The organism is Botryobacter ruber (assembly GCF_003347595.2).
Taxonomy (GTDB): Bacteria; Bacteroidota; Bacteroidia; order Cytophagales; family Hymenobacteraceae; genus Pontibacter; species Pontibacter ruber_A.
Genome location: NZ_QCZK02000055.1, coordinates 170,862 through 228,532 on the forward strand (window position 1 = coordinate 170,862; position 57,671 = coordinate 228,532).

Genomic DNA, 57,671 nt, shown 5'->3' on the forward strand with positions numbered 1-57,671 from the left:
GGGTAGCTGTGCTGGTACGGGCTGCCCAGTTGCTGCTGCTCCATCATGATGGTGAGCGTGTGGGCTGTTTCGTTAAAAAACTCCAGCCGGCGCATGAGCATTTCCTTCTGCAGCACAGTGCCTTCGCCTGTCTTCATGTACGCTCTTTTGTTTTCCAGCACCTTGTGCATCACATCCATTACCTGTTGCTCGTTTTGCAGAAACCACTGCCGGAACTCGTCGAGGGCTCTTACTCCAGGAGCAGCGCCTTTAAATTCCAGCCCATGCTGGCGAAGCACATCGGCCAGCAGGTTTACCTCGATGGGTACGGTGGTTTGGTAAGGCATGGTGCGGATTTCGAGTTTGCTGTTGAAGGCCCCGCTGATGGCATTTAAATTATCTTTAAAGCGAAAGAATAAAGCAGCCGCTTCCATAGGTTCTCTTGTTTTGGTATTGCTGAATAAGATGGTGCAAAATAACACCAATTTAAGATAGTTACCAATTTATCCTTCGGAGATGGCTGTAAAAGCCGGAGAATGGCTTCAGACAGTTCTCGTAATGCTGGTTTGCGGCCTGAAATATTGCTTCCGGCGTTGTAAATGACCGTACCTGCGGCTTTACCTTCATTAGCCGTAACTCTATGTTTCTGACTTCGTTACTTTTAAAAAGATTAATTATTGTCAATCAAGGAAAGGAGGATATGTCTATGAATTTTGATAATTATCAGAAAGAGGCTAAAACATGGCTGCACGAGCTGTGCCATTACCTGGGAATTGAGGATGAGCAAAAAGCGGCCAGGATTTTCAGAGCGGTACTGCATGCCATCCGCGACAGGATACAGGCAGGTGAGGCCATTCACTTTGCGGCGCAGCTCCCCGTCATCTGGAAAGGTATTTATTTCGACGGCTTCAGATTAAAGGCAGAGCCTGTCAACATCCGGCACGAGCTGGACTGGCTGGAGTTTATTCGGTCGCAGGATGCTTTTGCTGCACAAGAAGATTTTCCGACCGTAGACCATGCCTACTATGCCTTCCACGACGTGATGGTTTTCCTGCGCGATCATATTTCGGAGGGGCAGTACAACCAGATCACGCATGCGCTCCACTCCGAAATTATGGTGCCTGCGTAGGCTGTTTCGTTTACTACTGAATAAAGGAGAGGTTGTCTGCGGGAAGAGAGCCTCTTTTTTTATGTTGCTAGTGATGTGCAGAGGCTGTGGTGGCAGGGGCAGCAGAGCGTTTTCTGACGCTGAAGCGTTATTTTATTCTGCACCCACAGTCACCATTGCCGCTGCTCCTTAGTGAAGGGTGTGGTGGCTGAAATGGCTATTGTTCATACAACTCTATCGGCAGGTCGTCGGGGTCGCGGAAGAAGGTGAATCTCTTTGAGGTAAAAGCATCGATGCGGACAGGTTCAGTTTCGATGTTAAACCTGGCTAACTCTTTTACTGCCACTTCAATGTCGGCTACGCTAAAAGCGATGTGGCGGAGTCCGGTGGCTTCGGGCTGTGTAGGGCGAGGCCGTGGCTCTGGAAAAGAGAAAAGCTCTATCAGGTACTGCCCATTCAGTGCCAGGTCCAGTTTGTAGGACTGCCTTTCCGCCCGGTATACCTCCTGCACAACCTCAAAGCCAAGTAGCTGTGTGTAGAAGTGTTTCGACTTTTCGTAATCGGAGCAAATGATGGCGATGTGGTGGAGGGAGTGGAGGAGTGGCATTTTATCAACTTTACAGCATCGCCTGAATCATCCGCTCCACCGTTACCCCATCAGCTTCCGCTTTAAAGTTGCGGACTACGCGGTGGCGCAGGATAGGCAGCGCGACGGCCTGAACGTCTTCGATGTCGGGGGAATATTTGCCGTTGAGGATGGCGTTGCATTTGGCGCCTACAATCAGGTGCTGCGAAGCACGCGGACCGGCTCCCCATTCCAGGTACTGGTTGGCCTGGTCAGATGCCAGCGAGGTGTTGGGGCGCGTTTTGTGCACCAGCTTCACCGCATACTCCACCACGTTGTCTACCACCGGCACACGCCGCACCAGTTGCTGGAAAGCCAGGATGTCGTCGGCGTGCAGGATCTTATTCAGGTGGTGGCGTACTGCGCCGGTCGTGTTCTTTACAATCTGCAGCTCCGATTCGTAGCTCGGGTAGCCCAGCGTGATATTGAACATGAAACGGTCGAGCTGCGCTTCGGGCAGCGGGTAGGTACCTTCCTGCTCTATCGGGTTTTGGGTGGCCAGCACGAAGAAGGGCTTGGGCAGCTCGTAGCGTTTGCCGGCAACCGTTACCGAGTGCTCCTGCATGGCCTCGAGCAGGGCGGCCTGGGTTTTTGGTGGCGTACGGTTAATCTCGTCGGCCAGTACGATGTTGGCGAAGATAGGTCCGGTTACAAACTTAAAGTTCCGCTCCTTGTCCAGCGTTTCGGCGCCCACAATATCCGAAGGCATCAGGTCCGGGGTAAACTGTACCCGGTTAAACGACATGTCCAGGGCGGAGGAAATGGTCTGGATGAGCAGGGTTTTGGCCAGCCCCGGAACACCCACCAGCAGGCAGTGCCCCTGACAAAAAACGGCTGTAAGTACCAGCCTGACTACCTCTTCCTGGCCTACAATAACTTTTGAAATTTCGGATGTAAGCTCCCGGTAGGAGTGGTAGAGCGCATCGGCGGCTTCTTTGTCAGAGGTGAACTGCTTCATGGGGCGTTGTCAGTTTATCAGTTCGAGTATCTTACAGTTCTGATACTCCGGATCAATTTCGATAAATACGGTATTGATATTCTTTTTAAACCAGGCTTCAACAGCTTTATTTTTCTTTTCCTGTAACGCTGCTTCCGCAATTTTGGGGTAATCGTCCTGCAGGTTCGCCAGGTGTGGCGGCGTTTTGGACTTCAGGTAAATAATACGTGCTGCTTCCTTGCCGTCAGGTGTACGGAAAGCAACTGGTTTGGATACTTCGCCTACCTTCATGGTATCAATCACAAAGAAAATAGCCGGATCCACCTGGTCCATTGGGAAGTACGTGTTATACGTGGCCCGGTTGGTAATCATGCCGCCATTATCTTTTGTATTGGTATCGTCGGAAAATTCTTTGGCTGCCTTCGCAAAGGTCATGCTGTCGTTTACGATCAGGGCCCGGATGCTATCAAGTTCGGCAATGGCTTCGGCAACATCAACAGAAGAAGTGGCAGGCTTGATAAGGATGTGGCGCGAGTTAAACTCCTGCGCCTTGCGCTCGATCAGCTGGATCAGGTGAAAACCAAACTGCGACTCCACCACATTCGAAATCTGACCAGGCTCCAGTTTCAGCGCTGCGTTTGCATATTCAGGCACCAGCTCGTTCTTTTTCATAAAGCCGATCTCACCGCCGCTTTGGGCTGACCCAAGGTCTTCGGAGAATTCCTTAGCTAAGGTGGCAAAGTCTTCGCCGGCCACAATGCGCTCGCGTATTTCTTCAAGCTTCTGGCGGGCAGCGGCTTTTTGCTGGCGGCTCACCTCTGCATACTTCACGATCTGGCCCAACTGTACCTCGGTAGAGAAGTAAGGCAGGCTGTCGCGCGGAATCTGGTTAAAATAGGTACGGATTTCGCGGGGGGTAACGGTAACCTTCTGCGTAATTTCTCCCTGCATTTTTTCAGCCACCATCATTTCGCGTGTCGACTTGCGCAGGTCGTCTTTTATCTGTTTGATGCTTTTGCCAAAATACTGCTCAATCCGTTCGATACCACCTACCTGTGCGGCCTGCTGCTCAATGCGCCTGTTCAGGTTGCTGGTTACCTGTGCTTCTTCAACTACTACCGAGTCGATCTCGGCACGGGCCAGCAGGAACTTGTCCTGCACCATCGACTCCAGTATCTGGCACTTGAGCTCCGGGTTTGGCTGTTGTTTGGTCTGGGCCAGGTACTGTAAATAAGCAAACTCCAGGTCGGAGCGCAGGATAATGTGGTTATCTATTTTGGCAATAATCCCGTCTACTTGCCTTTGCACAGGCGCCTGTGCAAAAGCGGTAACAGCCAGTAAGCAGCAGTACACTGCCAGGGCTGTTTTAACTAAAAAACTATTTTTTTTCAAGGTATTCATGGTTTGCTTTGATACGGTTCCGGAAGAAGCGCACAAATTACTGTTTTATTCTGATATAATCCGTTTCCTGAACCGGAACCGGTGTCAGCAGTTCTAGTTCTTGATCAGTTTACTTACTTCTTCCTGGTTAACCGTTACCGGGTACTTTTCGCGCAGTTCTTTTACCCATTGCTGCTCCAGGTAGTTCTGGTAGTCTGATGTTACAATGCCACGCACCTCGTTCAGCTGTTTGTAATCGGGTTGCAGGATGTCCTTGATGATGATCAGGTATTCGCGGCCGTTCTGCTGTGTAGTATAAACGCCTTTCTCCCACTTCACCGTGTCCAGCGCCTTATTTTCGCCTTTCTGGAATTTCTTTTCGGTTATCTGCACCGCCAGCGGGTTGCCGGCATTCAGGTTCTCGGCCAGGGCAGAGAGGTCTGAAGAATACAGCTCGAACGAAACACGTCGGTTGCGGCGGCGGCCTGTCTCGGTATTATCCGGCCCGGCCTGTTTGCTTTTGCCAACCACGTTGGTGTTTACCTGGCTGGCGGCTACACCGTTTTTCAGCAGGAAATCTTTGGCAGCTTCTGCCCGTTTCTGCGCCAGGCCTTTTGATGCGGCGAATTCGCGGGCATCGGTATGGCCGTTTATTTCCAGCGTAAGGGCAGGGTTGTTGTTTAACTGGCCGGCCAGCTGGCTTAGCGCAGCCGTAGCTTCCGGGCTCAGTTCGGCTTTGTTCTGCTGGAAAAGAACATCGCTCAACCTGGCACTTGTAACAGGATAACGGCGCTTATCGAGCTGTTGTTGTACCTGGTTCAGCAGGTCTTTAGTTGCTGCACTTACCACCACAGCCTCTGCACGTTGTCCCCACTTGTATTTTTCCCTGTTCTGCTCAAAATATGCTTTCAGGCCTACGGTGTCTTCTACTGCCTTAGACCATACTTTCTCGTCCATCAGCTGGAACAGCAGGATGCCGTCGTGGTACTCCTTCACCAGCATGCGGTAGTCGGGGTGCTTGTGCTCGAGGTTCGCTTTTTCGTACTCCATCAGGCTTTTGTTTACAAAGCTGTCGTAGAGTGTGCTCATGTAGTGCGAAGCGCTGCCCGTAGCGCGCGGACGCTGCTCGGTTTGCACAAAGCCGTAAAAGTCGCCGGTGGTATACAGTTTGCCATTGATGGTAAACAGCGTCGTGTTTAAGGTGTTATCTTCTTTGTTGAAGCTCCATTTGCCCTGCAGCAGGTTATCGTCGGCTTTGGCTAAGGCTGTTGTTTTAGCTTCGGCCACCTCTGCAAAGTTGTTCTCGGTTTTGATGCGCTTTAAAAATGCTGCTTTGTTCAGTTCGGAGCGGGAATCTTTGGCCACCTTGTTGCGCAGCGACTGCTCCATGTCTTCAAACGGCGGCAGCCCGCGCTTGTCAACCAGTTTAATGATGTGCCAGCCATACGGCGTAGCCACAGGGGGAGCAACATCGCCGGCTTTCTGCAGTTTAAAAGCAGCTTCTTCGAACGATGGGATCATGCGGCCTGTACCAAACCAGGGCAGCACGCCTCCGTTAGCGGCAGTGTTGGCATCTTCGGAGAATTCGGCAGCCAGTTTGTCCCAGTCTTCGTTGCGCTGTACGCGTTTGTAGATGGCATCCACGCGCTGCTTCACGGCCAGGGAGTCGGCTTTTGGCATGCCGGGTGTGGCCCGTACCATGATATGCGCCACCTGTACCTCGCCTTGCGCAGGACGTACATCGTTTACTTTGATAATGTGATAACCGAAGCGGGTGCGCACCGGCATCGATACCTGGCCTGGCGCCGTTTTATAGGCAGCATCTTCAAACGGATACACCATTTGCATGGCCGTGAAGTAACCAAGGTTGCCACTGTTGTCGGCAGCAGAAGGGTCCTGTGAATTTTCTTTGGCAAGCTTTCCGAAGTCTTCACCGGCCAGGGCGCGTTTGCGGATCGCCAGGGCTTTGTTGTAGGCTTCGAGGGTATCCTGCGGTTCGGCATCAGGCGAAACGAACAGCAGAATGTGCGAGGCATTTACCTCCTTCTTCATGCGCTCGTATGCTTCCTTCACCAGGTTGTCGGTTACACTTTTTTCGGAAAGGTAAGGGAGGGCAAGCTGCTCTTTGTAACCTTCCAGCTCGCGTTTAAAAGCAGTGGTGGTATCCAGGCCGCGGCTTTCGGCTTCCAGCACCTTCAGCTTAAAATTGGTGTAAAGATTCAGATAATCATTTACACTCTGGCTGGTGTAAGCATCGTCGTTGCCATTGTTGTTTTTTTCGTAAACATAACGGAACTCTGAGAGAGAGACAGGCTCGTTGCCAATAGTGGCTACAACAGGTTCTTTCGTTTCGGTCTTCTTGGTTGCAGTACAACCGGCCAGTAGCATGGCGGCGGCTGCAACAAGTAAGTGGTTGCTGCGCATAAATATTAATACAAACTCTTAATTAGCTGAATAGAATCAGGATATGCAATTTTAGTTATTTTTTCTGACAGATTAGCCAAAAACTATAACCATAATCCTGTTACATCCGATTTTGTTCCGGATAACGCAAAAAGGCTTGTATTAGTATGGGCATGGTAAAGCTACCGGATCTTTTTGTACAGGAGGCAGATGTTGCGGTTGCCCACTGTTTCGAACTCCACTTTATCCATAATGCGGTTTACGAGGGCAATGCCAACACCGCCCTTTTTGCCAACCCGTACGTGCTCCTGTATGTCCGGTTCTTTGTACTCGGACTGCCTGAAAGCGACCCCATTGTCGGTTATCTCGAACTTCAGCATATCTTTCTGCTCCATAATAGCGAGCGAGATATACTTGGTAGGGTCCTCGTGGTTGGCGTGGATAATTAAGTTTGCACAAATCTCATCCACAGCTAATACAATCTGATTCATCAGGATATCTGACAGCCGGAGCGTGTGCAGATATCCTGTTACAAAATCTCGTATTAGCTTCAGGTTTTTTTTTGTGCAGTTTACCCTGATTGTATTATTCATCTGCAATGGTCATTGCCTCGTCATAGTTCGATACGATGGTCATTAACAAGTCCAGGCCAAGTATTTCGAACACGTTGCGCACTTTGTCCTGCATGTTAAAGAAAATGAGTTTGATCTGGGCATTCTCGAACCGTTGCAGATGCGAGATAAACACACCCAGGCCTGCAGAGGATATGTAATGCAGGTTTTCACAATTGACCAGTATTTTGCTGAAATTCATGATTTCAGGGTCTGAGAGCTCTTCATCAAGGACAACTGAAGAGCTGGCATCCAATTCACCATCCAGTGTGATGATAATGGTAGAGTCTTTGATTTCGTTTGTAATTTTCATCGCCATTCTGTACGTCAAATTATGTGTTTGGTTGGTCCGCTTTAAATTTAATTACGAGTAATGTCTGGTCATCATATAAATTATCCGGACCCGTGAATTCAATCAGATCATTTATCATGGCACATTTTATATCTTCTGCCTCTAAATGATATGTTTGGGTAAGCATAAAAAGCAGCCTGTCTTCGCCGTATTCTTCGTTTTTGGCATTGCGTGCCTCCACTATGCCATCTGTGTAAATCACCATTACGTCGCCCGGGTTGTAGTCGTAGAACATTTCGCGCACATGCGAACTGTAGTTCTTGTTGCGGATAATGCCCAGTCCCAGTCCTTCTGTCTGAAAATAGAAGGTGTCTTCCATCATGGCGTTGTAGTAGAGCGTGTGGCAGTGGCCGGCCCGCGCAAACACAAAACCCTTCATACGGTAATCTATGATATATAGCGAAGAAGTGATGAAAGAAGTTCGCTCGAGGCAGCGGCTCAGGGCGCTGTTGGCCTGGCGCATGAACTCGCTCGGGGGCATGTCCTGCTGCATGAGCCCGTGAAAAATCCCCTTCATCTGGGCCATATGGAAGGCTGCGGAAATACCCTTGCCCGATACATCGCCGATAATAATGGCAATGCGGGATTCGCTTAGCTGCAGAAAATCGTAGAAGTCGCCGCCTACTTCTTTGGCTGCTCGCGAGTGGGTGCTTATCTCGAACCAGCTGTCGCTGGGAAAGGTTTTCGGGATAAGGTTTTCCTGTACCGTGCTGGCAATCTTCAGCTCCTCCTTGTAGCGCTCGTTCATCAGCGACTCCGATATCAGCCGCAGGTTTTCGATGGTGAGGGTGGTCTGGTTAACGAAGGTGTTCAGCACGTTTACGGTATCCCGGTCGAAGCCATACTCAATGTCCTTGAGCAGGTACAGCACGCCGAACTGGTGCTTTTTAGAGTGAATCGGGATAATGAGGAGCGATTTCCAGGGCAGTTCAAGTTCTTTGAAGCCCGGGGTGTTGTTCAGCGTATTATTCAGGTATTCCACATCGCTAATCTCGTAGGCCAGCAGCAGGTGCCGGATACGCTCTATCTGCTCTTCGCTGATGTTGAGCATGTGTGTCAGCTGCAGGGTCTGGCCTTTGGGAGCTTCTATCCAGGCGGCTTCGGCGTCCGAGGCTTTTATGGCACTGTCAAACAGCATTTCTTTTACCTGCGCCTCGTTTTGCCCCTGCTGTATCGACTGGCTTAAGCGCTGAAAGCTCAGCAGGTCCTGGCTCTTTTGCTCAAAAACACTGGAGGTAGGCAAACTGAACAGCGATACCAGGAACGCTGCCAGGCAGTAAGCGCCCACAAACAGCAACACCAGCAGCAGGAAACCGACATCGGTGTAGTCGATCACCAGTTCGGGGCTGTTGGCGAGCTGGTAAAAAAAACGCATGAAAATATAGCAGCTCATGAGCAACGCCGTCAGAACTACCAGCGACCTGCTCTTTTTGTTAAAGCTGAGATAAGCCACCCATTTCAGGTTGGTGCACAAAAATACGATGTAAAAACCCAGCAGGGCCAGCAACGGCAGGAAAATATAGCTGGTGTAGTCGAGGCGGAGGAAGGTGAGAAAGAGGGTGCTGAAGATAAGGATCTCGAACCAGTCCCAGGCTATCTGCAGGAACTTGTTTTTGTGGTACAGCAGCAACTGGCGCCAGATGTAAAACGCTTTTGCCAGGAAAACGACCAGTAAACCAAAATTCAGCTGGTACACAATATGCAGCAGCAACGGCGACTGCAGACCGAAAGAGCTGGTGGAAAGCTGGTAACCTATATAAATGGCTATGGCCAGGTAGGCCCCGATGCCTGCCCGCGAAAACAGGTTCCAGAGGTAGCTGAAAAAATCGTTGCTCTTGAGGTGGGTGGTTCTGTTGCGCTGGTACAGAAAAACGGAAACGATGAAAACAATGATGAGGAAGTTGTTGAAATAAGGCAGCACTCCGCCTGTACTTCCTCCCTGACGCACACTTTCTACGGTCAGCAGCACGTTAGCCAGGAGCAGCGACCAGCTCACGAGGGCAGTAACAACCAGGAAAGTTTTAGCGTTTTTTTTGTAAAGCATAAAACGGAAAACCGTATTTAGTTTTAGCTGTGACAGTTCATTGCCTTTTTGCGTCGGTAATTGAATGTAAGGTAAGAAAATTTTTTCCTCTTCAGCCAAGGTGTCAGGGCATGTTTTGTTAAAACACCTTGCCTAACGTAAAATAAAGGGAGTAGGTTTTTAATTTCTGAACCTACTCCCTTTTATTTTTTAGCGGCTGTAGTTAGGAGCCTCGCGCATGATCTGCACATCGTGCGGATGGCTTTCCCGCAGGCCGGCTCCCGTTATTTTCACCATTTTAGCGCCCTGCAGGTCTTCTATGGAAGGAGTGCCGCAGTAGCCCATGCCTGCCCGGATGCCGCCTACCAGCTGGTAGAGCACTTCCGATACCAGGCCTTTGTAAGGAACGCGGCCCACAATACCTTCCGGCACCAGTTTCTTGGCATTGTCTGCGTTGTCCTGGAAGTAACGGTCTTTGGAGCCATCTTCCATCGCCTCGATAGAACCCATGCCACGGTAGGTTTTAAACTTACGGCCTTCGTAAATAATTACCTCACCGGGAGCCTCTTCGGTTCCTGCCAGCAGCGAGCCAATCATAACGGTACTGGCGCCACCGGCCAGTGCTTTCACAATATCGCCTGAGAATTTAATGCCACCGTCTGCCACCACAGGCACTCCTGTACCTTCCAGGCCTTTTACCGCTTCCATTACCGCTGATAACTGCGGCACGCCAATACCGGCAATGATGCGGGTGGTACAAATACTGCCTGGGCCAACCCCTACTTTCACGGCATCCACGCCGGCGTCGGCAAGGGCTCTGGCGCCTTCGGCGGTGGCCACATTGCCTGCCATCAGTTCCAGGTTCGGGTAAAGGCTCTTTATTTTGCGCACCGTATCCAGCACGCCTCTGGAGTGACCGTGGGCGGTGTCTACGCTTATCACGTCTACGCCGGCTTCTACGAGCGCCTTTACGCGGTCCAGCACATCGGGCGTTACGCCAACGGCAGCGCCTGCACGCAGTCGTCCGAATTCATCTTTGCAGGCAAACGGACGGTCTTTTTTCTTTAAAATATCTTTGTAGGTAATCAGACCTACCAGCTTGCCCTGCTCGTCTACCACCGGCAGTTTCTCGATTTTATGATACTGCAGGATGTCTTCGGCTTTGGCCAGGTCGGTGCCGCGCTCGGCAGTAATGAGGTTGTCTTTCGTCATTACTTTAGACACCTGCTGGGTCAGGTCTTTTTCGAAACGCAGGTCGCGGTTGGTGATGATGCCTGTTAAGGTGCCATCGCCATTGATGATCGGGATGCCCCCGATTTTATTTTCGACCATGATGCGGACAGCATCGGCGAGGGTGGCGGTTTCCTGCAGCGTGATAGGGTCCAGGATCATGCCGCTCTCGGAGCGTTTTACTTTTCGCACCTGCTCGGCCTGCGCCTTAATCGACATATTTTTGTGAATAATGCCGATGCCGCCTTCCTGGGCCATGGCAATAGCCAGTTCTGCCTCGGTCACGGTGTCCATGGCAGCGGAAAGAAGCGGAATGTTAATGCGGATGTTACGGGTAAGCTGACTGGACGTATCGGTATCTTTGGGGAGCACCTCGGAGTAAGCGGGGAGCAGAAGCACATCGTCGTAGGTGAGCGCTTCGAACAGAATCTTGGACTGATCAGAGATCATGGCAAATAAATTTAGGGTTCCTTATTTGCCGCACAAACTTACAACATTTAAAGCAGAATACCTTGCTGTGGTGCAGGAATATTTTTTGTTGAAAGGTTAAATGGTTAAATTGTTGAAAGGTTGAAGGGATGCTCATGCTGAAAATTATGCATTGCTGAGGGTGTGGTGGCTGGCGCAGTAAAATAAATATGCTTACCTGACCGCTTTACAAATACTGAACTATACAATAGGATAACCATTCAACAATTTAACCTAATACACCGCCATATCCGGGTCAATTTCAGTGGCCCAGGCGTTGATGCCGCCTTTCAGGTTGAGCATTAAATACTCAGGGACTTGAATAATTTTAGTTTTATTAGGAACAAATTTACGCCTGCCATTGCGAAAGTACACCTATATGCCTAGTTTTAAACACTAATTCAGATTTGGATAAAAATAAGTCGATTAGCAGGAGGAAGACTTTTAATAGACATTATGCAGAAAAGAAATTGGTGGGTGATGCTGACGGCCTGCCTGGCATTAACTAGCTGTGAACTGCAGCAGGAGTTTGAGCAAGTTGCAGAGAAGGAAGAAAGTTTTCTGGTGGTCCAATGGGCAGGGCAGATGGTGCAAACCAGGGCAAACGCACAAATACTACTCTTCGATTCGGAAGAGGCATGGTCAACACCGCATGCCAAACCTGTGGCTTCTGCTGGCAGAGGGGAGATAACAAGTGAGATAAACAATGGAATCCGGTTTACTACTGCAAGATTTAAGAATCTGGCATCGAAAAAATATTGGATAAAAGTGCTATCGACCTTCGAAAACGGTATAGAGCATAATCAGAATATGCCGCATATACTGGATGTTCCTCTGCCTAAAGGCTCTACAACCTATGCAACCGTAAATTCCAAGAATGTTGGCCTCCGAGAATATCAACTGGAGGAGCTAACGTTACAGCTGCCAGCCATTCTAAAACAAAATCCGGGCCTGAAGGTGCGAGTCACGTTCAGAAGCCAAATTCCTGCTCAATCTCCCGGCGGAATAAAGGCTACGCATTACGATGCGGTAGTAACCGCCAGCGATTTTCCTCTAAAGTTAGAGAAGCTCAATATCTCAATAAAAAAGTTTAGTTATTCAAGTAACGATCCGCATTATGTTGTATCTGTTGAGGCGACAGATGGTTCTTTTTCGCCGATAGCAGCTTCAATAATACTGTTTGATCTTGTAACAGAGAATAATGGTATGTTTGATCAGTTGCATCACAAGGATGAATGGCAGGGAAATAGTTTTACAATAGCAGGGAAATGGATTTTATGGTAAGTAAGCTTATGAAAAGGGTGCGGTTTCTGCTGACAGTTCTGCTTTTTGTTCTGTGTTCTCAACTTCAAGCGCAGCATATACACCTGGAAGTTAAGTTTGGCGGCGGGCTTGCATTCGAAAAAACGACTAACAAGTTTAGGCAAAAAGGCTTTGATATTGAGCAGCGAAGCAACAGAATAGGTTACTTAATGCACTTTGGTGTAAGTACACCGTTTCTTTCGCCTGACTCTGAACTGAATTATAACCTGCGCCGGGGGTCTTTTCTTTCTACGGATGTATATCAATACTATTTAGGTACCCCTATTGCCTCACCTGCACAACACTTGTCTGTTCTGCAGCATTATGGAGGAGTAACTATTTATCCGTTTGCACACGCCAAGCCTAAAATGATTCCCTATGTTTATGTTGGCTTAGGCTATAATGTAATTAGTTTAAAGGAGGAAGGAAGTGGCGTAATGTTAAAAACACCAGTAAATGGAGATCATGTTCTTGCTGTCTCTGAGTTTCGTATTGTCACTTCGGAAAGCACTTTTGGGGCCATGGGTTACGAAACAGCCATCGGATTAAAGTACCACGATACAGAAAAGTTTGGGTTGTTTGTGCAGGCCCGTTTTAATCAGATACTGCAGCGAAGAACTGATTTGGTTGCAGATAAATTTAATCTAGGTCAGGTTGAGATTGGTACCATGATTAGGATCTTTAAAAGCAGGAGGTCGATTTAAGCATGAGACAATTACTATCTTTTATTTTGGTTTTTCTTTCCATAACATCCTTTGCTCAGGAACTTCGGCTTAATAAGCTTGAGCCAGGAGCAAAAGTGGTGCATCAGCTGGTTTACTCGCCCGATGGCAAATACTTGGCATTTACAGACAGGCGGAGTGTTCAGGTGGTGCAAACGGGAGCAGCACAGGAGCGCTTTGTCTTAACGAACTCTTCTGGAAAAGTGAGGGCACTTGCCTTTTCCAATGATGGTAACCAACTGCTCGCCGCACAGGGTAGCTCCGCAAAGCTTTGGAATTTAGCTGATAAGCAGGTGGTTCATACTTTCGGGCCACAGAAAGGTACTGTGCTGGCAGTTGCCTTTAGCCCGGACAACGAGTATGTGGCGCTGGGTGGTACAGGCAAAACAGTAAGCGTGTGGCATGTAGCTACCAAAAGTTTAGTAACCAGTTTTACTGGTCATCAAAAGGGTATAACGGACCTGGATTTCAGCCTCGATGGCAAATTCCTGCTAAGTGCAAGCGGAGACAAAACCATAAAAGTTTGGGATATGCAGGAGAAGGTGCTTTATAAAACGCTGTTAGGCCACAACGACTGGGTGAAGAGCCTGGCAGTAAGCCCGGATGGCAAACATGTAGTAAGTGCAGGTTACGATAAAGAAATCATGGTTTGGTCTATTGCCGATAAGAAGGCCACCGAGCGTGTCCAAAAATTAATTAACCCGCATACCAGCTGGATTTCGGCTCTGTCGTTTAATTCTTCAAACAAACTGGTAAGTATAGGCCATGATAACCTGCTTGTTTTGTACGATCTGCAAAACATGTTTAGCAGATCACATCACCAGTTTTTTGAAGAAAAAATGCCAATAAGCTACAATGCACAGCCAAGTGCAGTGGCCCTGGATCCAATAAATTTTCAGGTGGCCGTTGCTACATTGGGAAGTGGCCTTTACCTGGATAACTACCTGCAGTTAAAAGTAAAACCTTCGCATAGTTTCAGTATTCAAACCATTAATGGCGAGCAGGTAGGCAAAGGTACTATCGCCGCAGAAGAAACTGCCAATGTAATCGCCAGCACCTCACGTCCGGAAGAAATTAAAGTTTTGCTGGTTACCAACAACAAAACAAAAGAAGCTATGGAGTTCAGAGACCTTTCAGGCTCTGAAATAAAGTTTGCTGTAAGTCTGCCTGACCTTCAGAATGACTTTACGGTGGTGATAGAAGATAAAGACAAAAACATAAAGCCGGTTGAATATAGCTTCCAGATAAGAAGAGGGCTGTAAATAGCTACGTATGCATCAGCTTTACTAACCACCCAGCCATATTTAATACACCGCCATATCCGGGTCAATTTCAGTGGCCCAGGCGTTGATGCCGCCTTTCAGGTTGAGCAGGTTGTCGTAGCCGTAGCGTTGCGAGAGGTAGTTGATCACCTGGGCGCTTCTGTAGCCATAGTGGCAGACGATTACCACCGGGATGTCCTGCCGGATGCGGCTGACCTGCTTCGGAAGCTCCTGCATGGGAATGTGGTCGCCGCCGATGTTGCATAGCTCAAATTCTGCGGGTTCGCGCACATCTACAATCTGGAGCTTACTCTGGTGGGCAAGCCTGTTCTTTAGTTCCTGTACTGTTATCTCGTTCATCATGCTGGCCTCAGGAATAGTTTTATTTCTAACGCAATTTTGGGTCTTAAATTCTGTTTTGCAAACTTAGCAGCTTTATTAATTCCGGTTTCCTGTGGTTTCCGGAATCAGCGGATGGATTTAAGCGCAATAACAGAAAGTATGGCAGCAGTACTGCAGGCAGTGGGCCTGCTGAAATTTGGCGGAGGTGTGGCAATGGTGGCTGGTGCAGCAGACTTTTTTGGCCAGGCCGGCATGCCCGAAGCGGTGGCGCAGGCGGTGTACGATGTGTGGCAGCAGTTCGTGGAAGGCCTGAAGCTGACCACGGGGCTGGAGTACATCGCCGTGATAGCCGGTATCGCCAGTGTCTGGTTTTCAAAAAAAGAAAATATCCTGGTGTTTCCGGTTGGCCTTATCAGCACGACCATTTATGTGTACCTGAGCTTTAAGTATGACCTGATTGGCGAGGCCAGTGTTAATATTTACTACACCGTGTTGAGTGTGTATGGCTGGTGGCTCTGGGCCAGAAAAGACAAGCGGGATCAGCCGGTGCTGCACATTAGTTCTTCCAACCTGAAGCAGTGGCTGTGGCACCTATCCTTTTTTGCAAGCTTGTACCTTATTATCTATTTCAGCCTGGTATACCTGCAAACCGCCTTTTACCCGGGCGTTATTCCCTGGGCCGATGCTTTTGCCAGTGCCACGGCGTATACAGGCATGTGGCTGATGGCCAAAAAGAAAGTCGAAAGCTGGTACTGGTGGATTGCCACCAACATCACGTCCATCCCGCTTTATTTTGTGAAGGGGCTGGTGTTTACCTCCGTGTTCTACCTGGTGCTGCTGCTGATGGCTTTTGCGGGGCTGGTAGAATGGAAGCGCCGGGCAAAGGAAGCGAAAATAATGGCTGAGGTCTAAGGCTTTGCTGCTGAGGTGGGTAAAGCGCCCGAAAGAAGCTGTAACAGCAGGTAAGATTAAATTTTTCTTAGCCGGTTTGCATTTCCTGCTATCCTGATGCGGGTTGCTTACGTACATACTGATGGCTGCCTTGCCCATTACGGCACCCTTGCCAGCCAATGCCCGAGTACCAATACCGTGTTTACACTTTGTTCAACCCCCTAAACATGCACTAAGATGAAGCATCGTAAGATAGAATTGCCCGAAGAGTTGAAGTATGTTAACAGGTTAAAGTGGGGATATGAGTCACCTGATGAAAGCCCTAAACAAATTTTTTACAGACAGTATGGAGATAAACGACCCAAAGAAGTAGAGGTGTACAACTTTTACGGCTACAACTTCTCCGAAAACTGAGCCATTGAACAGACTCCCGTGAGGGCTTAGAAACTGCAACAGCTGTTAAAGTTTCTAAGCCTTTTTTTATTGCCTGTAGTGTAGGAGGATTTTCGCTTCTTCACCCATAAAATACACGCTTTCCTTTATCTTTGGCAGTATTGCCGTGGCGCAGCTGCCGTATAAAAAGTATTTCATGTTAAAAGTTTCGATTACCGGGCCGGAATCTACGGGCAAGTCTACCTTGTCGGAGCGGCTGGCGCAGCATTACAATACCGTGTGGGTGCCGGAATATGCCCGCACCTATATTGGCAACCTGGGCAGCCACTACACCTTAGCCGACATCGAGGCGATTGCTGCCGGGCAGCTGGCCCTGGAGCAGCAACTGGAGCCGCAAGCCAACACGCTTTTGTTTGCCGATACCGATATGCTGGTGCTCCGGATCTGGAGCGAACATGCCTTTGGCCACTGCCCCAACTGGATTCAGGAAAAACTAAAGCAGCAAGAGTATAACCTTTACCTGCTCATGGGCGTTGATTTGCCGTGGGAGCCGGACCCGCAACGGGAGCACCCGCACCTGCGGCAGTACTTTTACGATTGGTATAAAAGCGAGCTGCAGCAGCTGGGAGCACGCTATGTCGAAATTTCCGGGCTGCAGGATGCCCGCTTCGAGCTGGCCGTACAGCACGTAGAGGCGCTGCTGCACGAACATCATTTACGCTAACAGGAACCTATGCTACACTTTATCCAAAACGACTTTTTAAAAATAGGCGTCGACACCAAAGGCGCCGAACTGCAACACCTCATTCTAAAACTGGATGCGCAACTGGAACTGCTCTGGCAGGGCGATCCTGCCATCTGGGCTGGCCAGGCGCCCAACCTGTTCCCGATAATAGGAGAACTCCCCGACGGGCAGTATACCTACGAGGGGCAAAGCTATCAGATGAAGCGCCACGGTTTTGCCCGCCTGCACGAGTTCCGGCTGGTGGAGGAGCACCACGACAAACTGGTGCTCGAACTGAAATACAACGACGACATACTGGCGCAGTACCCGTTCAGGTTCCGGCTGCTGGTTGCTTACAAGCTTATAGATAACAGGCTGGAGGTAAGCTATCTGGTAAACAGCGAAGACGACAAAGCAATTTACTTCTCGGTGGGCGCACATCCGGGCTTCAACGTGCCGCTGTACGCGGGGGAGCAGTACTCCGACTATTACATCGAGTTTGAGCAGGAAGAAACGGCCAGGCGGTACCTGCTGAACGAGAAAGGACTGCTTTCCGGCGAAACAGAGCCGCTGCTGGAGCAGGAGCGCATCCTGCCGCTGCGCCACAGCTACTTCGATAAAGATGCCATTGTGCTCAAAAACCTGAAGTCGGAAAAGCTGGTGCTGGCGAGCAAGACAAATTCCATTCGCCTGGAAATAGCCTATCCCGGCTTTCCTTACCTGGGTATCTGGGCCAAGCCCGGTCCGTCGCCTTATGTGTGCATCGAGCCCTGGTGTGGCATTGCCAGCCGCGCAGGCGACACAGGAGCACTGGAAGAGAAAGAAGGCATTAACTCCCTGGGGCCGAAGCAGGCATTTGAGAGAACGTTCAGCATTACGGTTAAATAAAAGATTAGCCCGCGGCGGCTTTTGCACGCTCGTTTTTAACTGTTTTTATTCTGCTGCCCCTGCCACCACAGCCTCTGCTGTTAAGCGACGAGCCAAGCCAAAACAGAACCGTACCTACACAAGAAAGCCCCGGTTGATTTGCATCAGCTGGGGCTTTTTCTGTTCTTCATTGTAAAGACGGTTCCGGAAACTTGGGGACCCTGATCTTTTTAATGTTATAATCTGGTTCAAAATCATTAATCGGTAATGATATTCCAGGTGGGAGGTCCAAATCCGGCAGGTCGTCACCAATTGGCTCTCCTCCGTCGTCGTCGTTGTCGGTAGACGGGGGAGTACCATATTTTTTATGTGGCGAGAATGCATAGAACGCCAGAATCGAAAGCAAAGCAAAGGTATAAAGTAAGCTGATCATCATCACATTTCTACTTAATCATATTACATCGTGTTAGTTGTCAGGTCTTTGTTGTACCCCTTTTGTAGAGGGGGGTGTAAGAGCTGTTTATTGTTTTCAACGTACTTTTGGGCTATGTGGTTTTTCTGTTTGCCCAAAAAATAATGCACTGTATTTAGATAGCATTCAGGCCTTGCACCAGCCTGTAAGGGAGTGGGATAAACAACCGTTACAGCAGCGGAATGTGGTGTAAATCATGTGTTTATTTATGGATTTTTTTATGATTTTGCCTGCTGGCTGCATTTCGTTCCCGGTAGTCTGAAAATAGGATTAACTTTGCAGTTGGTTTTAGGGGTGCCTTACAACAACGGGCTGAGATCATACCCATTGCACCTGATCCGGGTAATGCCGGCGAAGGGAAAACGAGGGAACAAAACGAACGGACAGCTAGCCCCTGGCTTGTCTGGGTTTTATTTAAATTATTACAATTCACTTTCCATGAAAAATTTACTTATGGCAGTGGCACTTGTGCTGTTGCCGTTGCAATTGCTTGCCCAGCACACCATAAGCGGGCAGGTTACCGATGCGGCCACCGGCGAAGCCTTGCCGGGCGCCACCATTTTGTTAGAACATCCGGTTGACGCGACAGCGATGGAAGCTGACCGGTACGGAAACTATATGTTTGAGGATATGCCTGCCTTAACCTACCAGCTTACGGCAAGCTTCCTGGGCTACGAAACCGTGAAAAAGCAGGTGGTGCTGACGAAAAGCACCGTGGTCGATTTTCAGCTGAAGTCTGCCAGTTTAAGTGCAGGAGAGGTTGTGGTGACAGCTACACGAGCCAACAAAAACACCGGCACCACCTATACCAACGTCAGCAGAGAAGAAATTGAAGCGCGTAACTTCGGCCAGGACCTGCCTTACCTGCTGGAGCAGACGCCTTCGGTGGTGGTTAACTCCGATGCCGGGGCCGGTGTCGGTTATACCGGCATCCGCATCCGGGGCTCCGACATTACCCGCATCAATGTTACCGTAAACGGCATCCCGGTAAACGATGCGGAGAGCCACGGTGTCTTTTTTGTGAACATGCCCGACTTTGCCTCTTCGGTGCAGGACATGCAGGTGCAGCGCGGGGTAGGAACATCTACCAACGGAGCCGGTGCTTTCGGAGCCAGCATCAACATACAAACCCAGCAGCTGCGCCGCGAAGCCTACGCCGAAACCGACCACACCTACGGCTCTTTTGATACCTGGAAGAACAACGTACGCTTTGGCACCGGCCTGATCAACGGTAAATTTGCCTTCGATGGCCGCTTGTCGCGCATCACCTCCGATGGCTACATCGACCGCGCCTCCTCCGACCTGAAGTCGTTTTACTTTTCGGGGGGCTATTTCGGCGAGAAGACTACCCTGAAGTTCGTAACGTTCTCGGGTCAGGAAAAGACCTACCAGGCCTGGTACGGCACGCCCGAAGCGCTGGTGTACGGCAATGCCGCTGACCTGCAGGCCTATATCGAGCGCAACTACATCGGGGGCAGCGACAGCCTGAACCTTGTTACCGCCGGCCGCCGCTATAACTACTACACCTACGACAACGAAACCGACAATTACCAGCAGGACCACTACCAGCTGCACTTTGCACAGGAGCTGACTACAGCGCTCAACTTTTCCGGCGCCCTGCACTACACCTATGGCCACGGCTACTACGAGCAGTTCCGGGCAGAGGACGAGCTGGCAAGTTACGGTTTGCCTGATGTAGTGATCGGTTCTGAGACCATCACCACCACCGACCTGATCCGCCGCCGCTGGCTCGACAATGATTTTTATGGCGTAACCTATGCCTTACGCTACAACCCCAGCGCCCGCCTCGACGCAACGCTGGGAGGAGCCTGGAACAGGTACGACGGCAGGCACTTCGGCGAAATTATCTGGGCCCGCTATGCCTCCACCTCCAACATCCGCGACAGGTACTACGACAACAACGGGAACAAAACCGACTTTAACATCTTCGGAAAGGTTAGCTACGGCCTCACCGATAAACTGAATGTTTTCACGGACCTGCAGTTGCGTACCGTCGGTTACTCCTTCCTGGGGTACGATAACGACCTTTCCAACATCACGCAGGAGGCAGACTTCACGTTCTTTAACCCCAAAGCCGGTGTTACCTACAGCCTGAATGCCCTGAACCAGCTGTATGCTTCTTATGCCATCGGGAACAGGGAACCGGTGCGGGAAGATTTTATCAGCTCCACCCCGAGCAGCCGCCCCAGCCATGAAACACTTCGAAACGTGGAAGCAGGCTACAGAGGCTCCCAGTCCCTTGGCAGCGTTGCCGGAAAAACACTGGTAGCACAAGTCGACCTGAATTACTTCTACATGAACTACAAAAACCAGCTGGTACTGACGGGGCAGATAAACGATGTGGGCGCCTACATCCGGACCAACATCGATAAAAGTTACCGACAGGGCGTAGAGCTGGCCGGTGCGCTGAAAGTGGGTTCCTTTACCACCTTAAGCTCCAATATTGCCTACAGCCAGAATAAGATTAACAACTTCAGCGAGTTTATCGACAATTACGATTCCGGAGAGCAGCAACGCAACACCTATCATAAAACAGACATCGCCTTTTCGCCCGATTGGGTAACGGCCAGTCAGCTGGAGGTAGAGGTGCTGAAGGGCCTGCGTGGCGCCTTCCTCTTCAAAACCGTGAGCAAGCAGTACCTGGACAATACCTCCAACGAAAGCCGCATAATTCCGGGCTACCAGGTAGGCGACCTGCGCCTGCGCTACAATGTTGGCTTCGGGAAGGTGCTGAAAGAGCTGGAGCTGGGGCTGCAGATAAACAATCTGTTTAACGAGCGCTATGCCGCCAATGGCTATACCTTCAGCTACATTTATGGAGCGCAGCAAACAACCGAGAATTTCTACTACCCGCAGGCAACGCGCAACTTCCTGCTGTCGGTGGGGCTGAAGTTTTAACTTCCCAAGCTGCTACAGAAGAGCCTCATCAGCAAGCTGATGGGGCTTTTTTTATGGGCTTTTGCCAAAATTGCTGTTTCGTCTTTTGCTGCTTTTATGCCGTATTACGTACTGCTAAAGAAAGGCAAACCTCAACAACAAACAAGCAAACCCATGGCCTACGAATCTTCAGACGCACCGGACTACTACAACATCGACGAACTGCTCAACAGCGAACACAAGCTCATCCGCCAGACCATGCGCGACTTTGTGAAGCGCGAAATTTCGCCTTACATCGAAGAGTGGGCACAGCAGGCGCACTTCCCGTCGGAGATCGTAAAGAAGTTTGGCGAAGTTGGCGCTTTTGGTCCGACCATCCCCACCGAATATGGTGGCGGCGGGCTCGACTACATTTCGTACGGGCTGATCATGCAGGAAATAGAACGGGGCGATTCCGGCATGCGCTCCACGGCATCGGTGCAGGGTTCGCTGGTGATGTTCCCGATTTACGAATACGGCTCCGAAGAGCAGCGCGAGAAATTTCTGCCCAAGCTGGCAAGCGGGGAGTGGCTGGGCTGCTTCGGCCTGACCGAACCCGATTATGGCTCCAACCCCGCCGGCATGGTGACCAACATCAAAGACAAAGGCGACCACTACCTGCTGAACGGCGCCAAAATGTGGATTTCCAATGCACCGGAGGCGCAGGTGGCGGTGGTGTGGGCCAAAAACGAGGAAGGCCGCATCAAAGGTTTAATCGTGGAACGTGGCATGGAAGGCTTCACGACGCCGGTTATCCACAACAAGTGGAGCCTGCGGGCCAGCAGCACCGGCGAACTGGTATTCGACAATGTGAAAGTGCCGAAAGAAAACCTGTTTCCGAACGTAGAGGGCCTGCGCGGTCCCCTGGGCTGCCTCGACTCCGCCCGCTACGGCATTGCCTGGGGAGCGATAGGCGCCGCCATCGACTGCTACGAAACCGCCCGGAAATATGCAGCAGAACGCATCCAGTTCGATAAGCCGATAGCAGCCTTTCAGCTCAGCCAGAAAAAACTGGCCGAAATGCTGACCGAAATTACCAAAGCACAGCTGCTGGCCTGGCGGCTGGGCACCCTGAAAAACGAGGGCGAGGCCACCACGCAGCAAATTTCCATGGCCAAACGAAACAACGTGGAAATGGCCCTGAAAATAGCCCGGGAGGCACGGCAATTACTAGGCGGCATGGGCATCACCGGCGATTACCCCATCATGCGCCACATGATGAACCTGGAGTCGGTCATCACCTACGAAGGCACCCACGAAATCCACCTGCTCATTACCGGTTCCGACATTACGGGTATTCAAGCGTTTAAGTAAAGCGGTTTATGGGAGGAGCTAAGGCAATGGTGGCTGCTGTAGCAAAACGATTTGCAGTCTAAAGTAGCGGTTCAACAGTAGTAGTTGGGCAGGAAGTGTGGTAACTTCACCAGGGCGTGCCGGCGAGCTGCGCAAGCCGTCAGGCTCTCGCGGCTCGCTCTCCGGCAGAAAAAGCCGGAGGAGCTCAAACAACCGCTCCATCCTTCACGCAAAAGTTCACTGCACCTGCCACCACAGCCACTGCTGAAGCAGATGGAATCCCATATCTTTACTGCATCTGTCACCACCACTGCTATTTTTGTTGCTTTTGCTAATATGATTAGATAAATGGTGAGTTTGTGTAAAAAAGTTAGCAAAATTGAGTAACTTCGTAGGCAGAATTGGAGCCAATCTGACGCTGAAACTGTTATAGGAGCAGCTGATTTTAACGCATAAGATTACCATGAGAGAAGATTATCTCACCGGCGACAACGACTACATGTCGCCAGCCGAAAAAGAAGTAGACAAGGCCCTTCGCCCCCTTAGCTTCAGCGACTTTACCGGTCAGGCGAAGGTGGTGGAAAACCTGAAAATATTTGTGCAGGCCGCCAGCCGTCGCGGCGATGCCCTGGACCATGTGCTGCTGCACGGGCCTCCGGGACTAGGCAAAACCACCCTTTCCCACATCATCGCCTCCGAACTGAACGCCAATATTAAAATGACGTCCGGGCCGGTGCTGGATAAGCCAAGCGACCTGGCGGGGCTGCTGACGAACCTGGAGCAGAACGATGTGCTGTTCATCGACGAGATCCACCGCCTCAACCCGATTGTGGAAGAGTACCTGTACTCGGCCATGGAAGATTACAAGATCGACATCATGCTCGATTCTGGCCCGAATGCCCGGTCTGTGCAGATTGGCCTGAACCCGTTCACACTGATTGGCGCCACCACCCGTTCCGGCTTGTTGACTTCCCCGCTGCGGGCGCGCTTTGGTATCAATGCCCGGCTCGAGTACTACGATGCGGAGCTGCTGACTTCTATCGTGAAGCGTTCGGCCGCCATACTGGGTTCGCCTATCCATGCCGAAGCAGCGTACGAGATAGCCCGCCGCAGCCGCGGCACACCCCGTATTGCCAACAACCTGCTGCGCCGCACCCGCGACTTCGCCCAGGTAAAAGGCGACGGTACCATCACGGTAGAAATTGCCCGCTTTGCCCTCAACGCCCTCGACGTAGACCACAGCGGCCTCGACGACATGGACAAACGCATCCTGTCCTGCATCATCGACAAGTACAAAGGTGGTCCGGTTGGGATATCAACCATAGCCACAGCCTGCGGCGAGGAAGCGGAAACTATTGAAGAAGTGTACGAACCCTTCCTGATACAGGAAGGCTACATCAAACGGACAGCCCGCGGCCGCGAAGCAACGGAAGCTGCTTACAGGCACCTCGGCAAGATTCCACCGCAACAGGTAATGGGCGGCAGCCTGTTCGATCAGCAGTAAGTATTTGTTTTGATTTTCGTTTCGATTTGTTTATAGCAGAGGCACACTTTAGTGTGTCTCTGCTTATTTTGTTATCTTTAAAAATATTAATTGAGATTTAGATATAAGGTACCTCGGTTGTAAATTATATAATATGAAGGCTTGTACTATCACAGATTTAATGTTGCCTATTTTTGCGCTATTATCTTTTGTGCTATTTTCCTATACCCTTCCCAGTGCAGGTTGGTTTATAGTAAAAGTGGATTCTAGTATAGCTGTACAATTCCCAGTCCAGCCTGATACTAGTGTAATAAATGGAGTACAAGTTTATAAAGCCCAGACGGAAGATGCCTTATACATGGCGCTCGTTATTGATCAGCCACTTAGACCTGATCAAGATCACATTGAAAATGCACAAGAGTTTTATAAAGGATTTATTAGATCTTTCGTCAATAATGCGAAGGGAACTTTTGTTGATTCAGCTTCTTTTACCCTAGAAGGTTTTAAAGGGATTAACTTTTCTTATACAGTACCGCAGGGAGATGGAAGTAGTGTTAAGAGAACTAACCGAACTATATTGACAAAAGACAAACTATGCTCCTTGACGCATACACCACTTGCACAACCAACTGAAACCTCTGAGGAGGCCAAGTTTTACTTTTTAGAGTCTATTGAAATATTAAAATAAGGTTACTTTACGATGTTTTATTCTGAGTAATTTATAAATGAAACTGCAACCGGATTTAGTTTGCTTCTAAGTGTTGTGCAGTTATAAGTACCACAGTCAATCCTGTTTTGTCAAAAGAAAAACACACACAGCTGATTAAGCAGAAAGCGCAGGAACTGGGTTTTATGTACTGCGGCGTATCGAAAGCGGAGTTCCTGGAGGAAGAGGCGCCCCGGCTGGAGAACTGGCTCAACCAGCGCATGCACGGGCAGATGCACTACATGGAAAACCATTTCGATAAGCGCCTGGACCCGCGCCTGCTTGTGGATGGCGCTAGGTCGGTGGTGTCGCTGCTGCTGAATTATTACCCGGAGGAGCGCCAGCCGGAGGAGGATACCTACAAAATATCGAAATACGCCTACGGCACCGATTACCACTTTGTAATCAAGGATAAGCTGAAGGACCTGCTGCGGTACATAAATGAGGAAATAGGAGAGGTAGGCGGACGCTGTTTCGTAGATTCGGCCCCGGTGCTCGATAAAGCCTGGGCAAAAAAGAGCGGCTTAGGCTGGGTAGGCAAAAACAGCAACCTGATCACCCCGCAGGTGGGCAGCTTTTATTTTATAGCCGAACTCATTATCGACCTGGAACTGGAATACGATGGGCCCATCAAAGATTACTGCGGCTCCTGCACCCGTTGCCTGGATGCCTGTCCCACCGACGCCATTGTAGCGCCTTACGTAGTAGATGGCAGCAAATGCATTTCGTACTTTACCATTGAGCTGAAGGACCAGCTGCCGCAGGAAATGGAGGGGAAATTCGGGAACTGGGTGTTTGGCTGCGATATCTGCCAGGATGTTTGCCCCTGGAACCGTTTCAGCAAACCACATAAAGAACAGGCCTTCGATCCGCACCCGCAGCTGAAGGAGTTGAAAAAAGCGGACTGGCAGGAAATAACACAAGAAATTTTTTCGCAGCTGTTCAGGAAGTCAGCTGTGAAAAGAACAGGTTATAGCGGCCTGCTGCGCAATATCCGGTTTGTGCAGGATAATCCGGATAAATAGCAGAGATACTATTTATCCGGATTTTTTTAGTTAAGCAGCCTGTGATTTAGAGAAAACCCGGTTCAGTACGCGCAGGTACATGCCAGAAAATTTTTCGTAGCACCAGCTTTTAAGTTGCGTAATCTCGTCCAGTCCCAGGAATTTTAACGACTTTTTTAACTCTTTTTCAAAAAGCTCTTTGTCGAAACTCACTTTTTGTAAAATGGTCTTAACGTATTCTAACATTGTCGTATTGATATAATATATTAGATGTAGGTTTTTTGCGTTGTTACTATAATTTGTTCTTTAAGTCTTTCTTCTTCTCTTGGTTATCTGGTGCTGTAAAGGTAGGAAGAAAATAATATTTAAATCAATAAAAACTAACAAATATTTGTAAGAATTTTTTCTTTTAGCCCGGTTGACAGTTATGTCTATCTGCTGTTATTACGTTGTTGTAACATAAAAGTTAAGCTGTTAAGTGTAAACAGCTTCTGCTTATAATGCTATGCAACGTTTAAAAATGAAAATAATGTAGCGATACATGAATTTGCTTTGATCATACCCCTTGCTGACCAGCTTCGGCTGCAGAAAAATGGCTTGAGGCGGTTCAGATATACTGCTGCTACTGCCACCATTCCCTTACCGCCTGCCAGGCAAGCACAGCAGAAGTGCGGTTTTGCAGAAAAAGAATGGTGCAGTTTACAGGAAAGTTACCCGGTTGCCGGTTATTTAGCGCGGTATCTGCACCCAAATGGTTGTGCAGCTGTGTACTAATGCCAAAATTTCATAAATTTGCTTTTTATTCCTGATACAACTCATGCCGCACAGTGGCGGTTCCGGTTTATGCGCTTATTGCTTGTCGCTTTGTTCTTTATCGTCTGTCATGTGCCGGTGCTGGCGCAGCAAGTCAGTATTGAGCTGGGTAAGACGACATTCCCGATCAACCAGTATTTTACAGTATCGGTGGTGCTGGAAAACCAGGAACTGAAAGAGCATTCTCCTTTTCCGGATATCGAGGGCTTTAAAAAGAGCAGCCGGTTTTCGTCTACTAAAACCATAACAGCCGGCGGTAAAAGTACAGTAGTGTACACGCTCACGCAAAACTATGCTGCCTTCGAGGAAGGTGAATTTGAACTGGAGCCCTTTACCATGCGGGTGAACGGGCAAACGGTGCAGTCGAAGGGGGCCGTGCTGCAGGTGCAGCCAATGGCTGTAAGCAATGGGCAGGGAGTGCCGCTGCCAGAGGAGGGGTTAACCGACGAAGAGCCGGGGGAGGTGGTGTCGGATGAGCCGCAGGAGTACATCGACATGGAAGATAATGCCTTCCTGTCGCTTTATACAAACAAGCAGGAAGTGTTTATAGGCGAAGGGTTAACAGTGGCCTTATATTTTTACCTGGCCATAGAGGACCAGCGCCTGCTCGATTTTTACGACTTTGGCAACCAGATTTCAACCATCCTGCGGCAGCTGAAACAGCCCAATGCCTGGGAAGAAACCTTTGAAACCACGGAAATAACGCCTGAAGAAGTAACGGTTGGCGGTAAATCTTTTCTCAGGTTTAAGCTCTACGAGGCCGTTATGTATCCCATAAACCCGGAGCCGCTTACTTTTCCTGCACTTTCTTTGAAGATGATAAAGTATAAGGTGGCTAAAAACCTTAACTTGTTGAGCCAAGACAGGTTGGAAGGGTATAAAACCTTTTTTTCGTGGGAACGGGTGGTTTCGGTGAAAGAACTGCCGCCGCACCCCCTGCGCGAACAGGTGCCCGTTGGCATTTACAGCTTACAGGAAAGCCTGTCGCAGCGTACGGTGCCTGTGAACAAAAGTGTAACATACCAGTTCAGGATTGTGGGGGAAGGAAACCTGGCGGCTATCCTGGCGCCGGAGCCTGCGCCGGTGCAGGGGCTGGAGTTTTACCCGCCCGACCTGCGGCAGGATATTACCAGGCGCAGAGGCAGAGTAGTAGGAGCTAAAACCTTTGCCTATCGTGTAATAGGCCGTGAACCGGGAACATATCCCTTACACGAAACCATGCAGTGGATCTTTTTTAACCCTGTTACGGCAGCCTACGATACGCTAAGACCGTCGGTAACGGTACATGTTACAGGCGAGCGCGATACCGATGCCCTGATTTTGTCGCGGGACCTGGGGCCTTTTTACAAGATTATTCAAAACGAAGACGACACTTTAGTCAGCCTGCATTCTTTTGAGGAAATCAGGCGCTACACCAATATTATTTTGCTGGTACTACTGCTGGTATCGGCTTTTGTGTTTTATAAAAAAGAAGTATAAATGAGCAATTCATACGGAAAGCTTTTCAGGATCACGACTTTCGGAGAATCCCATGGGGCTGCTGTAGGCGTTATTGTGGATGGCTGCCCTGCAGGCCTCGACATCACCACAGAAGAAATACAACATGCCCTGGACCGCCGCCGCCCGGGCCAGTCCAACATTACCACTCCCCGCAAAGAGGAAGACAAGGTAACCGTGCTATCGGGGGTATTCGAAGGCAAAACACTGGGCACGCCCATTGCCATGGTGGTAAATAACAAAGACCAGGCCAGCCACGATTACAGCCATATCGAGCACGCCTTCCGCCCTTCGCATGCCGACTATACCTACACCGCCAAGTACGGCCTGAGAGACTATCGTGGCGGCGGCAGAAGCTCTGCCCGCGAAACTGTAGCGCGTGTGGCCGCCGGTGCACTGGCAGCCAAATTCCTGCAGCAGCACGGCATCAGCGTGCATGCTTATGTATCGCAGGTAGGCAGCATTAAAATGCAGAAATCATACACCGAGCTTGACCTGAGCCAGATCGACTCCAACATCGTGCGCTGCCCCGACAGTACCGAAGCAGCCCGTATGATTGGTCTGATAGAAGACGCCCGCGACAGCCTGGATACCATTGGCGGCGTGGTGAGCTGTGTGGTAAAAGGTGTGCCGGCCGGACTGGGTGAGCCTGTGTTCGATAAGCTTCATGCCGAACTGGGAAAAGCCATGCTCAGCATCAATGCCGTGAAAGGCTTTGAGTATGGCAGCGGCTTTGAGGGTGTGAAAATGCGAGGTTCGCAGCACAACGACCAGTTCTATACCGACGAGCAAGGCAACATCCGGACAAAAACAAACTACTCCGGTGGTATCCAGGGCGGTATCTCCAATGGCCAGGATATTTATTTCAACGTTGCGTTCAAGCCGGTTGCTACCATTCTGCAGCCCCAGCAAACCATCGACGACAGCGGTCAGGAAATCACCCTGAAAGGCAAAGGCCGCCACGACCCCTGTGTGCTGCCGCGTGCCGTGCCTATCGTAGATGCCATGGCTGCCCTCGTGCTCGCTGATTTTATCATGCGTCAGCAGGCAAACAAAGTATAAACAAAGCGTTTAGTTAGCCATAAAAGCAGCGGGGCCATCCTTTTCAAGAGTGGCCCCGCTGCTTTTTTATTATATTCCTTGGCTTAGAAAAGCTTCAGTTCAACTACCAGGAACCAAACCAGCAGAAGGATGGGCAGCAGGAACGGAATGGAGAAGCGGATAATGTAGGCAAAGAAAGAAGGCATTTTGATACCGGCACTTTCGGCGATGGCTTTCACCATAAAGTTAGGCCCGTTACCGATGTAGGTAAAGGCGCCAAAGAGCACAGCTGCCAGCGAGATAGCCTCCAGCAGGATAATGGTGCCCGGATCTGCTCCGGTACCGGTAGCAAACTGCCGCACCTCCACCACACTGTTCTGAGCCATATCGTACTTGGCCATGGCCAGCGACATAAAGTTGGCATACGTTGGCGCGTTATCCAGGAAACCGGAGAGGGAGCCTGTGGCCCAGTAAAGGAAGTTTGGCGTAATGTAGGATGCAAACTGTGGCGATGAGGCAATCTCAGCAGAAAGCTGCAGTGCCGGCATCATTGAGAAGAATATGCCAAAGAACAGGAACACCACCTCCAGGATCGGGTGGAAGTTAAACTGGTTACCCGCCAGCGCTGTTTTAGATGAAAACCGGAAGCAGAAGAAAGCGGCCGTTAACTGAATAATTTCGCGCAGGAAAGAGAACCTGTTGCCGTCGTAGTTTACATGGGGCAGACCATCAATTACGTTCGGGTCCAGGAAAATGGCGCCAATAATAATCGCTAACCAGAACAGGTTGCGCTTCCCGCTGATGTAGAACTCTGTTTTAGCTTCGTTCCTGGCTTTCACTTCAGGACGGGGAACAAAGGCTTCTTTGTTGCGGCGGTCGAGCAGGAAGAACAGGAGGCACAGTAACGCAATGCTCAGGATCCAGGGCATAAAGAGGTGCTGCAGTGTCCAGAAGAAGGGTACGCCTTTCAGGAACCCGATGAACAGGGGCGGATCGCCGAGCGGGGTTAAAAGGCCACCTGCGTTACTTACAATGAAGATAAAGAAGATGATCTGGTACGGCTTGATGCGGTGTATGTTTAGCCGGATAAAAGGACGAATCAAAAGCAGCGAAGCGCCTGTGGTTCCCACAATATTTGCCAGAAAAGCGCCGAGGGCCACCAGAGCCACATTCATCAGTGGCGTAGCATTGGCATTGATGTTAATGTAAATACCTCCTGCTGCTATGTAAAGCGAACTAAGCAGAACCGCAAAAGAGAAGTATTCAAAGAATGTGTGAATGGGCATGTGCACGTCGTGCAGCACAAATACGTAATAGGCCAGCACCGTTAAACCCAGTGTAACAGCTACAGTTTTATAGTTGTGTTCCCAGAAATGACCAAAGAAAATAGGGCCGCTGGCAATCATGCCAATCAGGAGCAGGAACGGTATAATCAGAAAGCCCGGAACAGCAGCGTGGGCCTGTGCCAGAATTGCAAAGCTATACAGCATGTTAAACGTGAGGTAATTTTTTCTGAACAAAAATTTAACTGCGGCGCAAAGTTACGTTTTCTGGTATAAATAGCTAGAAATAGTAAAACATTGTGCAAACCGGCTCCGCAATTTGCATAGTTGTGGCAGGAAATACAGGAATTCAGAAATAATGATTAATTTTGGAAACTTTAAAACATGTGCAAAAGTTTTAATATAAAAGAAAGAATTCTATGACAGAAAATAAAGGAAACACGGTTTCGGTTTATGCCGAAGCTAGTCCAAACCCCGAATCAATGAAGTTTGTGCTGAACACGTCTTTTCTGCCAGAAGGCCAGAGCGTGGATTATCCAAACCTCGAGAGCGCTGTAAATTCACCATTGGCACAGGAACTGTTCAACTTCGACTACGTGTCGCGGGTGTTCATTGCCAGCAATTTTGTTACCGTTACCAAAAACTCTGACCTGGAGTGGGTACGACTGATACCGGAACTGCGCACTTTCCTGAAGTCGTATGTAGAGGCTGGTGGGCCTATCTTTACCGAAATGCCCGTTGCTGCCACAGCAGAGCCTGCTGCCGGTGCCGATACTACGCCTGAAGATGCTGCTCTTTCTCAGAAGATCATCGACCTGCTGGATAACTATGTGCGTCCGGCGGTGGAGCAGGATGGTGGTAACATTACCTTTAAATCATTTCATGATGGCGTGGTTACTGTTTACCTGCAGGGCTCCTGCAGCGGCTGTCCGTCTGCTACCGTTACGCTGAAGGCCGGTATCGAAAACCTGCTCAAGCGCATGATACCAGAGGTAAAAGAGGTTGTAGCCGATGGCGTGACTTACTAATCATAAAACCATACAACGCGAAATGCCAGCTTTCCTTCGAAGGCTGGCATTTTTTATTTCCTCAGCAGCAGAGGCAGTGGTGGCAGCTGCAGCAGACTTTTTGGAGTGCTACAGCTACTGCCAGGAGTTTCAGAACGACTCTTCCAAGCCATTATTGGTCTGCTGCACCAGCCACCACTGCCGCTGCTGCTTGTTTATGAATGCAAAAAAAAACAGGCTGGAACTCCGGGAGCTCCAGCCTGTTTTTACTGTTTAAGATTGATTAACGGGATTGTGCCTGCTGTACGGGTTTTGCCGGAGTAGCAGCTGGTTCTTTCTTCTTTTTCATGGTATCCACTACAATTGGCGTAGCGATGAACAGGGAAGAATACGTACCGAAAACCACACCGATGATCATGGCCAGCGAGAAGCCTCTCAGCACCTCACCACCAAAGATGAACAGCACCAGCACCACCAGGAACAGCGTTAACGATGTGATAATCGTACGGCTGAACGTGCTGATAAGCGCAGGGTTCACCACGTCACGGATGTGGGCACGTGGGCTTTCGTTCATGTACTCCCGCACACGGTCGAAGATAACCACGGTGTCGTTGATAGAGAAACCGATGATGGTGAGAACCGCAGCAATAAATACCTGGTCGATCTCATAAGAAACGCCAAACATATCCAGGATAGCGAATACGGCAATGATCATGAGCGCATCGTGCAGCAAGGCGATAACACCGCCCAAGCTGAACTGCCAGCCTCTGAAACGGAACATTACGTACACGAAGATGCCCACCAGCGCCAGCAGGATAGCGATAAGCGCTGTGTTCTGGATGTCGTCGGCCATGGTAGCACCTACTTTAGACGAGCTCAGGATTTGCGGATTCTGATCGCTGAACTGCTGCAGACCTTCTACCAGCGCTGCTTTCACCTGCTCATCGGCCTCGATGCTCTCATCGTCTGCCTGCCAGCTGGTAATTACTTTCAGGCGGTTCGAAGCGCCAAACGTTTTTACCTCTGTACCTGCCGACTGGAAATCATCTACCAGGGCAGCACGCACATCAGATGCAGGAACGGCAGTATCGAAGTTTACTACGTAAGAACGTCCGCCTTTAAAGTCAACGCCCAGGTTCAGGCCTTTGTTTACAAACATGGCCACAATACCAAACGCAAGAATTGCAAACGAGAACGCATAAGCTGCTTTTCGGTACTTCATTACATCAAACGTGATGTTGCGGAACATTCTTTCCGTTAAAGCAGTGGAGAAAGATAACTTGCCACCTTTTTTGAAGGTGCTTTCCACGAATAGTCTTGAGATAAATACCGAGGTAAAGAAAGAGGTTACGATACCGATCATCAGCGTGATAGCAAAACCTTTTACCGGACCGGAGCCGAAGAAGTACAGGATAAAGCCTACCAGGAAGGTCGTAACGTTCGCATCCAAAATCGTGCTGAATGCTTTGTCGTAGCCCTTGTTGATGATTTCGCGCATGCTCAGGCCTTTTTTGGCTTCTTCACGCATACGCTCGAAAATCAGTACGTTCGCATCCACGGCCATACCCAGTGTAAGTACGATACCGGCGATACCAGGCAGTGTAAGAGCTGCGTTAAACTGTGCCAGCACGCCCAGGATAAAGAACACGTTAAATAACAGCGCTAAGTCGGCAATAAAACCACCGCGGCTGTAGTAGGCAATCATGAAGATAACCACCAGCAGCAAACCTGCCAGTGTCGAGATTAACCCCTGGTTGATAGCTTCCTGGCCCAGTGACGGACCAACGATTGCTTCTTCCACGATACGGGTAGGAGCAGGCATTTTACCGGCTTTCAGGATGTTGGCAAGGTCTTGTGCTTCTTCGATGGTAAAGTTACCGCTGATAGAGGAGTTACCACCTGTAATTTCGCTTTGTACCACCGGGGCAGAGTATACATAATCGTCGAGTACGATAGCGACCTGGCGGCCAATGTTGGCACCTGTTAAGCGGGCCCATTTTTTAGCACCATTCGGGTTCATGCTCATCGAGATCTCCGGACGACCGCTCTGGTCAAAATCCTGGCGGGCTTCGTTAATGGCATCGCCGCCGAGTGGCGCTTTTCCGTCACGTCCTTTTTTGATCGCATACAGCTCTACGAACTGCTGACGACCATCGCCTGAAATTGGCTTCACACCCCACAGGAACTTCATGTTCGGCGGGAAGATAGCGCGTACTTCAGATCTTGAGAACAGGTCGTTGATTTTAGCTGTGTCGCGTACGTTAGCGCCCAGGCCGTTTGGTGTCATGGTGAACAAACGGGCCATTACGCTGCTTTGCTGCATGGCCAGCGAATCTATAGCGGCTGAATCGGGCTTAGCTGTTTCTGCCTGTGCCAGTGCTGCGGTTGTGTCTGCAGCTGCCGAATCGGTAAGGGCTGCACGGGCCAGCACGTCGTCCGTTTCTTCGGTAACAACGGCTTTGGTTGCATCTTCAACTTTAGGTTGGGCAGTAGTGCCACCCAGGTTCAGTTTACCCGCTTTTTCCTGCTCTACCAGGTAGTCATTCAATTGCGAGAAATAAGGCGAAAATTCTTCAGGCGACCATACTTCCCAGAACTCCAGGTTTGCCATACCGGAAAGGAGCTTACGAACACGGTCCGGGTTGTCGATACCAGGAAGCTCGATCTGGATACGGTTAGAGCCTCTGAGGCGCTGGATGTTTGGCTGTGTTACACCAAATTTGTCGATACGTGTGCGCAGGATGTTGAAAGAGCGGTCGATGGCGGCGTCTACTTCTTTTTCGATCTCGGCCAGTACTTCGGCATTGGACGACTCGTAGCTGATGCGGCCACGGTTGGCCGGGTTAGAGAAGATGCGGCTTAGGCGGCCATCCGGATCGATTTCGCGATAAGCTTCTCCGAACAGGGTGGTGAAATTCTCCTGGCTGTTTTTCTGCATTTCCTGGGCACGGGCAAGTGCTTTCTGGAAATTAGGATCTTTGCTGTTTCCGGCCATGGATTTGATGATTTCGATAGGCGACACTTCCAGTACCACGTGCATGCCACCTTTCAGGTCAAGACCAAGGCCAAGTTCTTTCTCTTTTATTTCCTGGTACGTATAGTTCATGAAAACCGGCTCCTGCCAGATGGAATCCAGGTAAGCCTGTTGTTTTGCAAGACTTACATTGCCTTGTGCATCAGTGGCATACGCCTCTGCGTCATTCTGTACTTTCCGGGAAATAAACGAAAAAGACAGGTAGTACAGGCATAGCGCCGATACGATGAGCGTGAGGATAATAATTAAATTTTTGTTCCGCATTGTCAGTTTTAAATATTAAAAGTATTGGTATTGATTCGTTGAAATATATCATGGGCAGCATCCTGCCAATAGCCCGGAAGCTTTAACAGTTGCCTGGTTGTCCTGCAGGAGCTATATTATTATCGCTGTGGCAGGGCAAAAAAGAATAATGGAAAGGGTGTGGATGTCAGCCTAGGGAGCCTGGGGCTGAATTGTGATCGGGAACAGTACTGCCGCAAACCCAGCGCCGGGCAGCGAGGCCACAAGAGCAGGTAATGCTTCGTCGGAAGGAGCGGCAAACGTTTGATTCGGTACAGGAATGACAGCCTGCTGCAGATTCAGGGCAACAAAGGAGGTGGTTGCCTCCAGCGATACCTTCTGCTTTACTTCTGTCCTGGTGTCAGCGTCTGATGTGGTGTTGAACTGTACTGCTTTGGGGGCAGTGGCTTTGGCCGGCGCACGATAGGCTACAACTTCCTGCCCGTTGAGCATGAGAGCCCAGAGCAGGGTGAAAGACAACAGCAGGTGTCTTAAGTGATAGCTTATGTTGTAGTGCTTTGGCATAATTTGGCTACAAATGTAGCGCCTTTTTTACAAAAAAGTCAAACGCTTAACGATTAATCTCAATAAATCGTTTAATATCGTGTTTTTTTCCGATAAGGATCAGAATATCAGAAGGATAAATGATGGTCTCGGCCTTTGGAACACCTATGATATGTTCTACCTGGGTGGCTTTGCCGTCCTGTATTTCCTCGAACGCACGTTTGATAGTTATCAGGTTGAGGTTATATTTCTCGCGGAGCGATATTTTAGCGATGCTGCGGTTGGCAATGCCGCGTGGTGCATTTATCTCTACGATCTCGTAATTATCGGGCAGCGGCAGGAACGTCCGGATGCTTGGCTGCAGCAGGCGTTCTGCCACGGTTTTACCCACCTCACCCTCCGGCGACAGGATTTCCTGCACCCCCATTTTCTCCAGTATCCGGCGCTGCTGTTTGTTGGAGGCCCTGGTAATGACACGCTTTATGTTGAGCTCCTGCAGGTTGGCGGTCGTGATGAGGAGTGCCTCAAAGTCCTCGCCAATGGCAACCACTACCGCGTCCATGTCCTGCACGTTCTGTGCCTCCAGGGCCCGGATATCGGTAGAGTCGAGGGTGACGGCATAAGCAACCACCTCTTTAATGTTCTCCACATAATCCTCGTTTATATCGATCGCCAGTACTTCTGCGCCCCGCTCTGCCAGGGTCCGGGCAATGGAGTTGCCGAAAATTCCGAGTCCTATTACTGCAAACTTATGCCTCATGCTTTTATGTTACTATTCAGGAAGGTGACAAGCACATCGAGCGCTTTTTCAAAATGATTGTTGTTGGGTATAATAATGTCAGCGTCGTGTTTGTAAGGCTCGATGTACTTTTCGTAGGTAGGCGCCACATGGTGTGTGTAGCGGTACAGTACATCGTCCAGGTCATAGCCGCGTTCTATCCTGTCGCGCACAATGCGGCGCTGCAGTTTTATGTAATCTTTGGCGTCTATAAACACTTTCAGGTCGAGCAGACGGGCAACTTCTTCAAAATGAAATACAAAAATGCCTTCTACCACTACGATGGGCGCCGGCTTAAACGCCAGTTGCCGGGGTGTTGCATCGGGGTTGTTAAAGGTGTACTCGGTGCGGTAAACCGTTTCGCCCCGGCTTACTTTCAGGATGTCCTGTGCATAGGCTTCATCGTCAATACAGGAAGGTAGATCGAAGTTGATAACTCCGTTCGGATCAATTGTATGGTGTTCGCGGTCTTTGTAATAAGTATCCTGCGAGATCAGGCAAACGTGCTCCGGAGCGAACGACGTAAGCAGTTTATTCAAAAATGTTGTTTTCCCTGAAGCACTACCTCCTGTAATCCCGACAATAAATGGCTTTTGCATAGGAAACTTTAATTTCAGAACGCAAAATTACGCTTTTGCAAGTTAATGTGCTAATGTGTTAATGTGCTGATGAGTTAATTTGCTCATGTGTTAGTGTGCTGATAGCGTAATGTGCTTATGGGCTAAATTGTTCTAATCCTGAAAATTCAAAAATTCTGTAAATCCTGATTCAGACAATGAAGCAGTGCAGCCTTTCAACCTGATCAACAATATAAAAATTAACACATCAGCACATTAACCATGGTTTTTCAGGAACTCCACCAGTTTTCGGATGGCGGCGCCCCGGTGGCTGATGGCGTTTTTTTCTTCGGTGCTCATCTGGGCAAACGTCCGGGTGTGGTTGTCGGGGATGAAGATGGGGTCGTAGCCAAAGCCTTTGTCGCCTTCCCACCTGGTGGTGATGTGTCCGTTTACGATGCCTTCGAAGTGGTGCTCCTGCCCGTCGAGGAACAGCGTAATGGAGGTTCTGAAGCGGGCTTTGCGGTTTTCTGCTTTCTTCAGGTTGTTCAGCAGCAGTTGTATGTTATCGGTGTCGCTGCGCTGGGGGCCGGCGTAGCGGGCAGAATAAACACCCGGAGCGCCTCCCAGGGCCTCCACTTCCAGGCCGGTATCGTCGGCAAAGCAGTTAACGTGGTACTTCTCCCATACATAGGCCGCCTTCTGCCGCGAATTGCCTTCCAGCGTGTACTGGTCTTCGCGCAGCTCTTCGTGGCAGCCAATATCTTCCAGTGTCAGCAATTTGTACCTGCCTTCCAGCATGCGGCCTACCTCGGCGGCTTTGTGCTTGTTGTTGGTGGCAAAGCAAAGCTCTTTCATGGGGTTAATTTGCTAATGAGTTAATGTGCTAAATTTTGTATTGCTAAACGGTTAAATTGTTAAAAGATTCAATTCTCTAACTCTCTAACTCCCAAACTTTCTAACTCCTATACTTCCTTATATCAGGTAGGCAGCCACTTCGCTTTCCTGCAGCACCACTCTCACGTGCTCGTGCAGCGTAGTTGCCAGCGAGTAGCCGGTGTAACTGGCAGAAACCGGGAAGAGCTTATGGCGTCTGTCCACGAGGGTGGCAATTTCTACTTTACGGGGAGCGTGCTTTAAAAAGGTGGCCAGTGTGTAAGCCAGAATCCGACCGGTGTTCAGTACGTCGTCTACCACAATCACTACCTTTCCTGCCAGGTCAATGGTGTCGGGCAACAAGGTAACCTGGCTCTCTACCGGCGCCGATTTATCGATGGTGACCTCCAGGAGTGTTACCGACAAGCCGGAGATCTTTTGTAGCTCCTGTGTCAGCATCTGCGCCAGGATATACCCGTTTTCGTGGATGCCGGCCAGCACAAGTTCCTTTTCCTCAAAATTATGCTCGTACATTTCGTAAGCCATCCGGGTTATTTTCTGTCGGATTTGCTGCTGGTCCAGTATCTGGTTTTGGTGCGGGTGCGTCATAAGTTTTTTACGATTAGCTGCCGGTATTGCCGCTATGGTGCGGCAGGGGCAAAAATAAAACAATATTTCGGAGGATTGCCTGTTTTAAAGTATCTGTAAAATAATTTGGTTCATAGCATTTTATATTAAAAAAAACTTGTTAATTTTGCAGTCCGATTGAGAATTAAGGTTAATAAACGTTTATATAATAATGAAAAAAGACATTCACCCAACATACAGAGAGGTGGTTTTTCAGGATACTTCCAGTGATTTCAAATTCGTTACCCGCTCTACCATGACTTCTGACGAGACCATCACCATGGAAGACGGTAAAGAATATCCTGTAATTAAAGTAGAGGTTTCTTCTGCTTCACATCCTTTCTACACTGGTAAAAACATCTTTGTGGACACGGCAGGACGTGTTGAGAAATTCAACAAGCGTTATCAGAAAAAATAAGCCTTTTTGGGTTAAAACGTTTAAAAGAAAAGTCTTCCCGTTTATTTCGGGAAGACTTTTTTATTTTTGCGCCTATGAACATCATTCTCTTCGACGAACCTACCATACGGCAGTCGCTCGTGCCGCTAACCTATACACGGCCTGTTGCCGAAATCCGAATCGGTATCCTGACCATCGCTGAAAAATGGCAGCATTATGCAGGAGCAGCAACAAGTTACCTCACACAGCCTTACCTGCAGCAAAAGTACCCGAAGCAGCCCGGAACACCTGCAGTATATATAAACGGCGCTGTTTGCCCGGATGAACAGTTAGTGGCGCAGGTAAAGCAACTGAAGCAGGGCGAAGGATTGTACCACAACGGCATGCTGGTGGCCCTGCATAGCGGCGGACAGCAACTGCAGTCGGTGGAAGAGCTTCTGCAATTTGTCGTAACGGAGAAGCAGGAGGTTGAAAACTGCGTGGTGGTGCGCCAGGTGTGGGAGATATTCCAGTTTAACGGAGCGCAAATCCGGAGCGATTTTAAGCTCATAACAGCCGGGCGCAAAAGCCAGCCGCTGCAGGACAGGCACACGATGGTGTACGGCGAAGAAAATATTTTTATTGAAGAGGGAGTGGTGGTACGTGCAGCCGTACTAAACGCGGAAGCCGGTCCTATTTACCTCGGGAAAAACGCGCAGGTGGAAGAGGGGGCGCTGATTCGTGGACCGTTTGCGCTTTGCGAAGGCAGCACCGTGAACATGGGCGGCAAAATGCGCGGCGATACCACCGTTGGACCGCAATCGAAAGTAGGCGGCGAAATAGGCAATTCGGTTATCCTGGGCTACTCCAACAAAGGCCACGACGGTTACCTGGGCAATTCGGTGCTGGGCGAGTGGTGCAACCTGGGGGCAGATACAAACACTTCGAACCTGAAAAACAACTATGCGCCTGTAAAACTCTGGAGCTACGCCAGAAATGGTTTTGTGAATACCGGGCAACAGTTCTGCGGCCTCATCATGGGCGACCATTCCAAAAGCGGCATCAATACAATGTTCAACACCGGTACGGTGGTAGGCGTAGCGGCCAATGTGTTTGGTGCCGGGTTTCCGCGCAACATGATACCCTCCTTCGCGTGGGGCGGTGCAGCCGGTTTCGAAACGTTCCAGCTAAACAAAGCCTACGAAGTAGCCGAGCGCGTTATGGCCCGCCGTAAAATCGATCTCACCGATACCGACAAAGCCATCCTGGCCGAAGTATTCGAACAGTCGAAGCAATACAGGGTGTGGGAGAATGTTTAATGTGCTAATTTTTTAATGTGCTGATGTGTTAATTTTGAAAATTGTTAAATTGTCTGAACCAGGATTAACCAGATTCAGGGATTAGCAGGATGAGAGGCAATGGTGGCAGGAGCAGTAACAATTTTTAACTCCTGTACTTTCTAATTCTTTAATCCAATAACGAATAACGAATAATCAATAACTAAAACAGCGCATTAAGTCCCTCCCCAATAACGAATAACCAATAACTAAAACAGTGCAATTCTCGCAGATAACAGGTCATCAGGAAACGAAGAAGCTTCTGGTAAGCTCGGTACAGCAGAACCATGTGGCGCACGCGCAGCTTTTTCTGGGGCAGGAGGGGAGCGCGAACCTGGCGCTGGCGCTGGCCTATGCCACGTACATCAACTGCGAAAACAAACTGCCCGACGATTCATGTGGAACCTGCGGCAGCTGTACCAAAATGAACAAGCTGGTGCACCCGGACTTCAACTTCGTGATGCCGGTTACCAGCACCAAAAACGTGACGGGCAAAGATGTGCTGAGCCAGAAGTTTTTGGCGGAGTGGCGGGAGTTTGTGCTGGCAAGTCCGTACCAGGGGTTGAACGAGTGGATGCAGTTTATCGGGGCCGAAAACAAGCAGGGCAACATTTCCAGGGAGGAGAGCCGGCAGTTGGTAAGGCTGGTATCGCTGAAGGCCTTTGAAGGCGATTACAAGATCGTGCTCATCTGGCTGCCCGAGCTCATGCACACCACTGCTGCCAATGCGCTGCTCAAGCTGCTCGAAGAGCCGCCTGCCAAAACGCTTTTCCTGCTGGTGTCGCAGTCGGCGGAGAAGCTGCTGGCCACCATCACCTCCCGCACGCAGATTGTGCAGGTGCGCAACTTCACCGATGACGAGGTAAAAGCCTGGCTGCAGGAAAATTACCAGACCAATGAGCAGGCGGCCTACCAGGTAGCCCAGTTGGCAGAAGGCAGCCTGAATGCAGCCACCAAACTGGTTACCGAAGTCAGCAGCGACTATTTTGTGTTCTTCCAGGACTGGATGCGCCACTGTTATTCCTATAAGTTTGCAGAGGTAGTGGATATGAGCGAGGAATTCCAGAAGCTGGGCCGCGAAAACCAGAAGAACTTCCTGCTCTACGCCCTCAACCTGTTCCGGAAAGTTACGCTTTATGGCGTAGATGCGTCGCTGGTGCCGTTTATGCCACCTGCCGAACAGAACTTTATACAGAATTTCTCGAAAGTAATTACGCAGCAAAACGCAGGGCAACTGGCCGAAGAACTGAACGAAGCACACTACCACATCGAGCGCAACGCCAATCCTAAAATGGTGTTCGTCGACAGCTCCATCAGCATTGCCGGCTACCTGCGCCACAACAGATAAGAATTTATGCAGACGGATACTCCAAAACTAATACGCATCGGCACCCGCGGCAGCAAACTGGCCCTCTGGCAGGCAAATGCCGTCGCCGATAAACTCACAGCTTCCGGTTTCGCCACCGAAATCGTGATCATCAGCACCAAAGGCGACCAGGTGCTCGACCGCTCCCTCGACAAGATAGGAGCCAAGGGGGTGTTTACCGAAGAACTGGAAGTGAGCCTGCGTACAGGGGCTACCGAAATTGCCGTACACAGCGCCAAGGATGTGCAGTCTACCATCCCCGACGACCTGGAGCTGCTGGCGTTTATGGAGCGGGAGCAAGTAATAGATGTGCTGCTGTCGTTCAACCCCGGTTTCAAACTCACCCCGGAAACAGCTGCTGTTATCGGCACTTCCTCCACCCGCCGCAAAGCGCTGCTTAAAAAGTATTACCCTAATGTAACGACCGAAGAGTGCCGCGGCAACCTGCAGACGCGCCTGCAAAAGCTGGAGAACGGGCAGTACGACGCCATCATGCTCGCCTTCGCCGGCGTTACCCGCATGGGCTACGACAACCTGATTGTGCACAGGTTTCCGGAAAACCAGTTCATACCAGCTGCCGGACAAGGAAGTGTGGCGATAGAATGCGCGAAAACCCTGGATGCGGAACTAAAGCAGCAACTGAAAGAAGCCCTCGACCACACCGATACCCACACCTGTTTGCTGGCAGAGCGTGCTTTTTTAAGAACCATGGAAGGCGGCTGCAGTATCCCGTCTTTTGCACTAGCCACCATAGCCACTGCTGGCGTGCAGATAGAAGGCGGCATCGTGAGCCTGGACGGACAAACGCTGCTGCAGGAATCCAGAACAGCACCGGCAGCCGAAGCAGCACAGCTGGGCGTGCAACTGGCGCAGTCTATCCTGGCAAAAGGCGGCGCTGAGATTTTGAAAGACATTCGCAGCAGCAGGGGAGAAGCGTAGGCTTCTCCTTTTTTTATCTCTTCAGTACCTTGTGTGTCTGCACTTTCTGCTCCTGTGTTACGCGGATAAAATACAGACCTGCCGGGTGATGACCTAAATCAAGCGTTATTTTCTCCTGCTCCCGGAACTCATGTTTCAGGAGTAACCTGCCTTGTGCATCCAGCAGAGCTACTGAAATAGTTTTACCGGTAACAGCGTGTGGGGTGATGTAAACGGTGTGCTGCGTGGGGTTGGGGTAAAGAACCGCTATATCGGTCTTTTCCCGTGGAACAGCTGTAGGCGATGTTACGGTTACATAGTCGCCGTACCGGATGGTGCGCCTGCCGGCATAGGTGTCGTTTCGCAAGGTAAGGCCCATTTCCGAGCGTAATGTGCCATCCATATTATAGAAAAGGGAATCGGTTTGCTCCAGCACCGTAAAATTTCGCTCATCTTTCAGGTAAGAATAATACGGTTGCCCCGATGCATTAAAGCCTTGCCGTTGCGTGAGCTGCGGTTTCCAGGTGCCGTCCGATAATTTAGTTTCTTCGGTATAAACGCTTGTCTGGTCCGGTTGGGTGAAATGATGGTACCTGGTAATTTCTGTCCAGGCGTTGTTGCTCCAGACGTACCTTGTATAAGCTACGTCCGCATGTTCGGAGGCGCTGCCATAAACGAAGTTGGCGTAGCGGCTGGATGGGTTCCAGTTGCCGCCCGATGCCAGGTACTCCACCCGCTCTGTTACACGCCCGTCCGTGAAAGTGTTTACTGTTTTCTTTGTGTCGGACCAGCCGGTTGTTCTGTAAACCTGGTAAATTTCTTCATGAAACTGGCCGTTGGTGAGGCCTGTGCGGATGTGCTTTTCGCCCATGGAAGGTTCCCAGGCATTGTTTCGCCACACGTGGAAAAGCCATTCGGTTACTTCTCCGTTGCTGTCTTTCCGGGTGGTGGTGAGGGTGAAATTGGTCCAGGGGCCTGTCGAGAAGTTGCTGGTTTGTTCTATGACAGAGTCCGGGGCGCTGCCATTGCTGTATTTGTAATGGTACTTTTTGGTTTCAATCCATTTGTCTTCGCGCCAGGCCGAATAGGTTGCCTGCTCCAGTCTGTTGTCGGTGCCGAATTGCCGGAGCATACGCTCAAACGGTAAAAAGCTTTTTGTAGCCGTCTGGTAAATGTACAGGATATAGGAAATCTCGTTGCCGGAAGCGTCGTACTCGTAGCGGGCGCTGTCGGTGGAGCCATAGAAGTTGGTGGTTGTCTGGTCGGAGGTCCATTCTTCCCTGAATTTATAGCCCGGCTTTTGAACAGGAGCAGCAGAGGCTGTGGTGGCAGGTGCAGAAAAGAAAAACGGGCCAACAGGCGACTTTGGCGTTAAAACAGGACTGCTTTGCGCAAGCGCAGCAGCACTACAAGCCAGTAAGAACAGGCTCAGCAGCAACAGTCGGTTCATACAAAAGAGGTAAGCAGAAATCTGGAAATGAACTATCGGGTAATCTGGTCTGCAAAGATACGGGAAAGACAGGTGCTTTCCGCGTAAAAAATTTGTTTAAACTTGGATAAAAGCCAAAAAAGCGGAAACTTAGCCTATTATTGCCGCAACGTAACATACACTGACTCTATGAAATTAACGTATCTGCTGCTCTTGTTCCTGCTGGCTGGCAGCGCCTGCTCCGTACTTTCACCTAATAAAAGCAGTGGAAAGGACGAACTTATTACCATCTCCACACCACAGGGCGACATAAAAATGGTGTTGTTCGACGATACGCCGCAACACAAAGAGAACTTCCTGAAGCTGGCCCGCGAAGGCTTTTACAACGGCACCACTTTTCACCGTGTCATTCCCGGCTTTATGATCCAGGGCGGCGATCCGAACACCAAAGACAACGACCCCAACAACGACGGCACCGGCAATCCGGGCTACACCGTTCCTGCCGAAATCAAACCAAACCACACGCATGTGCATGGTGCCGTGGCAGCTGCCCGCATGGGTGATCAGGTAAACCCGTCGCGCGCCTCCAGCGGATCGCAGTTTTACATTGTCGAGAACATGAACGGCACACCGCAGCTGGACGGCGCCTACACCGTATTCGGGCAGGTAGTGGAAGGGCTGGATGTGGTAAGCAAAATTGCTGGTCAGTCTACTGGTGCCCGTAACCGTCCGCGTACCGATATTCCCATGACGGTGAAAGTGGAGACGATGAAAAAGAAAAAGATTGCTGATAAATACAACTATACCTACCCAGGCGAATCATGAAAAAAAAGATACTGATAACGGGCTCCAACGGACTGCTGGGCCAGAAGCTGGCAGAGCTGCTGCTGCCCCGCACCGACATAGAACTGCTGGCCACCAGCCGCGGCGAAAACAAACTCAAAGACCTTTATTCCAACCTGCCTTTTGCCGCCATGGACGTAACCGACCCGGAGCAGGTAGAGCAGGTGGTAAGCCAGCACAAACCCACCCACATCATCCACACCGCCGCCATGACCAACGTGGACCAGTGCGAGTCGGACCGGGAGATGGCGCTCAAGCTGAACCGCGATGCCGTGCAATACCTCGTGGATGCCTGCGAAAAACACAACGTACACCTGGTGCATCTTTCCACCGACTTTATTTTTGACGGTGAGGCAGGTCCCTATAAAGAAGATGCAGCGGCAAACCCGATCAGTTTTTATGGCGAAACCAAGCTGATGGCCGAGGAGATTGTGAAGAAAGCCAACTGCAAATGGGCTATCCTACGCACAGTATTGGTGTATGGGGTGGTGCATGAGTACGGCAGAACGAACATCGTGCTGTGGGTGCGCGACAGCCTGCGGTCCGGCAAACAAATTAAAGTAGTAACCGACCAGTTCCGGACTCCGACGCTGGCCGAGGACCTGGCCATGGGCTGCTGGCTGGCTGTTCAACACGACGCAGAAGGCATCTACAACATCTCCGGAAAAGAAATGCTGACGCCCTACGACATGGCCCTGATGGTGGCAGATTATTTTGATTTAGACAAGTCGCTGATAGAGAAGGCGGATGCTTCTACTTTCTCACAACCGGCAAAGCGTCCGCCGCGCACCGGTTTCGATATTACCAAAGCCGAGACCGAACTCGGGTACAAACCGCACTCTTTCCAGGAAGGTATAGGTATGGTGGCCGCACAAGCCGATAAATTAGCAAGGTAGCAGGTGGTTCGTTAGAAATTTTATATTAAAAATAGCGAATTTTTGATGAACCAGTCAAATGCATTGCTTAACTTGAAAGCTTAAAGTTTTGTGGCTCCTATGGCTGCAGATTGATTAAACACCTTCTTTCCTTTCTATGAGTGCTAACAAAGAATCGTGGGGTTCACGTGTGGGTCTTATTCTGGCCATGGCTGGTAATGCAGTTGGTCTCGGTAACTTTCTCCGCTTCCCGGTGCAGGCTGTGCAGAATGGCGGCGGAGCCTTTATCATCCCCTACCTGATCTGCTTCCTGGTAATGGGAATTCCGTTGCTCTGGATCGAGTGGTCGATGGGGCGCTTCGGCGGTAAGTACGGCCACCACTCCACCCCCTTCATCGTCGATACCATGGGCAAAAGCCGCCTCTGGAAATACATCGGCGTGTTTGGAATCTGGACCAACATTGCGGTAGCCTCTTACTACTGCTACCTCGAATCCTGGACGCTTTCTTATGTTTTCCATTCCGTAGTAGGTACGTTCAGCGACCTGGACCAGGAGGGGGTGTCGAACTTTTTTAACACCTATGTAAGCCTGGGGAAATCGACGTTCGGTATACCCTACGAGCCCATCGTTTTCTTTGTAGGCTGCCTGTTGCTCAATACCTGGATTCTTTCCAAAGGACTGGCTTCGGGCGTGGAACGTGTGGCGAAAATAGGCATGCCTTTGCTGATCTTTTTTGGTATTTTCCTGGCTTTTAAAGGCGTAACGATAGAAGCAGGCGAAAACGGCGCCTCTTTCGACAGTGCTGTCGGCCTGAACTTTCTCTGGACACCGAACTTTGAGGAACTGTGGTCGCCGACGGTGTGGCTGGCGGCTGCCGGTCAGATCTTTTTCACCTTATCGGTGGGGATGGGTACGGTGCAGTGCTATGCCTCCTATGTCCGCTCCAGGGACGATATTGCCCTCAACGCCATGTCGGCAGGCTGGATGAACGAGTTTGTGGAAGTAGTGCTGGGTGGCGCCATCCTGATCCCGATTTCCATTGGTTACCTGGGCGTGGACCGGGTGACGGAACTGGTGCAAAGCGGTGGCCTGGGGCTTGGTTTCCGGACGCTGCCGTACCTGTTTTACCAGTGGGGCGATTTCCTGGGGGCTTTGGCTGGTTTCATGTGGTTTGGCCTGCTGTTTTTTGCCGGTATTACGTCTTCGCTGGCCATGGGCACACCCTGGATCGGTTTTCTGCAGGATGAGTTTGGCTGGCGGCGCAAATCGGCTGCCTGGTCGTTCGGGGTGATCGTGCTCGTGCTTGGTATGCCGACGGTGCTGTTCTTTAAGTACGGCGTGTTTGATGAATACGATTACTGGGCAGGTACTGTGTCGCTGGTGGTGTTTGCGCTGTGTGAGTCTATCCTTTTTGCCTGGGTGTTTGGGATGGGCAATGGCTGGCGCGAAATTACCTCGGGCGCCGATATCAATGTGCCGGGTTTTTACAGGTTCATCATCAAGTTTATCACGCCGCTGCTGCTGATCTGGGTATTCCTGGGGTCGCTGTTTACGCCTCTGAACAACGACTGGGGGAAAGCGTTTGCCGGAAACTGGGTGCTGGACAATGGCTCCATCATTAAAAAGATCATGAACAGCGGCTTAAAGGAACAGTTAGCAGCCGCCACGGACCCTGCCCAGATAGAAATGCTGCAGGATACGATGTTCTTCGTAAACGCTTCGCGCATCCTGTTGCTGGGCGTGTGGCTTACGCTGGCGCTGCTGGTATACATTGCGTATAAAAAAAGAGTTAGAGAAGGTAGAATTTAGGAAACTATGAACACAGCTGCGCTTGTTGTCATGCTTACCACGCTCATGCTGGTAACAGGACTCATGTTATACTTTTTCTGGAGGGTAATCAGTGCACCCCCCAAGCCGGAACCTGACTCTTTCCTTAACAATGACGAGGAGGACGGGCGGAGGAACCGGAAACCACAGTGATGTAAATGAAAAAAATAAGGCTTTGGATTCGTCGGTACTTTGGCTTCTCGCAAACCGAGGTAAACGGATTTATAGCCCTGATAGGGGTGATGGTGCTGCTGGCGGTAGCACCATTGCTGTTTGATACCTTCTACAAACCGGCAATTCAAACCGACCAGGCCCGCGACCAACAGCTGCTCGACAGCCTGGTGGCGCAGCTGGAGGCCAGGCAGCCGGTAAAAAGCAAACAACCGCAATTTAAAGCGCCTTCGGTGCCGCTCCGTCCCTTCGACCCGAACACCCTGACGGCGGAGCAATGGCAGCAACTTGGTCTGCCGAAGTACCTGGCACAGCGCATCATCAACTACCGCAGCAAAGCCGGCGACTTTACCTACAAAGCACAGCTCGCCAGAATCTACGGACTGCCCGATTCTGTTTACCAGCAGCTGTCACCCTACCTGCTGCTGCCTGAGGAGCGGCCCTCCAGGTACGGAAAACGTTCTGCTGCAGCAGCCACCACACCCTCTCCACATCAATACGAAAGCAGGCGCTTTGCCAAAGAGAAGTTTGTGCTGGCACCCTTCAACATCAACACCGCTGACACCACGCAACTTAAGCAGATCAGGGGCATTGGCAGTAAACTGTCGGCCCGGATTGTGAAGTACCGCGATGGCTTGGGCGGCTTCAATAACATGGCACAGCTGCGGGAGGTGTATGGGCTGCAGCCGGAGGTGGTGGACAGTCTGCAGAAGTACAGTTATGTGCAGAAGGCCTATGTGCCGCAGCAAATCAACCTGAATACAGCTACTGTGGATGTGTTGCGTGCTCATCCCTATATTTCTAATAATGTGGCCCGGGTAATTGTAGCCTACCGCGAGCAGCACGGCCCCTACCAGCGCGTAGAGGATGTGCAGCAGGTGAAACTGGTAACGCCGGAGCTGTACGAGAAACTGAAGCCGTACCTGGCGCTGTAGGTTGGTTATTAGTTATTGGGGAGGTCAGGATGTTGAATTATTTTTCCGGAAAGCGGAAGCAGAAGGTGGTGCCAACGCCGGGGGTAGAATCTACAGTCAGTTTTATCTGATGATATTGGGCCACCGTCTGTACAATTGCCAGGCCCAGGCCGTGGCTTTCTTTGTCGGGGCTGTGCAGCCGTTTAAAACGGTTAAAGATATTTGATAATTGTTCTTTGGGTATGCCCACGCCTGTGTCTGTCACACATAACTGGTATCTGTTATCCAGTAAATTTCCTTTTATTGTGATGCTGCCACCGGGCTTATTGTATTTGATGGCATTGTTTACCACATTAAACAACATGGTGAACAGCAAAGCCTGGTTTCCTTTCGGGAGCGTCCAGTGCGCTTCGGTTTCAAGGTGCATGGTAATCTCTCTGGCTTCGGCCCGGTCCTGTATCTCTTCAGCAACTTCTTCGGCCAGGATCTTAATATCGACCGCTTCGTCTTTCAGGTACTGCTCGTTTTCTACTTTGGATATAAGTAAAAGCGCCTGCACTATGTGCTTCAGGCGGTGAAGGGTTTTCTGGTTGTCTACCAGCTTTTCCAGCATGTTCTCCGGCGTTTCCGGGTCGGAAAGCAGGTTTTCCTGCCGGGTCTGCAGGATGGCAATAGGCGTTTGCAGCTCATGCGATACATTGCTGATAAACTCTTTCTCTTTTACGAAGGCCGCCTGTATCTGCTCCATCATGTTGTTGATGGTGTTGTTGAGGTAAATAAAATCGTCGGTGGTGGAGCGGATGGTGTTTGGCTTAAACGTGCCGGGATGCCCGATGCGCTGCAGACGCCGGACAATCAGCTCAAGCGGGCGGAACAAAATTTTACTGAAGGCCAGGTCTGCGAATACGGTAATCAGGACCACCGCAAGCAGGAAATAAATGATGTACTCCTGCAGCGTCCGGATGTTTTCGCGGATGGTGGCAAGGCTGCGGCCAATCTCCATCAGGTACATCTGTTCATCCACTTCAAAGGTAAGGCTCAGCACACGGTATTCTACCACCTCGTTTTCCACTTTCCGGAAGCTGTTCGTGATGGTGTAGACAGGCTCCCGCGGGGCAATCTGCTCAATGGAGATAAATTCCTCTTTCAGTAGATTATAGCTGCCGAAAGATCCTGCTTCTTCACCGGCTACAAAGCTTTCGATGCCCCGTCTCTCTATCATGCGAATAACCTCATCCTGGTGGTTGAGCAGTCGCTGGTCTGTGTTGTGCAGCGCCACCCGTTGCACGAGGGGCGGGAGCAGCACCACAAACAAAAGCAGAATGATAATCTTGGAAGCCGCACTAAAGAGCGTGATCTTGGTCCGGAGCCGCATGTTATGCCGTTAGTCTGTAGCCTACACCACGAACCGTTTCCAGCCAGTCGCCGGGCAGGTAACCCGAAAGCTTTTTGCGCAGGTTCTTGATGTGTACATCGATGTAGTTTGAATCGTAATCGTCTTCCAGGATGTTGCCCCAGATGTGCTCCGTCAGTTGCAGCCGCGTCAGGATGCGGTTTTTGTGCAGCAACAGGTACTGGAGCAGATCAAATTCTTTTTTTGTGAGGGAAATCTCCTGCCCCTTATGGCTTACGCGCCGGGCACTGGTGTCTATTTCCAGCTCATGAAACGGCATCACCGACGATTTAACGTTATACTTGCGGCGGATGATAGCCTGCATGCGGGCCTGCAGTTCCAGCAGCGAAAAAGGCTTGGGCAGGTAATCGTCTGCACCCATGCCCAAACCATTTACGCGGTCTTCTACAGCGCCACGTGCCGTCAGGATGATAACAGCCGGTTCATGGTCCAGTTCTTTCGTTTCCCGGAGCAGGTCCAGGCCGTCGTAGTCGGGCAGGCCCAGGTCGAGCAGGATAAAATCGTAGCGGTTTACAGCTATCTTCTCAGAAGCCTCGCGTCCGGTAACGGCCCAGTCGCAGGTGTAATGCTCCTTTTTCAGAAAGTGAGTCAGTTCGTTTGCCAGGCTCACTTCGTCTTCAACAATCAGAACATGCATAATCCTACAGTTTAATGACGTTAGAACAATACAAATTTAAAAGGTATAACTTCCTTTAACAGAAAAAATTGACTGTGCTTTAGATTCGTCGCCTTCCAGCAGGTTTACAGGAATGGAATAACGCCAGGAAGGTTCTACTTCCAGGCTGCCAAAGCTGATGACTACCGGTACTTTAAAATCGTAATTCAGGATACGGAATTTGTGTTCGGTTACTGTGGTGGTAGTTGTGGTAGTTGTAGTGGTAGAGCCGCTGTTGTTACTACCGCCGTTACCATTCCCATTTCCCGGATTAAGCGGGTTTAATATGTCGCCCACCAGGCCGCCACCGGTACCAGGCGAGCCGGAGTTGTTATTATTTTTGGTTTGCTGCACCTGCGTATAGGTTTGCGAAAATTCCTGCGTGCCTGCTGTAATACCGATTTTGGGATCGAGGCCAATCTGCCGCTTCCCTTTCCACAGCGGATTAAGCGGGAGGTAGCGGGAGTTCTCGAGCACCACAAACAGGTCGTTGCTGCCGCCGAATACGTAGCTAGTGGTTAAAGCGGTATAAAGAATATTCCAGTCTACGGCAGAGTAAATGCTTGCCGCATTAGAGGTTACTGCCTTTAACAGGGGCGATTGTTCGCTGAAGAAAAAGCGGGAATAAATAATATTGTTTGTGACACGCTTGCCAACTTTAAACGCATACCCCACCGAAACGTCTGTTTCGTCTACCACAGCCTTTGTATTAAAAAGTTTGTAGGTGGTAGCCGATGCCCATAAACCACTGTTATGCACATAGGTCAGGCTGGTAGCGGCATAGGGGAATTTGGTAGCGGTGTTGCGTCCGTAAAAAGAGGAGTTGCTGGCTGTTTCCAGCTCAACTGTCCACCATCCTTTTTTTACGATTGTATCAGAAGCGGCTGTAGCTTCAGGCTTATCAGCGCTGAAGGCTATGTTGGATGATGCTCCGGACCAGGAAGGAAATGCCAGCAGCATCCACCCCAGTACCATACATAAGCTGATTGGCTGTTTCATTTGTTAATTGATAAGTGAAGGAATAGCAGCCGCTGCAAAAAGCAGCGGCTGCTGTATGTTAGGTAGCCGGCTATAATTAGCGGCCGATTTTGATAGAGGTACCTGCTTTTACGCCGGCATCTACTTTTACAGGCTTAGCAGCACCTCCGCCTATGTTTACAACTCTGGAAGGGCGTGCAGCACCTGGACGACCTGCACCCTGCGGACGACCGGCAGGAACTACACGGGCAGCTCCGGCAGCTCTGCCGGCAGTTTCAGTAGCGGCGCCGGCATCTACTTTTACCGGTTTTTCTTTGGCTTTAGTCTTGGCTACTTCTTTTACAGTTTCTGCTTTAACTTCGGTGTTGTGTGTTGCTTCTGTTGTAGCTTCACCTGCAGCTTCTTTGGTTCTCTTTGCTTCTTTTTTCGTTCCTTTCTGCTTGCCATTTTCTTGTTCCTGAGCAGGTCTTTCTGCTGAACCCTTGGCAGATGCCTCTGCCTCTGACTGGCCGTTTACAGAAGCAACTTCGCTGATAACCTGGCCTTTGCTTGACGTAGTGGCAGAAGCATCGAACGAATGAGCGGCTTCAGCTACTAAGCGGCCATGCGTGTCGCGCTTTTCTTTTTGCTGCTCATTTACAGCTCCTGCCGTTTCTTTGGCAGCCCTGCCAGCTCTTTCTTTTACATGGGTAGTGGCCTCCGTAGTGGCATTTACTGTAGTTTCGGTAGCTACTTCGGTTGTTGTAGCAGCCGATTCTCTGGCAGCTTCGCCTTTAGCCGTGGCCGTTGCTTTTACAGAACCTGAAGTCGTATGCGCTGCTTCGGCTACCGTCTGGCCATGGTTCTCTGCTTTTGTTTTGGCTTCCTTAGACTTTTCTTTCACTCTTTTAGCTTTCGATTTAGCCTTGTTACCTGCTTCTGCAACATCTTCAGTTGCTACAGTAGCCGTGGTGCCGGCCTGAACATCTCCGTTAGCTGCTACTCCGTTTTTGTCAGCAGAAACATGCTGGTTTGCGTTAGACGCTGAATTTAATGTAGCCGTGTTAGACTGGGCAAAAGCAGTGCTGGTACTGATAAGGGCGGCAATTACAAAAGTTATCTTTTTCATTTTCTTCGTTGTTTTAGTTTAGATTATGTGCCAAAACTATAATGTCAACATGAAGAGAACATGAAGAATCGCTTTTCTGAAAAATTTTTTTAATTTTTTTTCGCAAGCCCTTAGCAACCTCACTTTATCCCGCCAAACGCTGCGAAGCATAAATTCTTGTGCAGCACCTCCACCTTCCGGAAGCCCGCCTGCCGCATCAGGCCGAGCTGGAAGTTAACCGAACGGGGCGAATCCTCTTTCTCGATGTAGTCGAGCACATGCTGCCGGTAAGCGGCTCCGCCAATGCCTTCCAGGTACTCGCCGTAGCGGCTCCAGATGAAGCTGTTTATTTCCTCCGAATCCTGGGCTACCAAATCCGATATCCAGAAGCTGCCGCCGGGCCTGAGCATCCGGTAAATCTTGTTGAACATCCGCTCCCAATCGGCATCGTCGCGGAGGTGGTGGAGCGTGGCGCCGGCTAAAATAACATCGAACTGCTCGTCCGGAAGCTCCAGTTCACGCATATCGGCTTGTATAGCTGTAACAGTGCCTGTGGTGGCAGCTGCAGTCCGTTCTTTGGCCTTATCGAGCATGGGCTGGCTCAGGTCCACCAGCGTGCAGTGGAGGTTGGGGATTTTCTGCAGCATTTTGAGGGTGTAGTTACCGGCGCCGCAGCCAAGGTCGAGCAGGGTAGTGGCAGCAGGATTAACGGCTTTGGCTGCTTCGGTGATGAGCTCCAGCGAGAGCGGCGCATCGATGGTGGACTGCTGCCCGGTGTCGAGGTTGGCGAATCGTGCTACATCGTTGTCGAAACGGGCTCTGATGTCGGCTACGCTTGATTTTGTCCTGAAATCTGGCTTCATAGTTCTTTTAATAAAAAGCTGAAGCACAATTTTACAGCATTACCTGGTAGCAGTAAATTTAAAAACGGAAGGATTTACAAAGGCTAAAGAGGGAAAAAACAGCGCCGGATTCGGCTTTTGTCAGAGGGGGTGTTGTTGTATTTACTTGATCATCATGTTGTTAATTGATTTACGTGCCTTCACTGCTGCTGAATTAAGACCCCGGCTTTTTCCAATGCCTGTTGTTCGTTTTTAAATGTAAGCATCTGCTTTGCCTGCGCCAGTGGTACCCAGCGGGCTTCGTTTACTTCCCGGTCGTGGTTGCTTACCTGGCCGGAGCGGTACTCGAGCAGGTAAAAGTGCACGAATTTGTGGTACCGGACACGTTGCGCTCCTTTGCTGCCCACATACCAATACTCAATTGTTGCTATCCGGTCTTTTAAAACTGTATCGATGCCGGTTTCTTCCCGGACTTCGCGGACTGCTGTTGCCTCGGGTGTTTCGTCTGCTTCTACAATACCCTTCGGAAGCTGCCACCGCGCCTGTGTCCCTACGGAAATCAGGGCGACTTCCAGGCCCGAAGCACCTGTGCGGTAAGCCACACCACCAGCTGATACCTGCTCCAGGACCGGAAGTTTTGGCTTGCCTGGTGTTGCGCCCGCGTCGGTATCTGCCATAGGATGAAGGTAAAATATGAAAGCCTGTTCAGTTGTTTGCCGCACCACGGTTGTTCCTGTTACGAAAGGATAGGAATAAATGATGTAACAGGACAGGTACGGCAGCAGTGGCTGTGGTGGCAGGAGCAGAAGGTTTTTTTGCTTAATTTCCGTTGAAATCAAGGAGCTGCAGGTATTGCCTGCGTGTTTGTTGACAGGCTGCCTCTTTTTCCGCTTCGAAACAATCCTGAAAATTCACTGGCTGATGGTGTAAGAATGGATTCCATTGGCTGATGTTTTGTAGGTTGTTTTTGCATACTTCCCGTTATAACTTAATTTGGCAATAAAATGAGGATACTTCGATTTATCAATTATATTGTTATTGTGGTAGCATTCTGCCTTGTCCTGTTTCTGTCAGCTTCATTTTATCTAGGAACCCAAGAAAGTCTTGAAATTCTGAAAGAAGAGATGCTGCTGAATTTTATTGGAAGGTTTGCTGGATTTAGTATTTTAAGCTTAGTAATGGCTTTTGGTATCTGGTTATTCAACTGGCTTCTGAGAAAAGTGGGAATGGTTTCGGTTGACAAGGCATATCCTCTAAAAATTGCTAAAACTGCTTTTTTAGTTTTAACTACTGGGGCACTGATAGGAACAGCAGTATTTTTCTTCAACTAAAAAAGAACATCAACAGCAGCATTAAGTAAGAAAGCAGTAAGTGAAAAACATCCTGAAAAACTACCGCCGACGGCTCCTCAACCTGAGTTCCAGCAACAGGTCGCTGGTGCTGCTGCGCCTCTCCAGGGAGCAGCACCTGGATGTGCAGGAACTCGATTTCCTGCAGGATAAGCCTGCCTTTAATATCGTGCAGCAGGTAATCAGCGGGAAGAAAAAGATTGTCCTCAGCCCCTATGCCGACAGCCGCTACGCTCCCGTTACGCCCGTGAGCCGCAGGCTGCGCAACATCAGGCGCAAAGCCGACATGATTTTCGAGGAACGTGGCAGCAAGGAGCTTTTCCTGGGCTGGCCGTTTGTGCATGGCATGTTCCCGGACGGAACGGTGGTACGTTGTCCGCTGCTGTTTTTCCCGGTGCGGCTGCAGGTGAACGGGGCGCAGGAGTGGGAACTGCTGCCCGACGAGTCGCAGCCGCCGCAGTTTAACCAGAGCTTCCTGCTGGCTTACGCGCACTACCTGGGCACACCACTCGCCGAACCCTTAACCGAACTCGACCTCCAGACGCTCCCCCCGGACCCGCTGGCTTTCCGGACGGCCATTTACGAACTGCTGAAAGAGCACCAGCTGAAGGTGCATGCCGGGGCCGAATTCTTTGCCGACAAGCTCCATCCCTTCCGCGACTATAAAAAAGCCGATTTTGAAGAGAACCTGAAACCGGGGCAGCTGCACCTGGAGCAGGAGGCGGTGCTGGGGATATTCCCGCAGGCAGCTTCGTTTCTGCTCTCCGATTACGACGAGCTGCTGGAGCGTGAAGACCTGCAGGAGATGGAGCAATTGTTCCCGTTTACTGATGGCTTCGCCAACACCCTTGCCCAGAACACCTTCACGTTTCTGCCGATGGATGCCTCGCAGGAGGCGGCGCTGCAAACTGTAAAGCAGGGGAAATCGCTGGTGGTGCAGGGGCCGCCGGGAACAGGCAAATCGCAGCTCATCTGCAACCTAGTTTCGGACTTTACGGCGCGGGGCAAGCGGGTGCTGGTGGTGAGCCAGAAGCGGGCGGCCCTTGATGTGGTGCACCAGCGGCTCAGTTCCAGAGGCATGGGCAGCTTTGCAGCCCTTGTGCACGACATCAACGCCGACAGGCGCAGCATCTATAACCAGCTGGCGCAGCAAATAGAGCAGGTAGAAGAATACAAAAAGCAGAACCTCGCCCTTAACAGCATCTACACCGACCGCGTGTTCCTGGAAGTAAGCCGCGGCATCAACCAGGCAACGCAGCGGCTGGAGGCGTTTAAGCAGGCGCTGTTCGATACGGGCACAAGTGGCTGGTCTGCCAAAGATCTTTACCTCAGGAGCAACCCAAGGCAGCCTTCGCTGTCGCTGGGCAATGCCTACAAACATTTTACGGCAGCTACGGTACCGGCTTTTCTTCCCCGTTTGCGGCAGTATTTTCAGCATGCGCTGGTGTTTGAGCAGGAAAGTTTTGTGCTCAAAAACCGCTACCCGATGCAGGGCTGGCACCTGGCGCAAAAGCAGGAATTAGAACAGCTTATCCGGCAGCTACCGGGGCAGTACAAACAGCTGCAGGAAAAACTGGAGCAGCTGACAGGTTTTGCTTTTTCACTGGCGCAATTGCCGGCACTCCTGGCTGCTTTGCCTGTTATAGCAGAATTGCAGCACCTGCTGCGCGAAGAGGAAGTAGATGAAGTGCTGCAAACGCTCCTGGAAAAGCAGGCAAAGCCTGTGGAGCTGAAGAAGCAGGTTGGCGAACTGAAGGATTTGTACCTGGTTTGTCCTGCTCCGGATGCCACCATACCCACTGCTCAGGTTCCTGCGGTAGCAGCAGCGATCAAGGAATATGATGCGCAGCAGGGGAACCTCTTGAAAAGCATCGGCTGGACTTTTTCGCCGGAAAAGAAGGTGCTGAAACAGGCGCTGGCAAAGTATAACTGGGAGCTGAACGAGGCGCAGGTGGGCAAACTGCAGCACCGCCTCGACCTGCACCGGCAGGCCCTGCAGCTCATGGAGCAGTTAAACCCGGTGCTGCCTTTCAACCTGAAAATTGAAGAACACCCCACGCCCATGCTGCGCAAGCTGGAGCTGGTAGAACAGGCGCTGGCAGCGCAGAAACTACTGAAGCAGCTGCACAAACAGCAGGTGCTGCACGAAAAATACTACCCGGAAATCAACCTGAAAGAGCACCTGCACAAGCTGTCGCAGGCCATCTCCACCACCCACCATACCCACAGCAGCTGGCTAAAGGCCCTGCCGGAGGAACAGCTGCAGCTGCTGATTGCTGATGCTACACACGGCGCCAAACTGGAGCAGGCCCTGAAGCAGCACTTCGAACATTTGGTGGCCTACGATACGCTGCAGGCATCGTTCCTGGAGGTGGAGCGGCAGGTAGTGACACTGCTGGTAGCGCAAAGGCTGCCAACGCCGGAAACAGGGGAGCAGCTGTTCCTGAACAGCCTCTACCTGGCCTGGCTGCAGGACATCGAGCAGCAGCACCCCGAGCTGCGCATGCCTTCCAACGGCGAGCTGGAGCGGGAAGAAGAAGAACTGCAGCGCCTGTTGCAGGAAAAAGAAAAGCTGAGCCAGGAGATGGTGCTCTCCAAGCTGCGGGAGCAAACCTACCGGAACATCGCGTACAACCGCCTGGGCAACGCTGTGACCTACCGGAGGCTGCTGGCGCAGGTAAGCAAGAAACGAAGCCTGTACCCCATCCGGAAGCTGTTTGCTCTTTTTGCATATGAGATGTTGGACCTGGTGCCCTGCTGGCTGGCGTCGCCCGAGACCGTGTCGGCGGTGATGCCGCTGCAGGAATGTTTTGATTTAGTTATTTTTGATGAAGCCTCACAGTGTTTTGCCGAAACCGGTATCCCGTCTATTGTGCGGGGGCGGCAGGTGGTGGTGGCCGGCGATGCGCAGCAGCTTCAGCCATCGGACCTCTACCGCACCCGCTGGAACTCCGGCGAGGAAGAAACCGAAGAACTCTCCGCCGAATCGCTTTTGCAGCTCTGCACATTGCACCTGCCCCAGACTATGCTCACGCAGCACTACCGCAGCCGCTACCCCGAGCTCATCGAATTTTCGAACCTGCACTTCTATGGGCACAAACTGGAGCAGGTCCCGCACTTTGCCGATGCCACGGCAGGTACACCGGCCATCTCGTTTGTGCACGTGCCGAATGGGGTCTGGCAGGATAACACCAATTTGCCCGAAGCTGAGGAGGTTGTCAAGCTGGTGCTGAAGCAATTGGCAGCAGGAGAGGAGCAGGTAGGTGTGATTACCTTTAACTATAACCAGCAGATGCTCGTGCAGGACCTCCTCGAAGACACCCTGCGGCAGCAGGGGCGAGAGGTGCCGCCAACGGTGCTGGTGAAAAACATCGAGAACATCCAGGGCGATGAAAAAGAGGTCATCCTCCTCTCGGTAGGCTATGCACCTGACGAAAACGGAAAGCTCAAAATGCTCTTCGGCAGCCTGAATGCCG

At 50.6% G+C, this 57,671-nt stretch carries 51 protein-coding genes and 1 riboswitch (2 of these 52 cut by a window edge); of the genes, 26 read left to right on the forward strand and 25 right to left on the reverse strand.

Annotation, left to right across the window (positions count from 1 at the left end; genetic code table 11):
• Positions 1–413 carry the 5' portion of a hypothetical protein gene (locus DCW36_RS18950; RefSeq protein WP_114778330.1) on the reverse strand. 16 nt of this gene lie to the left of the window's left edge, so the window shows 413 of its 429 coding nt (coding positions 1–413); the start codon lies at positions 411–413; its stop codon lies off the left edge, out of view.
• 266 nt (positions 414–679) lie between these two features.
• On the opposite strand from DCW36_RS18950, the gene DCW36_RS18955 reads away from it, so the two are divergent.
• Positions 680–1,108: a DUF2267 domain-containing protein gene (locus DCW36_RS18955; RefSeq protein ID WP_240676241.1), complete on the forward strand. Its 429-nt coding sequence runs from the start codon at positions 680–682 to the stop codon at positions 1,106–1,108.
• Positions 1,109–1,304: 196 nt separating this feature from the next.
• Here the strand turns inward: DCW36_RS18955 and gloA2 are convergent, their stop codons facing one another.
• From gloA2 to guaB, 8 genes are all read right to left on the reverse strand, one after another.
• The gene (gloA2, locus tag DCW36_RS18960) at positions 1,305–1,694 is read right to left on the reverse strand and encodes an SMU1112c/YaeR family gloxylase I-like metalloprotein (RefSeq protein WP_114778331.1); all 390 of its coding nucleotides are present in this window, start codon (positions 1,692–1,694) and stop codon (positions 1,305–1,307) included.
• Between the two features lie 10 nt (positions 1,695–1,704).
• Positions 1,705–2,670, reverse strand: coding sequence for an AAA family ATPase (locus tag DCW36_RS18965; RefSeq protein WP_114778332.1), 966 nt, complete (start codon positions 2,668–2,670; stop codon positions 1,705–1,707).
• Positions 2,671–2,679: 9 nt separating this feature from the next.
• Positions 2,680–4,050, reverse strand: coding sequence for a peptidylprolyl isomerase (locus DCW36_RS18970; RefSeq protein ID WP_114778333.1), 1,371 nt, complete (start codon positions 4,048–4,050; stop codon positions 2,680–2,682).
• Positions 4,051–4,143: 93 nt separating this feature from the next.
• Positions 4,144–6,453 (reverse strand): peptidylprolyl isomerase, encoded by a 2,310-nt coding sequence (locus DCW36_RS18975; RefSeq protein ID WP_114778334.1) that lies wholly within the window; start codon positions 6,451–6,453, stop codon positions 4,144–4,146.
• A 161-nt stretch (positions 6,454–6,614) separates the two neighbouring features.
• Positions 6,615–7,025 carry an ATP-binding protein gene (locus tag DCW36_RS18980; RefSeq protein WP_114778335.1) on the reverse strand — a complete coding sequence of 137 codons (411 nt, stop codon included), beginning with the start codon at positions 7,023–7,025 and terminating at the stop codon, positions 6,615–6,617.
• Positions 7,018–7,374 carry an STAS domain-containing protein gene (locus DCW36_RS18985; protein ID WP_240676242.1) on the reverse strand — a complete coding sequence of 119 codons (357 nt, stop codon included), beginning with the start codon at positions 7,372–7,374 and terminating at the stop codon, positions 7,018–7,020. Before DCW36_RS18985 ends, DCW36_RS18980 begins: the two co-directional genes overlap by 8 nt.
• Position 7,375: 1 nt before the next feature.
• Positions 7,376–9,439 carry a GAF domain-containing SpoIIE family protein phosphatase gene (locus DCW36_RS18990; protein ID WP_240676243.1) on the reverse strand — a complete coding sequence of 688 codons (2,064 nt, stop codon included), beginning with the start codon at positions 9,437–9,439 and terminating at the stop codon, positions 7,376–7,378.
• A gap of 189 nt (positions 9,440–9,628) precedes the next feature.
• A complete protein-coding gene (guaB, locus tag DCW36_RS18995) occupies positions 9,629–11,098 on the reverse strand; it encodes an IMP dehydrogenase (protein WP_114778338.1) in 1,470 nt (489 codons plus the stop codon).
• A gap of 474 nt (positions 11,099–11,572) precedes the next feature.
• On the opposite strand from guaB, the gene DCW36_RS19000 reads away from it, so the two are divergent.
• Genes DCW36_RS19000 through DCW36_RS19010 form a run of 3 tightly spaced genes read left to right on the forward strand, consistent with a single transcriptional unit; the run spans position 11,573 to position 14,402 of the window.
• Positions 11,573–12,400: a hypothetical protein gene (locus DCW36_RS19000; protein ID WP_114778339.1), complete on the forward strand. Its 828-nt coding sequence runs from the start codon at positions 11,573–11,575 to the stop codon at positions 12,398–12,400.
• Positions 12,385–13,122, forward strand: a complete 738-nt coding sequence (locus tag DCW36_RS19005) for a hypothetical protein (protein WP_125185148.1) — start codon at positions 12,385–12,387, stop codon at positions 13,120–13,122. Before DCW36_RS19000 ends, DCW36_RS19005 begins: the two co-directional genes overlap by 16 nt.
• Before the next feature lie 2 nt (positions 13,123–13,124).
• Positions 13,125–14,402, forward strand: a complete 1,278-nt coding sequence (locus DCW36_RS19010; RefSeq protein ID WP_114778341.1) for a WD40 repeat domain-containing protein — start codon at positions 13,125–13,127, stop codon at positions 14,400–14,402.
• 42 nt (positions 14,403–14,444) lie between these two features.
• Here the strand turns inward: DCW36_RS19010 and DCW36_RS19015 are convergent, their stop codons facing one another.
• On the reverse strand, positions 14,445–14,765 hold the full coding sequence (locus DCW36_RS19015; RefSeq protein ID WP_240676244.1) for a rhodanese-like domain-containing protein: 321 nt from the start codon (positions 14,763–14,765) through the stop codon (positions 14,445–14,447).
• A gap of 138 nt (positions 14,766–14,903) precedes the next feature.
• Here DCW36_RS19015 and pnuC point away from each other — a divergent pair, with 138 nt between their 5' ends.
• The 9 genes from pnuC (at position 14,904) to queG (ending at position 25,535) form a co-directional block, all read left to right on the forward strand.
• Positions 14,904–15,656, forward strand: coding sequence for a nicotinamide riboside transporter PnuC (pnuC, locus tag DCW36_RS19020; RefSeq protein WP_164891184.1), 753 nt, complete (start codon positions 14,904–14,906; stop codon positions 15,654–15,656).
• A gap of 216 nt (positions 15,657–15,872) precedes the next feature.
• The gene (locus tag DCW36_RS22660) at positions 15,873–16,049 is read left to right on the forward strand and encodes a hypothetical protein (protein ID WP_164891185.1); all 177 of its coding nucleotides are present in this window, start codon (positions 15,873–15,875) and stop codon (positions 16,047–16,049) included.
• A 175-nt stretch (positions 16,050–16,224) separates the two neighbouring features.
• Positions 16,225–16,752: an AAA family ATPase gene (locus tag DCW36_RS19025; RefSeq protein WP_114778464.1), complete on the forward strand. Its 528-nt coding sequence runs from the start codon at positions 16,225–16,227 to the stop codon at positions 16,750–16,752.
• A gap of 9 nt (positions 16,753–16,761) precedes the next feature.
• Positions 16,762–17,640 carry an aldose 1-epimerase family protein gene (locus DCW36_RS19030; RefSeq protein ID WP_114778344.1) on the forward strand — a complete coding sequence of 293 codons (879 nt, stop codon included), beginning with the start codon at positions 16,762–16,764 and terminating at the stop codon, positions 17,638–17,640.
• 731 nt (positions 17,641–18,371) lie between these two features.
• Positions 18,372–18,468: riboswitch (TPP riboswitch) on the forward strand.
• Between the two features lie 61 nt (positions 18,469–18,529).
• On the forward strand, positions 18,530–21,010 hold the full coding sequence (locus tag DCW36_RS19040; RefSeq protein WP_114778345.1) for a TonB-dependent receptor: 2,481 nt from the start codon (positions 18,530–18,532) through the stop codon (positions 21,008–21,010).
• A gap of 153 nt (positions 21,011–21,163) precedes the next feature.
• Positions 21,164–22,342 carry an acyl-CoA dehydrogenase family protein gene (locus DCW36_RS19045; protein ID WP_114778466.1) on the forward strand — a complete coding sequence of 393 codons (1,179 nt, stop codon included), beginning with the start codon at positions 21,164–21,166 and terminating at the stop codon, positions 22,340–22,342.
• Positions 22,343–22,784: 442 nt separating this feature from the next.
• Entirely contained in the window at positions 22,785–23,825 is a 1,041-nt protein-coding gene (ruvB, locus tag DCW36_RS19050; protein ID WP_114778346.1) for a Holliday junction branch migration DNA helicase RuvB, read from the forward strand.
• Positions 23,826–23,958: 133 nt separating this feature from the next.
• Positions 23,959–24,492, forward strand: coding sequence for a hypothetical protein (locus DCW36_RS19055; RefSeq protein ID WP_125185149.1), 534 nt, complete (start codon positions 23,959–23,961; stop codon positions 24,490–24,492).
• Positions 24,493–24,599: 107 nt separating this feature from the next.
• Positions 24,600–25,535, forward strand: coding sequence for a tRNA epoxyqueuosine(34) reductase QueG (queG, locus tag DCW36_RS19060; protein WP_114778348.1), 936 nt, complete (start codon positions 24,600–24,602; stop codon positions 25,533–25,535).
• A 30-nt stretch (positions 25,536–25,565) separates the two neighbouring features.
• On the opposite strand, the gene DCW36_RS19065 is transcribed toward queG, so the two are convergent.
• Complete coding sequence (locus DCW36_RS19065) at positions 25,566–25,760, reverse strand: hypothetical protein (RefSeq protein ID WP_114778349.1); 195 nt, start codon at positions 25,758–25,760, stop codon at positions 25,566–25,568.
• 546 nt (positions 25,761–26,306) lie between these two features.
• On the opposite strand from DCW36_RS19065, the gene DCW36_RS19070 reads away from it, so the two are divergent.
• On the forward strand, positions 26,307–27,806 hold the full coding sequence (locus DCW36_RS19070) for a BatD family protein (RefSeq protein WP_128396994.1): 1,500 nt from the start codon (positions 26,307–26,309) through the stop codon (positions 27,804–27,806).
• Positions 27,807–28,886 (forward strand): chorismate synthase, encoded by a 1,080-nt coding sequence (aroC, locus tag DCW36_RS19075; protein WP_114778351.1) that lies wholly within the window; start codon positions 27,807–27,809, stop codon positions 28,884–28,886.
• 83 nt (positions 28,887–28,969) lie between these two features.
• On the opposite strand, the gene DCW36_RS19080 is transcribed toward aroC, so the two are convergent.
• Positions 28,970–30,355 carry a sodium:proton antiporter gene (locus DCW36_RS19080; RefSeq protein WP_114778467.1) on the reverse strand — a complete coding sequence of 462 codons (1,386 nt, stop codon included), beginning with the start codon at positions 30,353–30,355 and terminating at the stop codon, positions 28,970–28,972.
• A 212-nt stretch (positions 30,356–30,567) separates the two neighbouring features.
• On the opposite strand from DCW36_RS19080, the gene DCW36_RS19085 reads away from it, so the two are divergent.
• Positions 30,568–31,176: a NifU family protein gene (locus DCW36_RS19085; protein WP_114778352.1), complete on the forward strand. Its 609-nt coding sequence runs from the start codon at positions 30,568–30,570 to the stop codon at positions 31,174–31,176.
• A 262-nt stretch (positions 31,177–31,438) separates the two neighbouring features.
• Here the strand turns inward: DCW36_RS19085 and secDF are convergent, their stop codons facing one another.
• The 6 genes from secDF to DCW36_RS19115 all read right to left on the reverse strand — a co-directional run bounded on the left by secDF (position 31,439) and on the right by DCW36_RS19115 (position 37,795).
• On the reverse strand, positions 31,439–34,453 hold the full coding sequence (gene secDF / locus DCW36_RS19090) for a protein translocase subunit SecDF (protein WP_114778353.1): 3,015 nt from the start codon (positions 34,451–34,453) through the stop codon (positions 31,439–31,441).
• 171 nt (positions 34,454–34,624) lie between these two features.
• Entirely contained in the window at positions 34,625–34,996 is a 372-nt protein-coding gene (locus tag DCW36_RS19095) for an RNA methyltransferase (protein ID WP_240676245.1), read from the reverse strand.
• Positions 34,997–35,042: 46 nt separating this feature from the next.
• Entirely contained in the window at positions 35,043–35,735 is a 693-nt protein-coding gene (locus tag DCW36_RS19100) for a potassium channel family protein (RefSeq protein ID WP_114778355.1), read from the reverse strand.
• Positions 35,732–36,352 (reverse strand): uridine kinase, encoded by a 621-nt coding sequence (gene udk / locus DCW36_RS19105; protein ID WP_114778356.1) that lies wholly within the window; start codon positions 36,350–36,352, stop codon positions 35,732–35,734. Before udk ends, DCW36_RS19100 begins: the two co-directional genes overlap by 4 nt.
• Positions 36,353–36,586: 234 nt before the next feature.
• Positions 36,587–37,168, reverse strand: a complete 582-nt coding sequence (locus DCW36_RS19110) for a non-canonical purine NTP diphosphatase (protein WP_114778357.1) — start codon at positions 37,166–37,168, stop codon at positions 36,587–36,589.
• A gap of 117 nt (positions 37,169–37,285) precedes the next feature.
• The gene (locus DCW36_RS19115) at positions 37,286–37,795 is read right to left on the reverse strand and encodes a phosphoribosyltransferase family protein (protein WP_114778358.1); all 510 of its coding nucleotides are present in this window, start codon (positions 37,793–37,795) and stop codon (positions 37,286–37,288) included.
• Between the two features lie 190 nt (positions 37,796–37,985).
• Here DCW36_RS19115 and DCW36_RS19120 point away from each other — a divergent pair, with 190 nt between their 5' ends.
• The 4 genes from DCW36_RS19120 (at position 37,986) to hemC (ending at position 41,831) form a co-directional block, all read left to right on the forward strand.
• A complete protein-coding gene (locus tag DCW36_RS19120) occupies positions 37,986–38,231 on the forward strand; it encodes a type B 50S ribosomal protein L31 (protein ID WP_114778359.1) in 246 nt (81 codons plus the stop codon).
• A gap of 74 nt (positions 38,232–38,305) precedes the next feature.
• Positions 38,306–39,508, forward strand: coding sequence for a GlmU family protein (locus tag DCW36_RS19125; protein ID WP_114778360.1), 1,203 nt, complete (start codon positions 38,306–38,308; stop codon positions 39,506–39,508).
• A 235-nt stretch (positions 39,509–39,743) separates the two neighbouring features.
• On the forward strand, positions 39,744–40,874 hold the full coding sequence (locus tag DCW36_RS19130) for a DNA polymerase III subunit (protein ID WP_114778361.1): 1,131 nt from the start codon (positions 39,744–39,746) through the stop codon (positions 40,872–40,874).
• Between the two features lie 6 nt (positions 40,875–40,880).
• Positions 40,881–41,831, forward strand: coding sequence for a hydroxymethylbilane synthase (gene hemC, locus DCW36_RS19135; RefSeq protein ID WP_114778362.1), 951 nt, complete (start codon positions 40,881–40,883; stop codon positions 41,829–41,831).
• Between the two features lie 13 nt (positions 41,832–41,844).
• Here the strand turns inward: hemC and DCW36_RS19140 are convergent, their stop codons facing one another.
• A complete protein-coding gene (locus tag DCW36_RS19140) occupies positions 41,845–43,260 on the reverse strand; it encodes a T9SS type A sorting domain-containing protein (RefSeq protein ID WP_114778363.1) in 1,416 nt (471 codons plus the stop codon).
• 168 nt (positions 43,261–43,428) lie between these two features.
• Between DCW36_RS19140 and DCW36_RS19145 the strand changes: the two genes are divergently transcribed.
• From DCW36_RS19145 to DCW36_RS19160, 4 genes are all read left to right on the forward strand, one after another.
• Entirely contained in the window at positions 43,429–44,064 is a 636-nt protein-coding gene (locus tag DCW36_RS19145) for a peptidylprolyl isomerase (protein WP_114778364.1), read from the forward strand.
• Complete coding sequence (locus DCW36_RS19150) at positions 44,061–44,978, forward strand: SDR family oxidoreductase (protein WP_114778365.1); 918 nt, start codon at positions 44,061–44,063, stop codon at positions 44,976–44,978. The genes DCW36_RS19145 and DCW36_RS19150 overlap by 4 nt, the downstream gene beginning before the upstream one ends.
• Positions 44,979–45,114: 136 nt before the next feature.
• Positions 45,115–46,767 (forward strand): sodium-dependent transporter, encoded by a 1,653-nt coding sequence (locus tag DCW36_RS19155; RefSeq protein ID WP_114778366.1) that lies wholly within the window; start codon positions 45,115–45,117, stop codon positions 46,765–46,767.
• Positions 46,768–46,943: 176 nt separating this feature from the next.
• On the forward strand, positions 46,944–47,891 hold the full coding sequence (locus DCW36_RS19160) for a ComEA family DNA-binding protein (protein ID WP_114778367.1): 948 nt from the start codon (positions 46,944–46,946) through the stop codon (positions 47,889–47,891).
• Between the two features lie 37 nt (positions 47,892–47,928).
• Here the strand turns inward: DCW36_RS19160 and DCW36_RS19165 are convergent, their stop codons facing one another.
• The 6 genes from DCW36_RS19165 to DCW36_RS19190 all read right to left on the reverse strand — a co-directional run bounded on the left by DCW36_RS19165 (position 47,929) and on the right by DCW36_RS19190 (position 53,523).
• The gene (locus DCW36_RS19165) at positions 47,929–49,245 is read right to left on the reverse strand and encodes a sensor histidine kinase (RefSeq protein ID WP_114778368.1); all 1,317 of its coding nucleotides are present in this window, start codon (positions 49,243–49,245) and stop codon (positions 47,929–47,931) included.
• 1 nt (position 49,246) lies between these two features.
• Positions 49,247–49,921 (reverse strand): response regulator transcription factor, encoded by a 675-nt coding sequence (locus DCW36_RS19170; protein ID WP_114778369.1) that lies wholly within the window; start codon positions 49,919–49,921, stop codon positions 49,247–49,249.
• Positions 49,922–49,957: 36 nt separating this feature from the next.
• Positions 49,958–50,938: a hypothetical protein gene (locus DCW36_RS19175; RefSeq protein WP_125185150.1), complete on the reverse strand. Its 981-nt coding sequence runs from the start codon at positions 50,936–50,938 to the stop codon at positions 49,958–49,960.
• A gap of 76 nt (positions 50,939–51,014) precedes the next feature.
• Positions 51,015–52,025, reverse strand: coding sequence for a hypothetical protein (locus DCW36_RS19180; protein ID WP_125185151.1), 1,011 nt, complete (start codon positions 52,023–52,025; stop codon positions 51,015–51,017).
• Between the two features lie 119 nt (positions 52,026–52,144).
• Positions 52,145–52,867, reverse strand: a complete 723-nt coding sequence (locus DCW36_RS19185; protein WP_114778372.1) for a class I SAM-dependent methyltransferase — start codon at positions 52,865–52,867, stop codon at positions 52,145–52,147.
• A gap of 179 nt (positions 52,868–53,046) precedes the next feature.
• On the reverse strand, positions 53,047–53,523 hold the full coding sequence (locus DCW36_RS19190; protein ID WP_114778373.1) for an NUDIX hydrolase: 477 nt from the start codon (positions 53,521–53,523) through the stop codon (positions 53,047–53,049).
• A 327-nt stretch (positions 53,524–53,850) separates the two neighbouring features.
• On the opposite strand from DCW36_RS19190, the gene DCW36_RS19195 reads away from it, so the two are divergent.
• Together DCW36_RS19195 and DCW36_RS19200 are read left to right on the forward strand one after the other, a co-directional pair.
• Positions 53,851–54,177, forward strand: a complete 327-nt coding sequence (locus DCW36_RS19195) for a hypothetical protein (RefSeq protein WP_114778374.1) — start codon at positions 53,851–53,853, stop codon at positions 54,175–54,177.
• 40 nt (positions 54,178–54,217) lie between these two features.
• Positions 54,218–57,671 carry the 5' portion of an AAA domain-containing protein gene (locus DCW36_RS19200; protein WP_114778375.1) on the forward strand. The gene runs 509 nt beyond the window's last position, so 3,454 of the gene's 3,963 nt are visible here — the first part of the coding sequence; its start codon is at positions 54,218–54,220; the stop codon falls past the right edge of the window.

What these genes read in the sequence shown, in the direction of transcription:
- DCW36_RS19025 (WP_114778464.1), top strand. Translation starts at nt 16,225, where the DNA reads ATGTTAAAAGTTTCGATTACCGGGCCGGAATCTACGGGCAAGTCTACC.
- ruvB (WP_114778346.1), top strand. Translation starts at nt 22,785, where the DNA reads ATGAGAGAAGATTATCTCACCGGCGACAACGACTACATGTCGCCAGCC.
- pnuC (WP_164891184.1), top strand. Translation starts at nt 14,904, where the DNA reads ATGGCAGCAGTACTGCAGGCAGTGGGCCTGCTGAAATTTGGCGGAGGT.
- guaB (WP_114778338.1), bottom strand. Translation starts at nt 11,098, where the DNA reads ATGATCTCTGATCAGTCCAAGATTCTGTTCGAAGCGCTCACCTACGAC.
- DCW36_RS19110 (WP_114778357.1), bottom strand. Translation starts at nt 37,168, where the DNA reads ATGAAAGAGCTTTGCTTTGCCACCAACAACAAGCACAAAGCCGCCGAG.
- DCW36_RS19125 (WP_114778360.1), top strand. Translation starts at nt 38,306, where the DNA reads ATGAACATCATTCTCTTCGACGAACCTACCATACGGCAGTCGCTCGTG.
- DCW36_RS19010 (WP_114778341.1), top strand. Translation starts at nt 13,125, where the DNA reads ATGAGACAATTACTATCTTTTATTTTGGTTTTTCTTTCCATAACATCC.
- DCW36_RS19150 (WP_114778365.1), top strand. Translation starts at nt 44,061, where the DNA reads ATGAAAAAAAAGATACTGATAACGGGCTCCAACGGACTGCTGGGCCAG.
- DCW36_RS19065 (WP_114778349.1), bottom strand. Translation starts at nt 25,760, where the DNA reads ATGTTAGAATACGTTAAGACCATTTTACAAAAAGTGAGTTTCGACAAA.
- udk (WP_114778356.1), bottom strand. Translation starts at nt 36,352, where the DNA reads ATGCAAAAGCCATTTATTGTCGGGATTACAGGAGGTAGTGCTTCAGGG.
- DCW36_RS22660 (WP_164891185.1), top strand. Translation starts at nt 15,873, where the DNA reads ATGAAGCATCGTAAGATAGAATTGCCCGAAGAGTTGAAGTATGTTAAC.
- DCW36_RS19120 (WP_114778359.1), top strand. Translation starts at nt 37,986, where the DNA reads ATGAAAAAAGACATTCACCCAACATACAGAGAGGTGGTTTTTCAGGAT.
- DCW36_RS18975 (WP_114778334.1), bottom strand. Translation starts at nt 6,453, where the DNA reads ATGCGCAGCAACCACTTACTTGTTGCAGCCGCCGCCATGCTACTGGCC.
- DCW36_RS18955 (WP_240676241.1), top strand. Translation starts at nt 680, where the DNA reads ATGTCTATGAATTTTGATAATTATCAGAAAGAGGCTAAAACATGGCTG.
- hemC (WP_114778362.1), top strand. Translation starts at nt 40,881, where the DNA reads ATGCAGACGGATACTCCAAAACTAATACGCATCGGCACCCGCGGCAGC.
- DCW36_RS19180 (WP_125185151.1), bottom strand. Translation starts at nt 52,025, where the DNA reads ATGAAAAAGATAACTTTTGTAATTGCCGCCCTTATCAGTACCAGCACT.
- DCW36_RS18965 (WP_114778332.1), bottom strand. Translation starts at nt 2,670, where the DNA reads ATGAAGCAGTTCACCTCTGACAAAGAAGCCGCCGATGCGCTCTACCAC.
- DCW36_RS19155 (WP_114778366.1), top strand. Translation starts at nt 45,115, where the DNA reads ATGAGTGCTAACAAAGAATCGTGGGGTTCACGTGTGGGTCTTATTCTG.
- DCW36_RS19095 (WP_240676245.1), bottom strand. Translation starts at nt 34,996, where the DNA reads ATGCCAAAGCACTACAACATAAGCTATCACTTAAGACACCTGCTGTTG.
- DCW36_RS19085 (WP_114778352.1), top strand. Translation starts at nt 30,568, where the DNA reads ATGACAGAAAATAAAGGAAACACGGTTTCGGTTTATGCCGAAGCTAGT.
- DCW36_RS18990 (WP_240676243.1), bottom strand. Translation starts at nt 9,439, where the DNA reads ATGCTTTACAAAAAAAACGCTAAAACTTTCCTGGTTGTTACTGCCCTC.
- DCW36_RS19055 (WP_125185149.1), top strand. Translation starts at nt 23,959, where the DNA reads ATGAAGGCTTGTACTATCACAGATTTAATGTTGCCTATTTTTGCGCTA.
- DCW36_RS19175 (WP_125185150.1), bottom strand. Translation starts at nt 50,938, where the DNA reads ATGAAACAGCCAATCAGCTTATGTATGGTACTGGGGTGGATGCTGCTG.
- DCW36_RS19165 (WP_114778368.1), bottom strand. Translation starts at nt 49,245, where the DNA reads ATGCGGCTCCGGACCAAGATCACGCTCTTTAGTGCGGCTTCCAAGATT.
- DCW36_RS19100 (WP_114778355.1), bottom strand. Translation starts at nt 35,735, where the DNA reads ATGAGGCATAAGTTTGCAGTAATAGGACTCGGAATTTTCGGCAACTCC.
- DCW36_RS19030 (WP_114778344.1), top strand. Translation starts at nt 16,762, where the DNA reads ATGCTACACTTTATCCAAAACGACTTTTTAAAAATAGGCGTCGACACC.
- DCW36_RS18980 (WP_114778335.1), bottom strand. Translation starts at nt 7,025, where the DNA reads ATGAATAATACAATCAGGGTAAACTGCACAAAAAAAAACCTGAAGCTA.
- DCW36_RS18970 (WP_114778333.1), bottom strand. Translation starts at nt 4,050, where the DNA reads ATGAATACCTTGAAAAAAAATAGTTTTTTAGTTAAAACAGCCCTGGCA.
- DCW36_RS19115 (WP_114778358.1), bottom strand. Translation starts at nt 37,795, where the DNA reads ATGACGCACCCGCACCAAAACCAGATACTGGACCAGCAGCAAATCCGA.
- DCW36_RS19145 (WP_114778364.1), top strand. Translation starts at nt 43,429, where the DNA reads ATGAAATTAACGTATCTGCTGCTCTTGTTCCTGCTGGCTGGCAGCGCC.
- DCW36_RS19170 (WP_114778369.1), bottom strand. Translation starts at nt 49,921, where the DNA reads ATGCATGTTCTGATTGTTGAAGACGAAGTGAGCCTGGCAAACGAACTG.
- DCW36_RS19040 (WP_114778345.1), top strand. Translation starts at nt 18,530, where the DNA reads ATGAAAAATTTACTTATGGCAGTGGCACTTGTGCTGTTGCCGTTGCAA.
- DCW36_RS19005 (WP_125185148.1), top strand. Translation starts at nt 12,385, where the DNA reads ATGGATTTTATGGTAAGTAAGCTTATGAAAAGGGTGCGGTTTCTGCTG.
- DCW36_RS19185 (WP_114778372.1), bottom strand. Translation starts at nt 52,867, where the DNA reads ATGAAGCCAGATTTCAGGACAAAATCAAGCGTAGCCGACATCAGAGCC.
- DCW36_RS19195 (WP_114778374.1), top strand. Translation starts at nt 53,851, where the DNA reads ATGAGGATACTTCGATTTATCAATTATATTGTTATTGTGGTAGCATTC.
- DCW36_RS19190 (WP_114778373.1), bottom strand. Translation starts at nt 53,523, where the DNA reads ATGGCAGATACCGACGCGGGCGCAACACCAGGCAAGCCAAAACTTCCG.
- gloA2 (WP_114778331.1), bottom strand. Translation starts at nt 1,694, where the DNA reads ATGCCACTCCTCCACTCCCTCCACCACATCGCCATCATTTGCTCCGAT.
- DCW36_RS19080 (WP_114778467.1), bottom strand. Translation starts at nt 30,355, where the DNA reads ATGCTGTATAGCTTTGCAATTCTGGCACAGGCCCACGCTGCTGTTCCG.
- DCW36_RS19140 (WP_114778363.1), bottom strand. Translation starts at nt 43,260, where the DNA reads ATGAACCGACTGTTGCTGCTGAGCCTGTTCTTACTGGCTTGTAGTGCT.
- aroC (WP_114778351.1), top strand. Translation starts at nt 27,807, where the DNA reads ATGAGCAATTCATACGGAAAGCTTTTCAGGATCACGACTTTCGGAGAA.
- DCW36_RS19015 (WP_240676244.1), bottom strand. Translation starts at nt 14,765, where the DNA reads ATGATGAACGAGATAACAGTACAGGAACTAAAGAACAGGCTTGCCCAC.
- DCW36_RS19045 (WP_114778466.1), top strand. Translation starts at nt 21,164, where the DNA reads ATGGCCTACGAATCTTCAGACGCACCGGACTACTACAACATCGACGAA.
- DCW36_RS19160 (WP_114778367.1), top strand. Translation starts at nt 46,944, where the DNA reads ATGAAAAAAATAAGGCTTTGGATTCGTCGGTACTTTGGCTTCTCGCAA.
- secDF (WP_114778353.1), bottom strand. Translation starts at nt 34,453, where the DNA reads ATGCGGAACAAAAATTTAATTATTATCCTCACGCTCATCGTATCGGCG.
- DCW36_RS19000 (WP_114778339.1), top strand. Translation starts at nt 11,573, where the DNA reads ATGCAGAAAAGAAATTGGTGGGTGATGCTGACGGCCTGCCTGGCATTA.